The sequence below is a fragment of the Lysobacter sp. GCM10012299 genome (genome assembly GCF_042649405.1).
In the GTDB taxonomy this organism is placed as follows: Bacteria; Pseudomonadota; Gammaproteobacteria; order Xanthomonadales; family Xanthomonadaceae; genus Lysobacter_J.
In genome coordinates this window covers 112,304-168,062 of record NZ_JBHRZC010000002.1, presented here as the reverse complement: position 1 = coordinate 168,062, position 55,759 = coordinate 112,304, and the positions used below count along the sequence as shown (strand labels likewise).

General features: G+C 66.8%; 51 protein-coding genes and 2 pseudogenes (1 of these 53 only partly in view). 17 read left to right on the top strand and 36 right to left on the bottom strand.

The genetic code is table 11. The annotated features are described in order from the left end of the window. Nucleotides 1-1,505: the 5' portion of an arginine decarboxylase gene (speA, locus tag ACFOPO_RS05130; protein ID WP_386701594.1), read on the bottom strand. The gene continues 394 nt to the left of window position 1, outside the view; only the first 1,505 of its 1,899 coding nucleotides appear in the window; it begins with the start codon at nt 1,503-1,505; its stop codon lies beyond the left edge, outside the window. Nucleotides 1,506-1,765: 260 nt separating this feature from the next. Between speA and speE the strand changes: the two genes are divergently transcribed. Together speE and ACFOPO_RS05120 are read left to right on the top strand one after the other, a co-directional pair. Next, nucleotides 1,766-2,617: a polyamine aminopropyltransferase gene (gene speE, locus ACFOPO_RS05125; protein WP_386701592.1), complete on the top strand. Its 852-nt coding sequence runs from the start codon at nt 1,766-1,768 to the stop codon at nt 2,615-2,617. A gap of 216 nt (nt 2,618-2,833) precedes the next feature. Then, the gene (locus ACFOPO_RS05120) at nt 2,834-3,499 is read left to right on the top strand and encodes a kinase (protein WP_386701590.1); all 666 of its coding nucleotides are present in this window, start codon (nt 2,834-2,836) and stop codon (nt 3,497-3,499) included. Here ACFOPO_RS05120 and ACFOPO_RS05115 read toward each other — a convergent pair whose 3' ends face one another. The 3 genes from ACFOPO_RS05115 to ACFOPO_RS05105 form a co-directional block, all read right to left on the bottom strand. Next, nucleotides 3,500-4,621 (bottom strand): acyltransferase family protein, encoded by a 1,122-nt coding sequence (locus tag ACFOPO_RS05115; protein WP_386701588.1) that lies wholly within the window; start codon nt 4,619-4,621, stop codon nt 3,500-3,502. A gap of 71 nt (nt 4,622-4,692) precedes the next feature. Further along, nucleotides 4,693-5,031 carry a P-II family nitrogen regulator gene (locus tag ACFOPO_RS05110; protein WP_158732151.1) on the bottom strand — a complete coding sequence of 113 codons (339 nt, stop codon included), beginning with the start codon at nt 5,029-5,031 and terminating at the stop codon, nt 4,693-4,695. Between the two features lie 93 nt (nt 5,032-5,124). Further along, nucleotides 5,125-5,973 carry a class I SAM-dependent methyltransferase gene (locus ACFOPO_RS05105; RefSeq protein ID WP_386701586.1) on the bottom strand — a complete coding sequence of 283 codons (849 nt, stop codon included), beginning with the start codon at nt 5,971-5,973 and terminating at the stop codon, nt 5,125-5,127. Between the two features lie 237 nt (nt 5,974-6,210). On the opposite strand from ACFOPO_RS05105, the gene ACFOPO_RS05100 reads away from it, so the two are divergent. Both ACFOPO_RS05100 and ACFOPO_RS05095 read left to right on the top strand, forming a co-directional pair. Beyond that, nucleotides 6,211-6,477: an accessory factor UbiK family protein gene (locus ACFOPO_RS05100; RefSeq protein ID WP_386701583.1), complete on the top strand. Its 267-nt coding sequence runs from the start codon at nt 6,211-6,213 to the stop codon at nt 6,475-6,477. A 12-nt stretch (nt 6,478-6,489) separates the two neighbouring features. Further along, nucleotides 6,490-8,004 carry a YifB family Mg chelatase-like AAA ATPase gene (locus ACFOPO_RS05095; protein ID WP_386701581.1) on the top strand — a complete coding sequence of 505 codons (1,515 nt, stop codon included), beginning with the start codon at nt 6,490-6,492 and terminating at the stop codon, nt 8,002-8,004. Nucleotides 8,005-8,052: 48 nt separating this feature from the next. On the opposite strand, the gene ACFOPO_RS05090 is transcribed toward ACFOPO_RS05095, so the two are convergent. From ACFOPO_RS05090 to ACFOPO_RS05080, 3 genes are all read right to left on the bottom strand, one after another. After that, nucleotides 8,053-8,526, bottom strand: a complete 474-nt coding sequence (locus tag ACFOPO_RS05090; protein WP_386701578.1) for a hypothetical protein — start codon at nt 8,524-8,526, stop codon at nt 8,053-8,055. 107 nt (nt 8,527-8,633) lie between these two features. Further along, on the bottom strand, nt 8,634-9,107 hold the full coding sequence (locus tag ACFOPO_RS05085; protein WP_386701576.1) for a hypothetical protein: 474 nt from the start codon (nt 9,105-9,107) through the stop codon (nt 8,634-8,636). A gap of 79 nt (nt 9,108-9,186) precedes the next feature. Next, a complete protein-coding gene (locus ACFOPO_RS05080) occupies nt 9,187-10,368 on the bottom strand; it encodes a putative peptide maturation dehydrogenase (protein WP_386701573.1) in 1,182 nt (393 codons plus the stop codon). 118 nt (nt 10,369-10,486) lie between these two features. Here ACFOPO_RS05080 and ACFOPO_RS05075 point away from each other — a divergent pair, with 118 nt between their 5' ends. Further along, complete coding sequence (locus ACFOPO_RS05075; protein WP_386701571.1) at nt 10,487-10,837, top strand: NHLP-related RiPP peptide; 351 nt, start codon at nt 10,487-10,489, stop codon at nt 10,835-10,837. Nucleotides 10,838-10,955: 118 nt separating this feature from the next. Beyond that, a pseudogene (locus ACFOPO_RS05070) lies at nt 10,956-11,204 on the top strand (NHLP-related RiPP peptide); the annotation flags it as partial. On the opposite strand, the gene ACFOPO_RS05065 reads toward ACFOPO_RS05070, so the two are convergent. From ACFOPO_RS05065 to aceB, 4 genes are all read right to left on the bottom strand, one after another. Further along, nucleotides 11,138-13,867 (bottom strand): putative peptide modification system cyclase, encoded by a 2,730-nt coding sequence (locus ACFOPO_RS05065; protein WP_386701569.1) that lies wholly within the window; start codon nt 13,865-13,867, stop codon nt 11,138-11,140. The pseudogene ACFOPO_RS05070 and the gene ACFOPO_RS05065 overlap by 67 nt on opposite strands. A gap of 22 nt (nt 13,868-13,889) precedes the next feature. Next, nucleotides 13,890-14,948, bottom strand: coding sequence for a diguanylate cyclase domain-containing protein (locus ACFOPO_RS05060; RefSeq protein ID WP_386701567.1), 1,059 nt, complete (start codon nt 14,946-14,948; stop codon nt 13,890-13,892). A 321-nt stretch (nt 14,949-15,269) separates the two neighbouring features. Next, entirely contained in the window at nt 15,270-16,571 is a 1,302-nt protein-coding gene (aceA, locus tag ACFOPO_RS05055; RefSeq protein WP_241917676.1) for an isocitrate lyase, read from the bottom strand. A 74-nt stretch (nt 16,572-16,645) separates the two neighbouring features. Next, nucleotides 16,646-18,289 (bottom strand): malate synthase A, encoded by a 1,644-nt coding sequence (gene aceB / locus ACFOPO_RS05050; RefSeq protein WP_386701564.1) that lies wholly within the window; start codon nt 18,287-18,289, stop codon nt 16,646-16,648. A 110-nt stretch (nt 18,290-18,399) separates the two neighbouring features. Between aceB and ACFOPO_RS05045 the strand changes: the two genes are divergently transcribed. Further along, nucleotides 18,400-19,368, top strand: a complete 969-nt coding sequence (locus ACFOPO_RS05045) for a LysR family transcriptional regulator (protein WP_386701562.1) — start codon at nt 18,400-18,402, stop codon at nt 19,366-19,368. A 69-nt stretch (nt 19,369-19,437) separates the two neighbouring features. Here ACFOPO_RS05045 and ACFOPO_RS05040 read toward each other — a convergent pair whose 3' ends face one another. From ACFOPO_RS05040 to oleC, 8 genes are all read right to left on the bottom strand, one after another. After that, a complete protein-coding gene (locus tag ACFOPO_RS05040) occupies nt 19,438-20,046 on the bottom strand; it encodes a 1-acyl-sn-glycerol-3-phosphate acyltransferase (protein ID WP_386701560.1) in 609 nt (202 codons plus the stop codon). A 56-nt stretch (nt 20,047-20,102) separates the two neighbouring features. Then, nucleotides 20,103-20,522 (bottom strand): alternative ribosome rescue aminoacyl-tRNA hydrolase ArfB, encoded by a 420-nt coding sequence (gene arfB / locus ACFOPO_RS05035; protein ID WP_386701557.1) that lies wholly within the window; start codon nt 20,520-20,522, stop codon nt 20,103-20,105. Between the two features lie 16 nt (nt 20,523-20,538). Continuing rightward, nucleotides 20,539-21,294, bottom strand: coding sequence for a pseudouridine synthase (locus ACFOPO_RS05030; protein ID WP_386701555.1), 756 nt, complete (start codon nt 21,292-21,294; stop codon nt 20,539-20,541). A gap of 67 nt (nt 21,295-21,361) precedes the next feature. Beyond that, the gene (gene ubiB / locus ACFOPO_RS05025; RefSeq protein ID WP_386701553.1) at nt 21,362-23,038 is read right to left on the bottom strand and encodes a ubiquinone biosynthesis regulatory protein kinase UbiB; all 1,677 of its coding nucleotides are present in this window, start codon (nt 23,036-23,038) and stop codon (nt 21,362-21,364) included. Further along, nucleotides 23,035-23,697, bottom strand: coding sequence for an SCP2 domain-containing protein (locus ACFOPO_RS05020; RefSeq protein WP_386701551.1), 663 nt, complete (start codon nt 23,695-23,697; stop codon nt 23,035-23,037). The genes ubiB and ACFOPO_RS05020 overlap by 4 nt, the downstream gene beginning before the upstream one ends. A 98-nt stretch (nt 23,698-23,795) precedes the next feature. Next, complete coding sequence (locus ACFOPO_RS05015) at nt 23,796-23,954, bottom strand: DUF1328 domain-containing protein (RefSeq protein WP_200608293.1); 159 nt, start codon at nt 23,952-23,954, stop codon at nt 23,796-23,798. Nucleotides 23,955-24,015: 61 nt separating this feature from the next. After that, on the bottom strand, nt 24,016-25,026 hold the full coding sequence (oleD, locus tag ACFOPO_RS05010) for a 2-alkyl-3-oxoalkanoate reductase (RefSeq protein WP_386701549.1): 1,011 nt from the start codon (nt 25,024-25,026) through the stop codon (nt 24,016-24,018). An 82-nt stretch (nt 25,027-25,108) separates the two neighbouring features. Beyond that, entirely contained in the window at nt 25,109-26,764 is a 1,656-nt protein-coding gene (oleC, locus tag ACFOPO_RS05005; protein ID WP_386701546.1) for an olefin beta-lactone synthetase, read from the bottom strand. 107 nt (nt 26,765-26,871) lie between these two features. On the opposite strand from oleC, the gene ACFOPO_RS05000 reads away from it, so the two are divergent. Further along, entirely contained in the window at nt 26,872-27,255 is a 384-nt protein-coding gene (locus tag ACFOPO_RS05000) for a YkgJ family cysteine cluster protein (protein ID WP_386701544.1), read from the top strand. 1 nt (nt 27,256) lies between these two features. On the opposite strand, the gene ACFOPO_RS04995 is transcribed toward ACFOPO_RS05000, so the two are convergent. Then, nucleotides 27,257-28,171: an alpha/beta fold hydrolase gene (locus ACFOPO_RS04995; RefSeq protein WP_386701542.1), complete on the bottom strand. Its 915-nt coding sequence runs from the start codon at nt 28,169-28,171 to the stop codon at nt 27,257-27,259. A gap of 213 nt (nt 28,172-28,384) precedes the next feature. On the opposite strand from ACFOPO_RS04995, the gene ACFOPO_RS04990 reads away from it, so the two are divergent. The 4 genes from ACFOPO_RS04990 to ACFOPO_RS04975 all read left to right on the top strand — a co-directional run bounded on the left by ACFOPO_RS04990 (nt 28,385) and on the right by ACFOPO_RS04975 (nt 32,010). After that, on the top strand, nt 28,385-28,915 hold the full coding sequence (locus ACFOPO_RS04990; protein WP_386701540.1) for a hypothetical protein: 531 nt from the start codon (nt 28,385-28,387) through the stop codon (nt 28,913-28,915). A 187-nt stretch (nt 28,916-29,102) separates the two neighbouring features. Further along, entirely contained in the window at nt 29,103-30,392 is a 1,290-nt protein-coding gene (locus ACFOPO_RS04985) for a hypothetical protein (protein ID WP_386701538.1), read from the top strand. Between the two features lie 122 nt (nt 30,393-30,514). Continuing rightward, nucleotides 30,515-31,531 (top strand): NAD(P)-dependent alcohol dehydrogenase, encoded by a 1,017-nt coding sequence (locus tag ACFOPO_RS04980; RefSeq protein WP_386701535.1) that lies wholly within the window; start codon nt 30,515-30,517, stop codon nt 31,529-31,531. 116 nt (nt 31,532-31,647) lie between these two features. Then, nucleotides 31,648-32,010, top strand: a complete 363-nt coding sequence (locus tag ACFOPO_RS04975; RefSeq protein WP_386701533.1) for a hypothetical protein — start codon at nt 31,648-31,650, stop codon at nt 32,008-32,010. A gap of 110 nt (nt 32,011-32,120) precedes the next feature. On the opposite strand, the gene ACFOPO_RS04970 is transcribed toward ACFOPO_RS04975, so the two are convergent. The 3 genes and pseudogenes from ACFOPO_RS04970 to ACFOPO_RS04960 all read right to left on the bottom strand — a co-directional run bounded on the left by ACFOPO_RS04970 (nt 32,121) and on the right by ACFOPO_RS04960 (nt 36,631). Next, complete coding sequence (locus tag ACFOPO_RS04970) at nt 32,121-33,143, bottom strand: 3-oxoacyl-ACP synthase III (protein ID WP_386701531.1); 1,023 nt, start codon at nt 33,141-33,143, stop codon at nt 32,121-32,123. A 181-nt stretch (nt 33,144-33,324) separates the two neighbouring features. Further along, nucleotides 33,325-33,645 (bottom strand): annotated as a pseudogene (locus ACFOPO_RS04965) (DUF4156 domain-containing protein); the annotation flags it as partial. 133 nt (nt 33,646-33,778) lie between these two features. Next, a complete protein-coding gene (locus tag ACFOPO_RS04960; protein WP_386701529.1) occupies nt 33,779-36,631 on the bottom strand; it encodes a M16 family metallopeptidase in 2,853 nt (950 codons plus the stop codon). A gap of 201 nt (nt 36,632-36,832) precedes the next feature. On the opposite strand from ACFOPO_RS04960, the gene ACFOPO_RS04955 reads away from it, so the two are divergent. Together ACFOPO_RS04955 and ACFOPO_RS04950 are read left to right on the top strand one after the other, a co-directional pair. Beyond that, nucleotides 36,833-37,561, top strand: a complete 729-nt coding sequence (locus tag ACFOPO_RS04955) for an SDR family oxidoreductase (protein ID WP_386701527.1) — start codon at nt 36,833-36,835, stop codon at nt 37,559-37,561. Nucleotides 37,562-37,604: 43 nt separating this feature from the next. Then, nucleotides 37,605-38,084: a tRNA (cytidine(34)-2'-O)-methyltransferase gene (locus ACFOPO_RS04950; protein WP_386701525.1), complete on the top strand. Its 480-nt coding sequence runs from the start codon at nt 37,605-37,607 to the stop codon at nt 38,082-38,084. A gap of 24 nt (nt 38,085-38,108) precedes the next feature. On the opposite strand, the gene ACFOPO_RS04945 is transcribed toward ACFOPO_RS04950, so the two are convergent. From ACFOPO_RS04945 to ACFOPO_RS04910, 8 genes are all read right to left on the bottom strand, one after another. After that, nucleotides 38,109-39,191, bottom strand: a complete 1,083-nt coding sequence (locus tag ACFOPO_RS04945; protein WP_386701523.1) for a fimbrial protein — start codon at nt 39,189-39,191, stop codon at nt 38,109-38,111. A 115-nt stretch (nt 39,192-39,306) separates the two neighbouring features. Next, a complete protein-coding gene (locus tag ACFOPO_RS04940) occupies nt 39,307-39,528 on the bottom strand; it encodes a hypothetical protein (RefSeq protein ID WP_386701521.1) in 222 nt (73 codons plus the stop codon). 37 nt (nt 39,529-39,565) lie between these two features. Then, nucleotides 39,566-40,615: a fimbrial protein gene (locus tag ACFOPO_RS04935; protein WP_386701519.1), complete on the bottom strand. Its 1,050-nt coding sequence runs from the start codon at nt 40,613-40,615 to the stop codon at nt 39,566-39,568. Then, nucleotides 40,606-43,179 (bottom strand): fimbria/pilus outer membrane usher protein, encoded by a 2,574-nt coding sequence (locus tag ACFOPO_RS04930; RefSeq protein WP_386701517.1) that lies wholly within the window; start codon nt 43,177-43,179, stop codon nt 40,606-40,608. The genes ACFOPO_RS04935 and ACFOPO_RS04930 overlap by 10 nt, the downstream gene beginning before the upstream one ends. A gap of 101 nt (nt 43,180-43,280) precedes the next feature. After that, nucleotides 43,281-44,063, bottom strand: a complete 783-nt coding sequence (locus ACFOPO_RS04925) for a fimbrial chaperone (protein ID WP_386701515.1) — start codon at nt 44,061-44,063, stop codon at nt 43,281-43,283. 61 nt (nt 44,064-44,124) lie between these two features. Beyond that, nucleotides 44,125-44,676, bottom strand: a complete 552-nt coding sequence (locus ACFOPO_RS04920; RefSeq protein ID WP_386701514.1) for a fimbrial protein — start codon at nt 44,674-44,676, stop codon at nt 44,125-44,127. Nucleotides 44,677-44,705: 29 nt separating this feature from the next. Continuing rightward, on the bottom strand, nt 44,706-45,263 hold the full coding sequence (locus ACFOPO_RS04915; RefSeq protein ID WP_386701512.1) for a fimbrial protein: 558 nt from the start codon (nt 45,261-45,263) through the stop codon (nt 44,706-44,708). Nucleotides 45,264-45,567: 304 nt separating this feature from the next. Beyond that, on the bottom strand, nt 45,568-46,200 hold the full coding sequence (locus ACFOPO_RS04910) for a response regulator (RefSeq protein ID WP_386701510.1): 633 nt from the start codon (nt 46,198-46,200) through the stop codon (nt 45,568-45,570). 148 nt (nt 46,201-46,348) lie between these two features. Here ACFOPO_RS04910 and ACFOPO_RS04905 point away from each other — a divergent pair, with 148 nt between their 5' ends. The 3 genes from ACFOPO_RS04905 to ACFOPO_RS04895 all read left to right on the top strand — a co-directional run bounded on the left by ACFOPO_RS04905 (nt 46,349) and on the right by ACFOPO_RS04895 (nt 52,331). Then, nucleotides 46,349-50,701, top strand: coding sequence for a transporter substrate-binding domain-containing protein (locus ACFOPO_RS04905; protein ID WP_386701508.1), 4,353 nt, complete (start codon nt 46,349-46,351; stop codon nt 50,699-50,701). Between the two features lie 201 nt (nt 50,702-50,902). Next, nucleotides 50,903-51,517: a diffusible signal factor-reguated Ax21 faimly protein gene (locus tag ACFOPO_RS04900; protein WP_386701506.1), complete on the top strand. Its 615-nt coding sequence runs from the start codon at nt 50,903-50,905 to the stop codon at nt 51,515-51,517. Between the two features lie 178 nt (nt 51,518-51,695). Continuing rightward, complete coding sequence (locus ACFOPO_RS04895) at nt 51,696-52,331, top strand: outer membrane beta-barrel protein (RefSeq protein ID WP_386701504.1); 636 nt, start codon at nt 51,696-51,698, stop codon at nt 52,329-52,331. A gap of 85 nt (nt 52,332-52,416) precedes the next feature. On the opposite strand, the gene ACFOPO_RS04890 is transcribed toward ACFOPO_RS04895, so the two are convergent. From ACFOPO_RS04890 to ACFOPO_RS04870, 5 genes are all read right to left on the bottom strand, one after another. Then, a complete protein-coding gene (locus ACFOPO_RS04890) occupies nt 52,417-53,445 on the bottom strand; it encodes an NAD(P)H-dependent glycerol-3-phosphate dehydrogenase (protein WP_386701502.1) in 1,029 nt (342 codons plus the stop codon). A gap of 13 nt (nt 53,446-53,458) precedes the next feature. Continuing rightward, nucleotides 53,459-53,980, bottom strand: a complete 522-nt coding sequence (gene secB / locus ACFOPO_RS04885) for a protein-export chaperone SecB (RefSeq protein WP_386701500.1) — start codon at nt 53,978-53,980, stop codon at nt 53,459-53,461. 206 nt (nt 53,981-54,186) lie between these two features. Beyond that, on the bottom strand, nt 54,187-54,624 hold the full coding sequence (locus tag ACFOPO_RS04880) for a rhodanese-like domain-containing protein (RefSeq protein WP_386701498.1): 438 nt from the start codon (nt 54,622-54,624) through the stop codon (nt 54,187-54,189). A 100-nt stretch (nt 54,625-54,724) separates the two neighbouring features. Beyond that, on the bottom strand, nt 54,725-55,153 hold the full coding sequence (locus tag ACFOPO_RS04875; protein ID WP_386701496.1) for a hypothetical protein: 429 nt from the start codon (nt 55,151-55,153) through the stop codon (nt 54,725-54,727). A 67-nt stretch (nt 55,154-55,220) separates the two neighbouring features. Then, on the bottom strand, nt 55,221-55,739 hold the full coding sequence (locus tag ACFOPO_RS04870) for a YiiD C-terminal domain-containing protein (protein WP_386701494.1): 519 nt from the start codon (nt 55,737-55,739) through the stop codon (nt 55,221-55,223). Nucleotides 55,740-55,759: the final 20 nt, after the last annotated feature.

Below are 55,759 nucleotides of genomic sequence, written 5' to 3'. Positions count from 1 at the left end.
GTTCCGTCGGAGTCGCAGGTCATGTCGGCGAGGATGCCGCGGCGCGTCGGCACCTCGTCCAGGCGTTCGATCGGCACGATCGGGAACACCTGGTCGATCGCCCACACGTCCGGGATCGACTCGAACACGCTGAAGTTGACGAAGTACTTGTCGACCAGGCGATCGTTGAGTTCGTCGAGCAGCTCGCGGTGGCTCTTCTCGTCGAAGCTCAGGCGCTTTCGCACGGCGTGGGCGATCGCATAGAACAGGTCGTCGATGCGCGCGCGATGCACCAGGTCGATCTGGCCCAGTGCGTACAGCGACAGGCCTTCGCTGTGGTGGTGCTGGGCCTCGTGGAACAGCTCCACCGCCGGGCGCTGGTCGAGCTCGGCGTGGATCTCGCGCAGGTGGCGGATCACCGGCGGCTCATCGTCGTGCTCGTCGGGGATGCGGCCTTCCGGCGCTTCCTCGACCTCGGACACGTTGGCCACCAGCACGGCGTGGTGCGCGGTCATCGCGCGGCCGCACTCGGTGACGATGCGCGGCGGCACCAGGCCGTGCTCGGCGCAGGCTTCAGCCAGCGGCTGCACGATGTTGCTGGCGTACTGGTGCACGCCGTAGTTGATCGAGCAGTAGCCGCGCGAGCGCGTGCCTTCGTAGTCGATGCCCAGGCCGCCGCCGACGTCCATGTAGGCGATGCGCGCACCCAGGCGCGACAGCTCGACGAAATAGCGGGTGGCCTCGCGCATGCCGTTGGCGATGTCGCGGACGTTGGAGATCTGCGAACCCATGTGGAAATGCAGCAGCTGCAGGCAGTCGGTCATGCCCGAGTCGCGCAGGTTCTTCCACAGGTCCAGCACCTGGCGCGGGGACAGGCCGAACTTGGCCTTGTCGCCGCCGCTGTTCTGCCACTTGCCGGCGCCGAGGCTGGCCAGGCGCATGCGCACGCCCAGGCCGGGCTTCACGCCCAGCGCCGCGGCTTCTTCCATCACGATCGCCAGCTCGGACGGCTTCTCGATCACGATGAAGGTCTGCAGGCCGAGCTTGCGGCCGATCAGGGCCAGGCGGATGTACTCGCGGTCCTTGTAGCCGTTGCAGACGATCAGGCCGCCGGGGCGGCTCAGCGCCAGCACCGCCATCAGCTCGGGCTTGCTGCCGGCCTCCAGGCCGAAGCCGTCGCCGTGGTGCGAAGCCAGCGTACCGGCCACGCCCTGGTGCTGGTTGACCTTGATCGGGTAGACGGCGGTGTAGCCGCCGGCATAGTCCCAGTCGGCCTGGGCCTGGGCGAAGGCTGACTGCAGCTTGCCGAGGCGATCGCCGAGGATGTCGGGGAAACGCACCAGCAGCGGCAGCTTGGCGCCGTTGCCGCGGGCACGGTCGACCACTTCCGGCAGCGAAATGTCCGGACCGGCAGCACCGCGCGGACGGACCACGACCTGCCCGGCCGCATTCACGTCGAAGTAGCCCTCCGACCAATGCGGAATCGAGTAGGTCTTGCGGGCCTGATCGAGCGACCAGTGGGACATCGGCGTGGTACCGGCGGAGGCGGGGGGACGCGCATTCTACAGCCCCGTGCGCCGGCGTCTGTTGACAGCGTGGCGGCAAGGCTCGCAACCGCTTCCTGCGGCGCCCGCGGCCGCCTGCCCGGCTACGCGAGCCGCCCGCCGCCGGCCCTGTCACACCCGGTCCGCTACAATGCCGCCCCCTTTCCCCGCCTGCGCCGGTCCGTTCGCGCCATCGACGACGGACACCTTCGGCCGCGGCCACCTCCCCTGGGACGAACCGCATGAGCAACAACACCTCCTGGCACTACGAGAATTTCGAACCGACCGGCTCGGCCATCGGCTATCGCATCACCCGCAAGCTGGACGAGGTGCAGTCGCCGTTCCAGAAGATCGAGATCTTCGAGAGCACCGACTGGGGCAACCTGATGCTCATCGACGGCGCGATGATGCTGACGACGAAGGACAACTTCTTCTATCACGAGATGATGTCGCACCCGGCGCTGTTCACCCATGCCGCGCCGAAGAACGTCGTGATCATCGGCGGTGGCGACTGCGGCACCCTGCGCGAGGTGCTCAAGCACCCGGGCGTGGAGAGCGCGGTGCAGTGCGACATCGACGAGCAGGTCACGCGCATGGCCGAGAAGTGGTTCCCGGAGCTGTGCGATTCCAACAACGATCCGCGCGCCAAGCTGCTGTTCGATGACGGCATCGCCTTCATGAAGAACGCCGAGCCCAACAGCCTGGATATCGTCATCGTCGATTCGACCGACCCGGTCGGCCCGGCCGAAGGCCTGTTCAACAAGGCCTTCTTCGAGAGCTGCTTCCGCGCGCTCAAGGACGACGGCATCCTGGTGCAGCAGTCCGAATCGCCGCTGATGCTGCTGAAGCTGATCAAGGAAATGCGCGCGGAGATGGGCAAGGCCGGTTTCACGACCTTCCAGACGCTGCCGTTCCCGCAGCCGTGCTACCCGACCGGCTGGTGGAGCTGCACGCTCGCGCGCAAGGGCAAGGGTTTCGATTTCCGCGAAGCCGATGCGCGTGCGAAGGCATTCGACACCCTCTACTACACCGCCGACATCCACCAGGGCGCGGCCAAGCTGCCGCCGTTCGTGGCTGCCGAACTGGGCGAGTAAGCACCGCCCCGATCCGCGCAAAGAGCCTCGCAGACGCGGGGCTCTTTTGCGTTCTCGGTCCAGAAAAGGCTGTCTGCATGCGATGCATCGTTCCGCTCGCGGACCTGTCACGAATGCCTCTGCGGCCTAGAATTTGCGCCTGCCTCGCCCTCCCCCTGCGAGACCGGCCCGTTCCCTCCCCCAGGCGGTTCACGGTGCCGGCCTGGATGCCGCCCAATGAATCTGCTGAAACCCCCGGCCCCGCAGGTGCGGCCGGTGCCGCGACCGTCGCGGATGCTCAAGCATGGCGAACGACTGCTCGAGCCCAATGTCTACGTAGCCGAACTCGGCGGCCGCCCTGCCGTGATCAAGGACTACAGCCGCTATCGCTGGACGCCGCTGGCGCCGTTCGCGCGCATCCTGGTGCGGCGCGAGGCGCGCGTGTTGCGGCTGCTGCGCGGCTGGCGCCATGCGCCGGCGCTGCTTGGCACGATCGGCGGCCTCGCCTTGGGCATGGAACTGGTGCACGGCGAGCCGCTCGACAACGACACCCTGCAAGCGGCCGGAACGCAGTTGTTCCAGCAGTTGCGCGGCGCGGTGGTCAGCCTGCATGCCGCCGGCATCACCCACAACGACCTGCACGCGTCCAACATCCTTGTCTGCGGCACGACGCCTGTGCTGATCGATTACGCGTCGGCGCTGCGCACGCCGCGCTGGCTGCGCGCATTGCCCCTGGTGCGGCAACTGCGCCGCAGCGACCTGGCCAATGTGTTCAAGATGCAGCAGCGCCTGACCGGCGAAGGCCCGACGCCTCAGCAGGCCGCGGCACTGGCCGAACCGAGCTGGGTGCGCGCCATACGCGATGGCTGGCGGCGGTTGTACCGCGTGCTCAAACGGCAATGATCAGGCGGTAACGGGTTCGCCGCTTGCCGCGGCACTGCGGCGCGTGGATTCCCGCCGCGCGCGCAGTTGCAGGAACGGCCGCTCGACGGCGTAGTGCAGCAGTGCCCCGCCGGCGAGCGTCGCCAATGCGTAGACCGCGAACGCGATCAGGCCACGATCCTGCAGCCATTGGCCGAACTGCAGGTCGACGGCATGGAAGACCAGTTTGTGGCTCAGGTACAGGCTGTACGAGATTGCCGCGATCCATGCCGCGCCTGGCACGTGCCAACGCCCGATCCAGCTGCGCGTGCTGGCGCCCGCCACCACCAGGCAGGCGATGGCCGCCGACAAAACCGGCCAGCCGATCGAGTTGCCCAGCAGCCCCGTGCGCTCCCGGAACAGCCAGAACGCCAGCGCCATCATCAGCAGGCCGATCACCAGGAAGGCATTGGCGCGTTCGCCCATGCGTGCCCACAGCGCCGGGCGATAGACCGAAAGGGTCGCCAGCACCACGCCGGCCAACAGGCCATCGAGGCGGTTCCAGGTCGGGTAATAGATGTCCTCGACGAACCAGTTGCGCGGCGGATCGAGCGCGGCGTCGTGCAGCCACGTGCCGGTGCGCACCGCGATGCCGGCGAGCAGGACGAATACGCACAGGCCTGCGAACTTCGCCACCGAAGGCCGTCGCGTCAGCCACCACGCCAGTGCCGGGAACACCAGGTAGAAGTGCTCCTCCACGCACAGCGACCACGCATGCGAGAACGCCGCCTGCGTGTCGTAGTGGACCAGCAGGTTCATCGTGAAGGTGGCGAACTGCCACCACGGCGCCATGCCATCGGCCTCATGCAGGGCGGGGAACGCGACGTAGATCGCCAGCACCACCGCGAACGCCGGCACGATGCGCCAGGCGCGGCGTGAGTAGAACGCGGCGAACGACAGTCGCTCGCCGCGCGCCAGCGGTGCCAGCACCTGGCGGCCGATCAGGAAGCCGCTGAGGACGAAGAAGATGTCCACGCCCATCCAGCCGAAGCGCGAGAGCCAAGCGAAATCGGGGCCGAGGCCACCGACGAGGAAAGAGTGGAACAGCATCACCCAGATGACGGCGATGGCACGCAGCAGGTCCAGCCCGGGAAGTCGGCTCATTTACATGTCATTGGTCGTTACGACGCCGGTCCGTGGCGCGACGGGCCTGTTGGGCAGGGTGCTGCGGAATACTAGAGCGCGTCGCCGTCCATCTCGCCGGTGCGGATGCGCACCGCGCGTTCGAGGTCCCAGACGAAGATCTTGCCGTCACCGATCTTGCCGGTGCCGGCCGCCTTCATGATCGCTTCGACCACGGCCTCGACCTGGTCGTCGGTGATGGCGACTTCGAGCTTGATCTTGGGCAGGAAGTCGACGACGTATTCGGCGCCGCGGTAGAGCTCGGTATGGCCCTTCTGCCGACCGAACCCCTTGACCTCGGTGGCGGTGATCCCGGCCACGCCGGCCTCGGCCAGCGCCTCGCGGACGTCGTCGAGCTTGAACGGCTTGATCACCGCCATGACCATCTTCATCGCATCTCTCCCGGTCCGGACCGGACCCCTGCCATGCGGCAGGATAGCGAAGACCGCGCCCGCGCGAGCATCGGCGCCTACCTCGTGGGTCGGCTACGCCGCTTTCGCCGTGATCGGCAGGCCCAGTTTCGACTGATGGACGATGCCCCACTCCGGATGGTCCGCATCGTGCAGCCGGATGTCCTGGAACCCGGCCGCCTCCAGCAACCGCACCAGGTGCGGATAGGCGAACCTTCGCAGCTCCAGCGTGGAACCGTCGCCGCCGTGGAAACACAGGTCGGTGAAACGCTGCTCACTGCCATCGGCCGTGACATTGATCAGCACCCGCGTGTCGCCTTCGCCCTCGATCCTGTAGTCATGCAGCTCGGGGTAATGCTCGACCGTTTCCCCTTCCACGGCATAGGGGACGGTGAATGCAAGCGTGCCGCCGGGCCTCAGCAGCGCCCGCAGGTTGCTGAAGGCGCGCTGCGGTGGCCCATCCACGTGCTCCAGGACATCGCTGCTGACGACGAAGTCGAACTGGCCAATCTGGTGCGCGCCCGGTGCGCGGATGTCCAGCAACGGCTCGGTGTGGAAGAAGGTATTGGTGTAACCGAACTTGCTCTCCAGCGCGTTGGCGTACAGGCCTGCATCGCTCATGCCGATGCCCCGGAGGTACTTGCGCCTGGGCAGGCGCTCGAGCGCGCGGACCTGGCCATCGCCGTCCAGGCTCGACTGCAATGCGGCCATGATGGCGCGGAAGCGCAGCGTCGACCCGCAGGCGACGCAACTGCGCACCTCCCGTGCTGAGATCACATCGCGGGACGCCAACAGGCGGTAGCCGCAGATATTGCATGCGGGCGCATGCGCCGACGGCGAGCTTGACGGGAAGGCGCCATGGCGGGCGCCGGCAACCAGGTGGCGAAGACGGCGTGCGCAGGTGGTGCGGAGCAGTTTTTGCATGATGCAGTCGATGGGGGAGGGTCTGCGGACCAGGGCGGATGACGGTGCCTGGCCGGTGCGCGGGGCTCATGGTGACCGAGTCGCCTCCCCCACTCAAGGCGCCGACACCGGTGAGACGCCGTGCGCTACAGTGTCCCGCCCGCTCGGAATTTCCTTACAGCAGGTTGCAGCAGACGCCTACGGCGCCCTCACGGCCCCCACCGCAAGCTGCGATGACTGCTGGAGGACACATCACCCATGATCGACCTCAACCACATCGACGACCTCGCCCGCCGCCTGAGCACCCTGGTCCCGCCGGGCCTGCGGGAGAGCCGCGAGGAGCTCCAGCAGAACTTCAAGTCGGTGCTGCAGTCCGGCCTGGCCAAGCTCGACCTGGTCACGCGCGAGGAGTTCGAAGTTCAGCGCGCGGTCCTGCTGCGCACCCGCGAGAAGCTCGATGAGCTGCAGCGCACCGTCGCCGAGCTCGAAGCCCAGCTTGGCGGCGACGCGTCTCCGCGCCACTAAGCCTGTTCCCGCATGAACCTGGCACTCGTGCACAGCCGTGCACGAACGGGCGTCCGTGCGCCGCCGGTACGGGTGGAGGTCTACCTGGCCGGCGGACTGCCGTCGATGTCGATCGTCGGCTTGCCCGCAGCAGCCGTGCGCGAGGCCAAGGACCGGGTTCGTGCGGCGATCCAGTGTGCCCAGTTCGAGTTCCCGGCGCGGCGCATCACCATCAACCTCGCGCCGGCCGACCTCCCCAAGGAAGGCGGGCGCTTCGACCTGGCCATCGCGCTGGGGATCCTCGCCGCCAGCGGGCAGATCCCGCTCCAATCGCTCAACGACCATGAGTTCGTTGGCGAACTGGGCCTGACCGGCGAGCTGCGCGCGGTCGACGGCGTGTTGCCGGCGGCCCTTGCCACCGCCGAAGCCGGGCGACGGCTGATCGTTCCGGCCGGAAACGGCGCCGAAGCCGCGCTCGCCAGCCGCGTTGAAGCCCGCACCGCGCGCACATTGCTGGAAGTGTGCGCGCACCTCACCGGCCGCAAGTCGCTGCCATTCGCCGAAGTCGTTCCAGGCGTGCGCAGCGGCCAGCCCGACCTCGCCGACGTCCGCGGCCAGGCGCATGCGCGACGCGCACTGGAAATCGCCGCCGCTGGCGGCCACCACATGTTGCTGGTCGGGCCGCCCGGCTGCGGAAAAACCCTGCTCGCCTCACGACTCCCGGGTCTGCTGCCGGAGGCATCCGAAGCCGAAGCGCTGGAAGCCGCTGCGATCGCCTCGATCAGCGGTCGCGGGCTGGACCCGGCCCGCTGGCGCGAACGCCCGTTCCGCGCGCCGCACCACACATCAAGTGCGGTCGCGCTGATCGGCGGCGGTGCGCAGCCGCGCCCGGGTGAAGTCTCGCTGGCCCATCACGGCGTGCTGTTTCTCGACGAGCTGCCCGAATGGGAACGGCGCGCGCTGGAAGTACTGCGCGAACCGCTCGAATCGGGCGTGGTGACGGTGTCGCGCGCGGCACGCAGCGCCGAGTTCCCGGCGCGGTTCCAGCTGGTGGCGGCCATGAACCCCTGCCCCTGTGGCTGGGCCGGCGACGCCTGCGGCCGTTGCCGCTGCAGCAGCGAGTCGATCGCGCGCTATCGCGGTCGCATCTCCGGGCCATTGCTCGATCGCATCGACCTGCATGTGGAAGTGGCGCGACTGCCGCCGTCGGAACTGCGCCCGGATGCGCCGCAGGGCGAAGACACCGCGACGGTACGCACGCGCGTCCTGGCAGCCCGCGAGCGACAAGTTGCACGATGCGGCAAGCCCAACGCGCGACTCGGCCAGGCCGAGACAACCGCGACGTGCCTGCTGTCAGCGAGTGATCACGCGCTACTTGAGCGCGCCGTCGATTCGCTGCAACTGTCGGCGCGTTCGATGCACCGGATCATGCGGGTGGCCCGGACCATCGCCGATCTCGCCGGCGAGGTGTCGATAGGCACGCCGCACCTGACCGAAGCGATTGGCTTGCGGCGCGCGGCGCGCGGACTGGAAGTGCAGGGAACCTGATCGCACCCCGGGCGCATCACGCTACCCGGGGCTACGATCGCGAGCGCGTCAGTTGCTGGCGCAGCCCTGGCAGATGCGGCGGTTTTCCATCACGTTGCGCGCGGCTTCCCGCTCTGCGCGCCACTGCGACTGGGTCTTGCAGACGCGCTCCTTGCGGGTGCTGCCCAGGATCGGGCGGCGCTCGCAGACCATGCGCTCATCGTCGTCGCTCTTGTTGACGACCGCTTCGATCCACTCGAGCGTGTTGAAGACTTCGGTCTTCTGGTCTTCGTTGAGTTCGTCGGTGGACTTCTTGCCGTCGATCGTGCGCAGCATGCGGTCCTGCTTGGTCAGCAGTTCGCTGCGCTGGCTCGACGTCAGGTCCTTGTAGGGACCGGTGCCGGCTTCGACGCCTTCGCGGATCTCGCGTTGCTGGGTGCGGATGTCATCGACCATCAGCACGCGGCTGTCGACGGACGCGAATGCCGGCAACGTCAGGGCCAGGCCCAGCACGGCGGCAGAAAGGAGGCGGAAAAAACGCATCGGTGGAGGACCTGGCTCAGGGTCCTCCAAAATAACTTGCCAGATTTGGCAATGTCGACTGCCTTTTCGCGCAAATTTCGTTCAGCGTTGTGAAGCCGCGCCTGCGCTCAATGGCCGACACAGTCCGGGCAGACACGGCTGCGCATGATCAGGTCGCGCGCACTCTCGCGGTCCTGGTCCCATCGCGCCTGGGTCTTGCAGATGCGCTCCTTGCGGGTGCTTCCGAGGATCGGGCGGCGCTGGCACACCATGCGTTCGTCGGCGTCGTCGTGGTTCAACACCGCCGAGATCCATTCCAGCGTGTTGAAGACTTCGTTCTTCTGCAGATCGTTGAGGTCGTTGCTGGTCGTCTTGCCCTCGATCGTCTGCAGCAACCGGGCCTGCCTGACCAGCAGTTCGCTGCGATCGCCCTCGCTGAGGTTCTTGTAGCGGCCCGCGCCGGCCTCCACGCCCGCGCGGATCTCTGCCTGCTGTGCGCGGACGTCATCGAGCATCAGCACTTTGCTGTCGGTGGTCGCGAACGCCGGCATGGATATCGCCAGGCCCAGCACAACGGTGGAGAGAAGGCGGAGAAGGCGCATCGGGCGGACCTCGTTGGTGGACGCCAAAAGTAACTTGCCCGATTCAGCAATGTCGACTGCCTCCTCACGCCAAAATCGTTCAGGTTTGAGGCGCCGGCTCCTTGGTCCCCCAGATGCGCTCGTTCGGATCCAGTTCGGCGGTCTCCATGACCTCCCCGCGCCAGCCGAAGCCGCAGATGGCCAGGGCGCCCTGGTGGATCGGGTCCAGCCCGAAGGCCTGTTCAAGCTCGACTTCGTTGATCGCGCCGGTGATGAACGCGCCCAGCCCGGCCTCGGTCGCGGCCAGGTAGAGGGTCTGCGAGATATGCCCGCCTTCCAGTGCGACCACCCGGTAGCCCTTGGCGTGCTGGCGGTACTTCCAGAAGGTGCGGTCGAAGCGCGGCGACAGCATCACGACCACATGGGCGTCGGCGAACCAGTGCTGCTGGGCGACCATGTCCATGACGAATTCGCGCAGCGGCTTGTCCGGGCCGGCCAGCGGTTCCAGCGCGTGCTCCTGCGCCTGGTAGTGGTACAGCCCCGGCTCCACGCCCTCGACGTGCTGGACGATCAGGTAGCACTCCATCGGGTGCAGGCCGCCGCCGGAGGGGACGTTCTTCTTGAGGAACACGGTGTCGTCGCTGACCCGCACCTCGGCCTGGGCGGCGAACACGCGCTGCAGCAGCTGGGCGAATAGCTCGTACGGCACCTTGCGGGCCGGGTCGAAGTTGCGGCAGGTGGCGCGGCGGGCGAGGAGGTCGTCGAAGGCGGTGGGGGCGATGCGGGGTAGCGGCTTGAGGCTCTCGGCCTGGGTGCGGCGCACGGCCTCGACGGGCGGCACGCCCAACACCTGCCGCATCTCCACTGCCGTCTCGGTGCCGCTGTCTTTCATGTTCTTCACTGTGTCCACGCCACTCCATCGGGTGAACGCGTGCAGGGTGGCGGCGAGCGGATGCCAGTAGGTGCCACGCAGCGATTCGTCGCGCGCACGCATGGCGGCATGGGCAGGGTCGTCGCTGACCAGCAGACCCCCGGCGAGCAAGCGCTCCATCGCGGCACGCTGGTCGATACCGGCAGCGTCGACCCACTGACCGGGGCTCATCGCCCCCAGCAGTTCGCGCTCGCTGCCGTCTACCTCGACCTCTGTCCCCAGGTGCGGGGCCAGGGCGAGCCAGCGGCGTTCGCGGCGCAGGCCGTCACCACCGCCGAGAAGCACGGCCAGATCGAACTCTGTCTGCTCGCGAGGCTCGAGGAACAAGACTGCACAACGACGGATACGCATCCCTGGCCCCCACGGTCGAAGGCCCTACTTTGCTTGCAACGCGCGCATTGCGGAAGTAGCTTGCGTGCCCGGTACCCGCTACCGGGTGCCGTCCGCCACCATCTGACGAGGGATCGCCATGCAGCATGCCGACGATATGCGCAGTTTTGTCGCACCGGTTGTAGCAAAGTCCCGCACCGCTCCGTTTGATCCAGCCGTCGCCGATCGCCTGTTGGCGCTCTTGAGCACGGATGATGCTTTTCGCGAGTTGTTCCAACTCGCGCCCCACGAGGCGCTGAAGCAGGTTGGGTATCGGCCTGCAGAAGGGGAAGCGTGGCTTGGCTGCTTCTTTGGAATCGAGCTTGCCTCCAAGGCGCAGATTGCGGAGGCGAGAAGCGCGATCCGCAACATGCTCCTGTCCGGCCTGGCTCAGATCTCTCCGTTGCTGGATACGGGACTGAGCTCGCGACTGCAGCCGCCCGGGGACTGACGCGCCCCAACTGCGTAGCCACCGCGCCGCTGCAGCCGGCAGCCCAGTTGTGACGGCGGGCACAGGCGGTTAGATTGCGCCATCACGGCCTGCAACGGGCCTCCGAGGGGAGACGGGGATGGACAAGATGCTGACTGCGCCGCTGGATCCGGCTATCGCCGACCGGTTGTTGGACCTTCTTGGCACTGACGACAAGTTCCGCGCGCAGTTCCAACGCGACCACCTGTCTGCGCTGCGGAGCATTGGTTACGAAGCACCCACGCCCGCCAAGATGACGGCTTGCGGCTCCGTGCCGGCGGCTCAGTCGGAACCCTTCGCGGACTGCAAGGTGGAGGAGCTGGCGCCCAAGGAAGCGATCCTGGCGGCTCGCGAGAGCATCCGGGCCATGCTCCTCGCAGGGCTCTCCCAGACGGTCCCTAACCTGGATGCCGTCTTGATCCGGGAACGCCGCTCGCTCAAGTAAGCAGGGAGGACTTCGACCGGCCACAGCCGGTCGAAGTTTGCCAGCGCCTTTTCGGCTTCAGGCCCCAGACCCATGCGACTGAGCACCTCTGCTTCCTGAAGCAGGGCGAGATTGCTGTCGGCAACATTCAGTGCCTGCAGGCAATGACCGCAATTAAGCTCGATGTATGCCAGCCCGCGCCGGTTCTGCAGCTGGCGGGCAACCTCCAAGGCCGATTCCAAGTCACCCGCCGCTGCGTACGCTTCCTGTAAAGCCACCAGAGTCTGATAACGCTCATGCCCAGTAATGAGTGGCTTGAGCAGGGCAACAGCATCCTTCGGTTGCCCGGCCATCAGGAGGTCCTGCGCCCGGACCACGGCTGCCATTTCGCTGAGGCCAGGCATGGCCATCAGCGTTGGATGTGCCTTGAGCGAAGCCAAGACACCGGCGGCGACGTCCCGATTACCCAAGCGCTGCGAAAGCCGTGCTGAAGCGAGCGCGAGCTCGGCATCGTCCCTGGCGTCGGCATCGAAGTCTTTCATAAGGGAACCCAAGGCCTTCTGGGCTGCCTTGGCTGTGTTCGAACGTGCAGATGCCTGGTCACCAGACAACCACTGCGATACGGCCACGGGCAACAGGAAGTTTCGACTGTCCAAGCCGTCATCCTTCTGCACCAACGCGAGCCCATCGCGAGATAGCTTCCTGGCGGCGACCCAATCCGCCCGATCCACCGCAATGGTGGTCCGCTCGAGGTAAGCATGCTGATCTTTGGGACTGAGTCCCTGTTCCAGCTTCATGGCAGCGTCAAAGTTGCGCTGCGCCGCCTCGACAATCACCCGCCGGCGCAGGCTGCTTGCGGCGCCAAGACTGATTGCCTGGTCGAATGCCTGCGCGGAAAGCCGGTATTGCCCGATTCCGAGATAGGCACGCCCGGCCATGTCGTACCCGGTGGATGCCAGCTCGTACTGCTTGACCGCGGCGCTCTGTGCGTAGGGCAGAGCCTCCTGGAAGCGATTGTCTTCGTACAGCCAGATTGCCGTGTTCGATTGAGCAGGTTTGTAGTCTGGATACAGACGGGCGAGCTGCTGCCACTTGTCCAACGCCTTGCCCGGCGTGTCGAATCTCGCCACCCATGCGTCCAGGTACATTGCCTCGCGTGGTGCAAGATGATCACGCGCGGCCTGGGCCTTGCGTAGCATCTCGACGGCCTCCGGCGCCTTGACCTGCCCGTTCTTCACTCGCATCTGCCCGAGCCAGGCCAACGCAAATTTCGGATCCAGCTCGGTAGCCTTGCCGTACATCTCCAGGGCCTGCGGATAGTCCTGGCGTTGCATCGCCTTTTGGCCGAGGGCATATGCACGAAGGGCGTCAAGGTTCGAAGTAGTTACAGCGGGCAACGGCGCAGAATCCTGATCGATCGATGCGATCGCTTCACCCAGCTTTTCGCGAAGCGATGCGGTGACCTCGTCAATGGACGTGAGCGCCGACTGGACCCCCACGCCGTCGATGGACTCGGCGTACACAGTTGTCTGGGTATGCGGATCGATAACTTCGGCGCTTACCCGCACTCGGCCACCCACTTCGGCCACCGTCGGCAAGATCACCGCGCGGGCACCGTCACGCAACGCGACCTCCGATGCAATCGCGCGATCCATGACGGCGCCCGGCTTTAGCTGCATCCGGGCAAGCGCATCGCGGGCCTTCAGGTCGCTCAGCACATTGACGTAGCGCGACTGCTCCAGGCTGATCCGGAACGCCTGCTCGAGCGAGTCGTCCAGTACGGTCTGCCCGGTCAGGTTGCGCAGGTCCGCCACCACCACCCAGTCGCGCTGGTTGAAGGCGATCGCCGGCGCAGGACGGGTCATGAACCAGGTGCCGATGCCGAACAGCACCAGCACGGCCGCTTCGGCCACCAGCGATGCCGGTCGGCGCCACAGCGGGATGTCGCGCCACGCCTTGGGCGTGTTCGGCGGTGCGCGCAGCGGGGCGATGCCAGGTTCGCCGACTTCGTAGACCTGCTGGCTTTCGGGCATGCCCTTGAAGCGCCAGCGTCCGTGCGATTTCCACAGCAGCTGCTGGCCGCGTTCGCCCAGCTCGCGCGCGGCGCGGTGGGCCAGCGGCTCGGCCACGGCCGAGAGCAGGATCTGCCCGGGCCGCGCCATCGACATCAGGCGCGCGGCAGTTGGCTTCGCCAGTCCCTCCACTTCGAGCGGCTTGGCGCCGGCGAGGACAGCTTCGTCGGTGTTGCGCCAGGTCAGCACTTCGCCGACGTGCAGGCCGGCCCGAGCCTTGATCTCCTTGCCGAGCGAGGCGCTCATCACTTCCAGCGTGCGGACGTAGTCGAGGGCGAAGCCGAGGCCGTCGATGGGTCGCTCGAACATCAGCAACAAGCCGTCGGAGCGGTCGATCAATCGCCCGCGCCAGCGCTGCTGGAGGTCCAGCACGAGGCGGTCGTGGTCGCGGAACAGCGTGGCGGTGGCGACGTCACCGATGCTCTCGACCAGCGCGGTCGAGTCGCACAGGTCCGTCAGCAGCAACGTGCGCAGCTGCGGCGAATCGATCGACGGGCGATGGGTCATCTCATTCATCGATGGTGCTTCCCTCTTCGGCCTAGGCCGAGGTCAGTTCCGCATCGTGATCCTGCCATTGCACGCAATTGCCACCCATGCGCTTGGCCCGGTACAGGCCTTCGTCGGCACGGGCGTACCAGTCATTCCAGTCCTTCTCCGGGTCGACCAGGCAGGCGCCGACACTGAGCGGACACATCAACGGGGCGCCGTGCACCATCTGCATCAGGCCCTGGGCGGTGGAGACGACGAAGTCGGCGAAGCGCATCACTTCGTCGCGGCTGTCGGCCACCATCAACAGGCAGAACTCGTCGCCGCCGAGGCGGCAGGCGAGGTCGTCGGGGCCGGCCACCGAGCGCAGGATGTTGGCCACGCCCTGCAGCACGCGGTCGCCGATGAGGTGGCCGTGCTCGTCGTTGACCTGCTTGAAGCGGTCGCAGTCGATCAGCAGCAGGCCCATCGCGTGCGGCATGCCGAGCTTGCGGTACTCCTGCAGGTGCAGGGTCAAGCCGCGACGGTTGTAGAGGCTGGTCAGTTCGTCGGTGCGGATCAGCTCTTCGGTCTGGTTGAGCTGGTGCGTGGCGGCGTAGAGGCTGTCGAGTGCGGACTCGAGTTCCTCGTTGCGGCGGCGCAGGCGACGAATGAGGCTTTGTTCGTTGAGCACCACGCGCAGGATCGCGCGGCGCAGGAAGTACGACACCAGGCCCGGGTCGCGTTCGACCAGGCGCTGGAATTCCTCGTGGCGCAGTTCGATCAGCAGGCCGTCACTGGCGGCGACGGCATCGGCGCTGCGGACGTGGTCGCCGATCAGCAGTCCCAGCTCGCCGAAGAATTCGCACGGACCCAGGCGCTTGCCGACGAGGTCCTCGCCGAAGTCGAGGTCGATGATGCCGCGCGCGATCACGAACATGGTCGTGCCGAGTTCGCCGCGGCGGAACAACACCTGCCCTTCTTCGATCCGCCGCGAGCGGCCAATCTCGGCAAACAATTCGTATTCCGAATTGGTAAGCACCGCCGTCGCCACATCCGCCGACGCCGTGCTGGGTGTGCCTGCGATGAGGGTGTCGCGACTGTGTGCAACAGCCGCGTTTTCGCGAGTCATCCCACGACCCCGGTCCGTGGTGAGGCTGGAGAATAGCACCTGAACACGGTGGAATACGGTGAAAAGCGGGGGTTGAGGACGGGGTGGCTTAACGCTTTTGGGGCCGGGTGCCACGTCGTTTCTTACGTCATCCCGGCCCATGCCGGGATCCAGAAACGGCGCCGGTGAGGGACGTGGCCGCTGCGTTCAGGGAGCCAAATGCGGCAAAATCCGGGCTGCGAGGGGGCGGGCCTGGGTCCCGGCGTTCGCCGGGGTGACGAGGCTCCCCCTGCACTGCCCCGGCTTTTGGGCCAGGGCAGTGAAGCTAACCGAGAAATTTTCTCAGGCGGCCGCGGCGCGCTTTTCGTGGAACTGCTCTTCCTCGGTCGAGCCCTTCAGCGCCACCGTCGAGGACTTGCCGCCCTGGATGGTCTGGGTCACCGCGTCGAAGTAACCGGTGCCGACTTCGCGCTGGTGCTTGACCGCGGTGAAGCCCTTCTCGGCCGCGGCGAACTCGGCTTCCTGCAACTCGACGAACGCGCTCATCTGGCGGCGTGCGTAACCGTGGGCCAGGTTGAACATGCCGTAGTTGAGGCTGTGGAAACCGGCCAGCGTGATGAACTGGAACTTGTAACCGTAGCTGGCGATTTCCTTCTGAAACTTCGCGATGGTCGCGTCGTCGAGGTTCTTCTTCCAGTTGAAGCTCGGCGAGCAGTTGTAGGCCAGCAGCTTGCCGGGGAACTTGGCGTGGATCGCCTCGGCGAACTTGCGCGCGAACTCCAGGTCCGGCTTGCCGGTCTCGCACCACACCAGGTCGGCATACGGCGCGTAGGCGAGGCCGCGGCTGATCGCCTGGTCCAGGCCATTGCGGGTCTTGAAGAAGCCTTCGACGGTGCGCTCGCCAGTGATGAACGGTGCGTCGTTCGGGTCGATGTCGGAGGTGATGAGGTCGGCGGCCTCGGCGTCGGTGCGGGCGACGATCAGCGTCGGCACGCCCATGACGTCGGCGGCCAGGCGCGCGGCGACCAGCTTCTCGACCGCTTCGCGCGTCGGCACCAGCACTTTGCCACCCATGTGGCCGCACTTCTTGACGCTGGCCAGCTGGTCTTCGAAGTGCACGCCGGAGGCGCCGGCCTCGATCATGCCCTTCATCAGTTCGAAGGCGTTGAGCACGCCACCGAAGCCGGCCTCGGCATCGGCCACGATCGGCTGCAGGAAGTCGATGTCGCCGCTGCCTTCGGCGCACTGGATCTGGTCGGCGCGCAGCAGGGTGTTGTTGATGCGGCGCACGACCTGCGGCACCGAGTTGGCCGGATACAGCGACTGGTCGGGGTACATCTCGCCGGCGATGTTGGCGTCGGCGGCGACCTGCCAGCCCGACAGGTAGATCGCCTTGAGGCCGGCCTTGACCTGCTGCATCGCCTGGTTGCCGGTCAGCGCGCCGAGCGCGTTGACGAACGGTTCGCTGTGCAGCGAGGCCCACAGCTTGTTCGCGCCGAGCTTGGCGATGGTGTGCTCGACCGGCACGGTGCCGCGCAGGCGCACGACATCCTGGGCGCAGTACGGGCGGTCGATGCCGGCCCAGCGCGGGTTGGTGGCCCAGTCGTGGCGGAGTTGTTCGGCGGTGTGCAATGCGGTGGTCATGGCGGTGCCCTCTGCTCGTTTCTTTTTTTGAAGCCCTCCCCTTCAAGGGGAGGGTTGGGTGGGGATGGGTTGCGTCAGTCGAGTCGTGCGTAAGCCGGCAAGGTCAGGAAGTCCTCCAGCACGTCGGCATGGGTGAGTCGATCAAGCACGCCGATCGCTTCGTTGATGCGACTGGCACCCGGCATGCGCGCGCGGTCGCCGAGGCGGCCGGGCAGGTTGAGGAAGGCGCGTTCGAGCAATGCAAAGTCGACCGGCGTGCCGTCGTCCAGGTGCAGGCCATCGCTGTGCAGCCATTGCCACAGCTGTGTGCGGGCGATCTCGGCGGTCGCCGCGTCTTCCATCAGCCAGTGGATCGGCACGCAGCCATTGCCATCGAGCCAGGCGGCGAGATAGCGCACGCAGACCTCGACGTTGCCTTCGAAACCGGCGCGGCTGATGGTGCCCAGCGAGGGCTTGATGAGGTCATCGCGGGTGACCCAGACGTCTTCGCGCAACACATGACGCTGGTTGGGCGTGGGCATGCGCTCGTCGAAGATTTCGCGCGCCAGCGGGATCAGCGCCGGATGCGCGACCCAGGTGCCGTCGTGGCCGGCGGTCACTTCGCGCAGCTTGTCGGCGCGGACCTTGGCCATCGCGATTTCATTGGCGGCTTCGTCGCCGCTGATCGGGATCTGTGCGGCCATGCCGCCCATCGCGTGCGCGCCGCGCTTGTGGCAGGTCTGGATCAGCAGTTCCGAGTAGGCCTTGAGGAACGGCTGGGTCATCGTGACCTGGGCGCGCTCGGGCAGCACCTTGTCGCGATGGCGGCGGAAGGTCTTGATGTACGAAAACACGTAATCCCAGCGGCCGCAGTTGAGGCCGGCGATGCGCGTGCGCAGCGCGTGCAGGATCTCGTCCATCTCGAACACCGCCGGCAGCGTCTCGATCAGCACGGTGACCTTGATCTGGCCTGGCGCCAGGCGCAGTTCGCGCTCGACGTGGTCGATGACCTCGTTCCACAGCTGCGCCTCTTCCATCGACTGCAGCTTGGGCAGGTAGAAATAGGGTCCGCGATCCTTCGCGGCGAGCACGTCCGAATTGTGGAAAGCGAACAGGCCCAGGTCGAACAGGCTGGCCGACATCGGCGCGCCATCAATCAGGACGTGCTTCTCGTCGAGGTGCCAGCCACGCGGGCGCACCATCAGCACGGCCTGCTCCTCGAACGGGCGCAGGGTGTAGTGCTTGCCGGGGTTGCCATCGGCGCCCACGGCGGTGAACTCGAGCGTGCCTGCGACGGCGCCGATCAGCGCGCGCTGTCCGGCGATGAGGTTGTCCCAGGTCGGCGAGGTGCTGTCCTCGAAGTCGGCCATGTAGACCTTCGCGCCGGAGTTGAGCGCGTTGATGACCATCTTCGGGTCGACCGGGCCGGTGATCTCGACGCGGCGGTCGAGCAGGGCCTGCGGCAGCGACGCCACTTTCCAGTCGCCATTGCGGATGGCGGCGGTGTCGGCGCGGAAGTCGGGCAGGCCGCCGGCGTCGAAATGCGACTGGAGCGCCAGGCGGACGTCGAGGCGCGACTGGCGCGCCGCTTCGAAACGGCGGTGGAGTCCGGCCAGGAACCCGAGCGCGGCGGGGGTCAGAACCTGGTCCTGGCCCTCGGCCTGGGCCAGGACTTCGATATTGCCCTCGGCGATCTCATGGATCTCGCCGTCTTGCCGCTTGGCCATCACTGCCGACATGCCTGTAACTCCGTGGTCACCTTGTGGAGTCACCATGCGGCGGCGTGTGTTATTTGACAATCAAGATTTTTCAATGCTAATCATTACTTTCCTTAATAAGTATTGAAACCATGGCCAGCCAGCCGCCTGCCAGCCCGCGGTTCGCCTACAAGGGGGACCGCCTCAAGCCCCTTCGCGCGTTCTGCCAGACCGCGCGCCTGGGTTCGGTGTCGCGGGCGGCCGAGGCGCTTTACCTCAGCCAGCCGGCGGTAACCCTGCAATTGCAGGCGCTGGAGCGCGAACTGGGGGTGCGGCTGCTCGAGCGCAGCGGCCGCCGGATCACCCTCACCCGCGAGGGCCAGGAGCTCTACGAGCTGGCCCGACCGCTGGTGGAGGGCCTGGACGCGCTGGATTCGGTGTTCCTGGAGAAGATCCGCGGCCTTGATGCCGGCGAACTGAATGTCGCCGCGGGCAGCTCGACCATCCTCTATCTGCTGCCGCGGATCGTTGAAGCCTTCCGCGCCGCCCACCCGGAGGTGCGGCTGACCCTGCACAACGTCACCGGTGCCGGCGGGCTCGACCTGCTGCGGTCGGACGGGGTCGACCTGGCCGTGGGCTCGATGCTGGATGTGCCGGCCGATCTCAGCTACGAGCCCGTGTACCGCTTCGAGCCGATGCTGATCACGCCGCGCGACCACCCCCTGGCGCGCAAGGAGGACCTGCACCTGCAGGACCTGTCGCCGTATGGCCTGATCCTTCCGCCCCAGCGGTTGACCACCTACCGCCTGATCGACCTGGTGTTCCAGCAGAACCGGGTGCCGTACACGGTGGCGCTGGAGGTCGGCGGCTGGGAGGTCATCAAGCAGTACGTGGCGATGGGGCTGGGCATCAGCATCGTCACCGCGATCTGCCTGACCGAGGCCGACCGCGAGCGCCTCTCGGCGCGGTCGCTGGCGGAGTACTTCCCGTCGCGGACCTATGGGGTCGTGGTCCGGAAGGGGAAATATTTATCACCGCAGGCCAGGGCATTTACAGAATTAATAAAGCCGGCGCTGTTCGAGCGCGGGGACTATTACTCGACCGGGCAGTCGGAGCGCTGAGGGCTCCCTCGGCCTGCGGCCTCGACCCCCTCCCGGCCTCCCCCTGCGAGCAGGGGGAGGAGAAGATCGTCAGGCGTCGTGGTTCTTGCCCTTCGACACGCCGCGGTACCAGTTACGGATGCGGTTGAAGTCGCTGTCGAAGTCCTCGCCCAGGTCGAACGGCGGGCCGATGCCGATCACCTTGTGGCCGTAATGGAAGTACGCCGGCACCACCGGCACCGCTGCCGCCTTGGCGATCCGCCAGAAGCCGGGCTTCCAGCGTTCCACCGCGCGGCGCGTGCCTTCGGGCGCCAGCGCGTACCAGAGCTTGTCGGCCTCGCGGATCATCCGCGCCGCCTGCTCGACCACGCCATGGGCCGCCTTGCGATCGACCGGGATCACGCCGAGGTGGCGCATCAGCGCGCCCATCACCGGCAGCTTGAACAATGAATCCTTGCCCAGGACCTTGAGGTCCAGGCCCATCGCCATCTTCGCGGCGAAGCCCCAGATGCCATCCCAGTTGGACGAGTGCGGCGCACCGATCAACACCAGGCGCGGGATGTCGGGGAACGCACCGACCATGCGCCAGCCGCCGGCGCGGAGGATGGCGCGGCCGAGCCAACGCGTGAAGGCATTGGGTTTCACCCGCGGCGCGTTCGGCGGCAGGTTCAAAACCCGTTGGTCGTCAATCTCGGCCATTGGCCCCTCTTGGCTCGTGCTGCTTCTAAGTCAGCGTGGTTCTGTTGCCGCGGTCCTCAATCCCAATCGCGAACCGCGCGACCGCGTTTGATCGTACCGCGTTCGCGCTTCCCGCTGAGCCGCCGCTCCTTGGACGCACGGGTCGGTCGCGTCGCCACGCGCGGAGTCGGCGCGAACAGGCCGGTGGCGATGAAGGCCGCCAGGCGTTCGCGCGCGTCTTCGCGGTTGCGGTCCTGGGTGCGGAAGCGCTGGGCGCTGATCACCAGCACGCCCTCGTCGGTGATGCGACGGTCGCGCTTGGCCAGCAGGCGCGCCCGCACCGGCTCGGGCAGCGACGGCGAGCCGGCCAGGTCGAAGCGCAACTCGACCGCCGTGGCGACCTTGTTGACGTTCTGCCCGCCCGGGCCGGACGAGCGCACGAAACGCTCGACCAGCTCGTCGTCGGGAATGGCCAGGTTGTCGCTGATCTCGAGCATGGCGCAACTTTAGCAATCAGGCCGTGGGCGGCGGGGCGTCCGGATGGCCGAACAATGCCAGCGCCTTCGCGAACTCGGCATCCGGCGGCGCGATCACTTCGATGCGCCGGCCGTCGAGCGGGTGCACGAACGCCAGCCGGCGCGCGTGCAGCAGCATGCGATGGATGCCCAACATGCGGAACTGGCGGTTGTGGCGACCGTCGCCGTGGCTGGTGTCGCCGATCATGTGGTGCGACAGATGCTTGAGGTGGCGACGGATCTGGCGGAAGCGCCCGGTTTCCGGTTGCGCGCACAGCAATGCATAGCGTGAGGTCGGGAAGTTGGCCGACGGCAGTTCCAGCTCGGTCGTCGCCAAACGCTTGAAGCGGGTGATGGCCGGCTTCTTGAGCGGCTTGCCCGGGCCGCCATCGAGCGGGTAGTCGACGACGAAGTCTTCTTCCGGCCAACCGCGGCAGATCGCCCAGTAGTCCTTCTCGACTTCGCGCGACATCAGCACCTTGCCCAGCGCCGAAGCACTGTCGCGATCGAAGGCGAGCAGCAGGCAGCCGCTGGTGGCGCGGTCGAGGCGATGCACCAGGAAGATCGGCTTGCCGAACTGCTCGCGCAGCCGATCGGCAGCGAAGTCGGTTTCGCCGCGCGCCAGGGCGCTGTCGTGGACCATCAGGCCGGCAGGCTTGTTGACCACGGCGAGCTGCTCGTCGACGTAGAGCACGTCGAGGGCCTCTGGCTCTGGCTCCAACCGCAGAGGGTCGTCAGGGGTTGGGGTATTCATTGCTGTTGATTCGAGTGTGGCCGGCCTCCCCCTGCATTCGCAGGGGGAGGAGCGGAGCGGAGCAGAGCTACGAGCGGCGGGGCCAGGCGGCCAGCAATGCCCACACGCCGCCGAGGCCTGCGATCCACGCCGCGGCCGGGATCGACCACAGGGTCGGGCCGCCGGCTTCCAGGCCGTACAGCACCGTGGCGCAGATCAGCAGGCCGACGCCGAGCACGGCGGCGACGGTGCGGCGCTGGGCCGAGCGGATCGAACGGTTGAGCTCGGTGAGGTCGCGCGAATGCAGGTGCAGCTCGGACTTGCCCTCGACCTGCTGGGTCAGCCAGGCGTGCAGCAGGCGCGGCATCTCCGGCGCGTGCGTGACCAGCTCCGGCAGGCGCTTGCGGAACTCGCTGGCCAGGCGCTGCGGGCTGTAGCGCTCGACCAGGATCTTGGTCAGCACCGGTCGCGCCACCGCCCAGATATCGAGCTTGGGATCGAGCAGGCGGCCGACACCCTCGATGTTGAGCAGGGTCTTCTGCAGCAGGATCAGCTGCGGCTGCAGCGTCAGCTCGTAACGCTGCGCGGTGCGGAACAGCTTGAGCAGCACTTCGGCCAGCGAGATCTCGCTCAACGGACGGGTGAAATACGGCTCGCACACCGCGCGCGCAGCCGCCTCAAGCTCGTCGATGCGGATGTGCGACGGCATCCAGCCGGCGCGCACGTGCAGCTCGGCGATGCGGCGGTAGTCGCGGTTGAAGATCGCCATGAAGTTCTCGGCGAGGTAGTACTGATCCTCGTCCGAGAGCTGGCCCATGATGCCGAAGTCGAGCGCGATGAAACGCGGGTTGTTGCGTCGCGCCGGGTCGCTGTCGACCCAGATGTTGCCGGCGTGGGCATCGGCATGGAAGAAGTTGTCGCGGAAGACCTGCGTGTAGAACACGCGCACGCCCTTGGCGGCGAGCGCGTGGCGGTCGATGCCGGCCGCATCCAGCGCTTCGATGTCGTCGGACGGGATGCCGCGCACGCGTTCGAGCGTCAGCGCTCGCTCGGCGGTGTGCGACCAGATCACCTCGGGCACGTACAGGTCGTCGCTGTCGGCCCAGAACCGGCGGAGCACGCTGGCGTTGGCGCCTTCGCGCTGCAGGTCGAGTTCGGCGGCGAGCGTGTTCTCGATCTCTTCGACGATTGCGCGCGGGCGGATCTTGTCGGCGCTGGGGTGGGTGCGATCGACGATCCCGGCCACGGCCTTGAGCAGGGCGATGTCGCCGCTGATCTGCTTTTCGATGTTCGGCCGCAGCACCTTGACCACGACTTCGCGCGATACGCCATTGGCATCCGGCGGCAAGGTCGCCGCGTGCACCTGGGCGATCGAAGCGGAGGCCAGTGGCGTCGTGTCGAACTGGGCGAACGCTTCGCTGACCGGACGCTCCAGCGCGCGCTCGACGATCAGGCGCGCGGCCTCGCCATCAAACGGTGCGACGCGGTCCTGCAGCAGGGCCAGTTCCTGGGCGACATCCGGCGGCACGAGGTCGCGTCGCGTCGACAGGATCTGGCCGAACTTGACGAAGATCGGGCCCAGTTCCTGCAGCGCCAGGCGCAGGCGGGCGCCACGCGGTTGCGCCGCGATTTCGGCCGACGCGCGCGGCACGAACGGCCGCGCCAGCTTGAGCCACGGTTCGACCGGGGTGTCGTCGAGCAGATCGTCAAGGCGGTAGCGCAACAGCACGCGGCCGATGCGCCATGCACGGAACACAGGCTTCATGCACCGCCCCCGGTACGCAGGCGCAAGCGACCCACGCGCGCGGCCAGGCGTTCCACATCGTCACGCAGGGTGTCGACATCGTCATGGAAGGCGTTGAGTTCTTCGCGCGGGATCACGTCGCGCGATTCCTCGGTGACGTACTCGGCGGCGTTGCCGGCAAAGGCACCGGCGGCACCGCGGGCGTGGCGCAAGCCGGCCGCGAACGAGTTGGCGATCTGCACGCCGAGCACTTCGCCGAAGACGCTGACGAACGGTTGCTGCCAGTCCGGATCGAAGCGTTCGGCCAGGCGCTGCAGGCGGCGCGCCAGTTCGGCGTCGCCTTCGATGCGCAGTTTGCCCACCGGCGGGGCGTCGTCGTTGCGCAGGAACGGCAGCTGCGACAGCAATCCGCCCAAGGTGCTGCGGACCGACAGGTCAGGCTCGCCCTCGCCTTCGATGGGCCCTACCTCAAGCCGTTCGCCGGCCACGCGCACCTGCAGTGCCAACGGCGGCGCGGCCACGCGCAGGGCAACACGGCGCCCGTCGAGGGTGCGCAGTCCGTCGCGGGTGTCCGGGTCCAGTGCCAGCGCGCGATTGAGCGCGGCCTCCAGGGCACGGCCGGCAATGGGCTTGAGCGCGGCCAGCGCCGAGGGGGCCGGGTGTGCGGATGGGTCTGTCATCCGGTCATTGTAGCCCTGCCCCTGTGGTCCCCAATGCAGGACGGCCAGGGCCCATTGCGGGGGCCCTGGCCGTCCGGGTGGCAACGATCATGCGCTGGTCAGACGCGTCTGCCGCGCAGCATGGAAACGATGGCCAGGATCAGGAAGACGACAAAGAGGATCCACGCGATGTTGCTGGCCGTGCCGGCGATGCCGGTAAAGCCCAGCACAGCGGCAATGATCGCGATGACGAAGAACACCACTGCGTAGTGCAGCATCGAAAACCTCCGGCGCGTCGCGCCTGATGGGTGTACTCCGATCCTGCCCGGGTTTTCGTTTTCAGTGGGTGACGGCGGCGTGTTCCGTCCATGCGGCCTTCAGCCGGGTGAGGCCCTCGTGAATGCTCACGCGCGGCACGTAGCCGAAGTCGCGCTTGGCCGGCGCCATGTCGTACCAGTGCGTGGTGCTCAGCTGCTCGGCAAGGAAGCGCGTCATCGGCGGTTCGCCCTTGAGCGGCAGCGCATGCCACAGCCCTTCGCACAGCACGCCTGCGACATAGGCGGCGCGGAACGGGATGGTCTTGGTCACCGTCGGCGCACCCGCGGCCTGCAGCAGGCCGTTGATGATCTCGCGCACGGTCTTCGGTTCGCCGTTGCTGATGAAGTACGGCCGCCCGGCGCAGGCCGCGCCAGGGCTGAGATGGTCGAACGCATCAAGATGCGCCTGCGCGGCATTGTCGACGTACGTGGTGTCGATGCGGTTCTCGCCGTCGCCGACGAAGCGCAGGCGCCCGGCCTTGGCACGCTCGACCAGTCGCGGCAGCAGCTGGTTGTCGCCCACGCCCCAGATCAGCCTCGGGCGCAGCGCGATGGTGGCCAGCGAGGTGTCGTTGGCGGCGATCACGGCACGTTCGGCGATCTGTTTGGTGGCGGCGTAGGGCGCCTTGAGGTGCTCGCCGTAGGGCACGTTCTGCGCGGTGCCGCCTTCGACCGGATGGGTGGCGCGGTGGGTGACGCTCGGCGTGGAGGTGTAGACGAGACGACCGATGCCGTGCGCGCGGCAGGCGGCAAGGACGTTGTCGGTGCCCACGACATTCGCCAGGTGGTAGCTCTCGTAGCTGCCCCAGGCGCCGGCCTTGGCGGCGTTGTGGAACACCGCATCGCAGCCGCGCGCAGCGGAGACGATGGCATCGCGCTGGGCCAGGTCACCCTGCACCTGGGTCACCCCGATCCCATCGAGCGCGTCGTAGCGGCCGCGGTTGAAGCTCACCACCTCGTAGCCGCGTGCGCGCAAACCGCGGCACAACGCCTGCCCGAGGAAGCCACCGCCGCCGGTTACCAGGATCTTCATTGTTGTTGTGGCCTTTGCCGACGCCGGCGTTGTTGCTGGGTAGATGGTCTAACGCTATGGCACATCGGAGCGAAGCACCGCGTCACGATTTCAGTAACGCCGCGGCCCACGAGGCCAGCTTCTCGCGGCCGATCTTGGCGTTGTGGCGGATATCGACCGGGAACTTCGGATGCAGCGCGAACCGGTCGATGTCGGCCGTGTGCGGCTGCGTCTGCCCCAGCGCGCGCAGCTCGCGTTCGATCCGCGGCCACTGCCCGGCGTCGACGCCAGGCTGAAGCTCCACGCACAGTACGGGCTGTTGCGCTCCCGGCGTACCGATGCCGACCAGCGCCGTGCGCCGCACCTGGCCGTGGGTGTTGAACACCGGTTCGACCTGCTCGGTGTACAGCGGCCCCTGCCCGGTCTCGACCCGGTGCGACTTGCGACCGCAGAACCACAACCGGCCCTCCGCATCGAGGTACCCGACGTCGCCCATCCGGTGCACGATGCGTTCGCTGCCGTCGGCCAGGCGCTCACGGATCTTCGCCAAGCGGGTCTGCGCTTCGCGGTTGAAGTACTGGTCGGTCACGCTGGGACCGGCCACGGAGATTTCGCCGACCACGCCGGTCGCGACTTCCAGGTCGGGCGACCACTGCGCGATCGCGTCGTCGCCGATGGCGATGATGCGCACCTCGTTCGGGGCGACCGGGCGCCCGACGCAGGTGCCGGCACCGGCTTCGGTCGCTGCGCGGGTGGCCTGCAGCTCGCGGCCTTCGATGACGGCCACGGGCAGGCATTCGGTGGCGCCGTACGGCGTCCAGAACTGCGCGTCGTCGGGCAGCAGTTCGCGCATCTTCGCCACCACATCGGCCGGCACCGGCGCGCCAGCGGAGGTCACGCGCTTCACCGTCGGCAGCGGCATGCCGTGACCGGCGAGTACCGCCATCAGTGCCGGCGAACCGAACAGCTGGTCGACGCCGAAGCGGGCGATGGCGTCGTGCAGCTTGCGCGGATCGGCCAGCGCCGGCTTGGTCGGGTCCATGTCGGGGATGATCGAAGTCAGCCCCAGCGCCGGGTCGAACAGCGCGAACGGCGGGAAGGTCGGCAGGTCCACGCCACCGGCACCGATGCCGAAGGCGTCGCGCAGCATGGCGATCTGGGCGACGAAGTGGCGGTGGCGGTAGACCACGCCCTTGGGGATGCCGGTCGAGCCGCTGGTGAAGAGGATCGCGGCGACGTCGTCGGGTTCGGTCGCGGCGAGTTGCGATCCGGCGCCCGCACCCTCGGCTTCGACGCGCGCCAAGGTGGCATCGGCCAGCCAGGCGCGGCGGCCGGTGGTGATCCTGACCGTCGCCGACCGAGCCCAGCCCAGCACCACCCGCGCCACCTGCGCCAGCGGAATGCCGATGAACGCCTCGGGGCGGGCCTCGTCCAGGCACTGCCGCAGCGCGCGCCGGTCGATGCCCGGGTCGACCAGCACGGGCACCGCGCCGGCCTTGAAGAGAGCGAACATCAGCAGGAAGAACTCCGGCGACGGCCGCACCATCACCACCGTGCGGGTGCCGCGGACGATGCCGCGGCGGGCCAGGCCGGCGGCGATGGCGTCACTGCGGGCGTCCAGCTCCCGGTAGGTCAGGGCCAGGTCGAACCGGGCCAGGCCGTCGGGGCCGCGGCTGCCGGGGCAGCGCATGGCGACCCGGTCGGGGAACTGCGCGGCCAGACCGGGCAGCGAGGCGGCGATGTTGCAGGGGGTGCTCATCCGTTCATGCTATCCATTCATTTCCGCCTTTATGCACAACGCTTGCGTCGCGCTGGCAAAGCCTCAGAATCGCGCCCCCGACTGCTGTTTCCGCGCCCCGCCCGTCCATGCAACACCCCTGCCTGACCTGCGGCGCCTGCTGCGCCTTCTTCCGCGTGAGTTTCCACTGGTCCGAGGCCGACCCGGACCTGGGCGGACGCGTGCCCGTGGAACTGACCGAGTCGCTGCGTTCGCACGAGCGGGTCATGCGCGGTACCTCGCAGGCGAAGCCGAGCTGCGTGGCGCTGGACGCCGACATCGGCCGCTACAGCCGCTGCAGCATCCACGACCGGCGCCCGTCGGTCTGCGCGGCGGTGCCGGCGTCGTGGGAGTTCGGCGCCGCCAGCGCGCAGTGCGACAAGGCACGTGTGGCGCATGGGCTGGCGGTACTCACGCAGGACGACTGGACGGGCGTCGGCGAGGCAGACAAGAACCCGCTGCCTGTGTTGTGAGTCAAAGCGGGTGCGTGTCCAGGAACGTGCGGATCTCCGGCACCAGCACAGCGGCCTTGTCCTCCAGCACGTAGTGCCCGGCATCTTCGAACGCGTGCACCTGCGCCTGCGGCAGCGCGTCGGTGAAGCCCTCGAGGAAATGCTTGTCGAATACGAAGTCGCGCAGGCCCCAGCCGATGAACGTCGGGCGATCTGCGTATTTGGGCAGCTTGCGCCCCATCGCCTGCACCAGCGGCCAGGCGGCATCGCCCTCGCCCAGCGGGATGTCCTGGACGAAACGCGAGGTGGCGATGCGATTGGCCCAGCTGTCGTACGGCGCCAGGTAGGCGTGGCGGACCTCGGCCGGCATCGCGTTCTCGACGCCGACGCGCGCGGTAATCGCGGCAAAGGCGTTGAGCCCGCGGATCATGCCGGTGCCCAGCGACGAATCGCGGCCCAGGCGCAGGGATTTCGGTAGCGGCTTGGCCGCCGGCAACGGAAACGCGCCGGTGTTGAGGATCACCAGCCGGCGGATCTGCGCCGAATGCTTCAGGCCCCAGCCAAAACCGATGCCGCCACCCCAGTCGTGCACCGCCAGCGTCACCGGGCCGGTGACGCCCAGTGTCTGCAGCAGCGTCTCGACGTCGTCGATGCGCGATTGCAGGGTGTAGCGATAGCCCGGGCTGGCACCGGCGGAATCGTCGGGCTTGTCCGAAAGGCCCATGCCGACGTGGTCGGGCACGATGCAGCGGTAGCGGTCGCGCAGGCCCAGCACCAGTCGACGCCAGTAATAGCTCCACGACGGGTTGCCGTGCAGCATGACCACCACTTCGCCGTCGCGCGGACCTTCGTCCAGGTAGCTCATCCCGATGCCGGGGCGGACCTGCAGGCGCTGCGGGGTGAAGGGGTACTCGGGAAGGGGAAGATCGACGGTCATGGCGGCTCGGTGGCGCTCGCGGGAGGCCGCAAGCCGGAAACAAGCCGCCATTATCCCGTGCCGGAGCCGCTATGCACACGTTCCGCTGACGCCACCGTCACCTTGATGAGCCGCGCGCCCTGCGATCACCGCGAATTCACGGTTAGGCAACCGCCCGGGCCAGACGATGGTCGCGATGACAGCCTGGCTGATGACAGCCCACAGGAGCGTGTCATGACCGACCATGTGATCACCGGCGAAGTCTCCAACAGCAAGGTCGCCGCCGTCCTCGACAGCAAGGCGGCCGCATTGCAGGCGGCCGACACGATTCGCCGCACGTTGCACCTCAAGGACAGCCAGGTGCGCGTGGTCGCTCCTCACGATCCGCGTGCGGGCAAGAAGCTCGAGCCGGAGAGCCAGGGCATTTTCTCGACGATGCTGCGCGCGCATTTCTGGCTCGGCCTGCTGGGTGCGGCACTGGGCGCCGCGCTGTTCGGCGTGCTGTGGGCGCTGAAGATCCCCTTCATCGTCAACTCGGCCCCGTATGCCGCCGGCGCGATCATCTTCTTCGCCGCGGTCGCGGGACTGATGTTCGGCGGCCTGGTCACGCTGCGGCCCGATCACGACCTCTACATCCTCAAGGTGCAGGACGCACTCGGCGAAGGCCGCTATGCGGTGGTGGTGCATGCGCTATCGCATGCGCAGCGCACGCAGGTGGCCGAGCTGCTGCGCAGCGCGAGCGGCGAGGTCATCACCACGCTGTAAGCCCGGCTAACCTGCTTTTCCGCACCCGCCCGGCAGGATTCGTGCCGGGCCGCGAGGCCGCGTAGCGCGGGTGTTTGCGCGCCGTGGCCTGCGCGCAAGACGTTCTGCGTAACTCCCTGCGTCGATTCCAATGCCGCCCCCCGGCGGTCGCGTCCAATGGCGCGTCCTCTGATGCAAGGAGTCCACCATGAAGTCCCCCCGGATGCATTCGTCCCGCTGGTTGCTGGCGGGTGTCCTGCCGTTGGTTGTTCCGTGCCAGGCACTGGCCGACGCCGTGACTGACTGGAATGCCACCACCAACCAGCTCGTCGGCGCGGCAGGGGGCCCGCCTCAGCAGTTCCGCGTGTTCGCGATGGTGCACATCGCCATCCACGATGCGTTGAACTCGATAGATCCGCGCTACCGGACCTATACCGCCGTCGGCGCGGGCAATCCCAACGCGTCGCCCGATGCGGCCGTCGCGCGTGCAGCGCGCGATGTCCTGCTGGCGACGTTGCCGACCCAGGCCGGAGCCATCAACACCGCCTACAGCAACTACATCGGCGCCCTTCCCGCCTGTCCGCCGGCACAGGCGGCATGCATCAGCCAGGGCGAAACCGTCGGCGCCGCGGCGGCCGATGCGATCCTCGACATGCGCGTGCTCGATGGCTCGCAGACGCCGCATGTGCCGTACACGCTCGGGCCGGGCCCTGGCGTCTACCAGCCAACGCTGCCGACACCTCCTGCACCGGCGCCGTTCCCGCAGTTCGGTGGCTGGGGCAATGTCGAACCCTTCGCGTTGAACAATGCGTCGCAGTTCAACCCGGGCAAGGCCGCCATGCTCAACATCAAGACCACGGCCTATGCCAAGGACTACAACGAAGTCAAAGCGGTCGGCAGCGCGGTCGTCCGCAATGCCGCGCCCGATTCCGAGCAGAGCCGCATCGCGCGCTTCTGGCCCGGCGGCGGCGGCAACCTCAATGGCGTCGCCCGCGTCATCCTCGCCGACTACGACTTCGACGCGTGGGAGCACGCGCGTCTGTTCGCGCTGATGAACATGGCCATCAACGATGGCCTCGTCGCCACGTTCCGGGTCAAGTACACCTACAACTTCTGGCGCCCCTACACGGCCATCCACTGGGTCGACGACGGCAACAAGGCCACGCAACCCGACGCCAACTGGACGTCGTACATCGTCACGCCGCCGTATCCGGATTACACCTGCGGCCTGCCCAACACCGTGGGCTCCTTCGCCGGCGCGCTGCGCGAGTTCTTCGGCACGGACAAGGTGCCCTTCACCTTCACCGCCAGCGGGCTTCCGCCGTCAGTCACGCGCAGCTACACCAGCTTGACGCAAGCCGCCAATGAAGCCGCGGATGCGCGCGTGTATGGCGGCATCCACTTCCGCACCGGCTGCGAGGGCGGGGTGAAGCTGGGATTGAAGGTCGGCAAGTTCGTGGCCACCACGCAGTTGCGGCCGCAGCCCAATCCCAACTGAGCCGTCCGACGACGACGACCGGACCGGCTGCCAGCGCCGGTCCGGTCACTGCGATTTCATCCGTTCGATGCGGCGACCGGCGTAGCGTCGGCGTCCTTTCTGACGCGTGATGGAGAGCGGGAATGGCGACGATCAAGGCATGGGCCGCCCAAGGCCCCGGCAAGCCGCTGGCCGTGCAGGACCTGGACCTGGGACCGCTCGGCGCGGAAGAGGTCGAAGTGGATGTCGAGTACTGCGGCATCTGCCATTCCGACCTGTCGATGCTCGACAACGACTGGGGCATGACCCAGTACCCGCTCGTGCCCGGGCATGAGGCGATCGGTCGTGTTTCCGCGGTCGGCAGCCATGCAAAAGGCCTGAAGGTCGGCCAGCGCGTCGGCGTGGGCTGGACGGCGGAAACCTGCATGCACTGCCGCGAATGCCTGTCCGGCGCGCAGAACCTGTGCCCGCAGGGCACGGCGACCATCGGCGGACACCATGGTGCGTTTGCGCAGAAAGTGCGCGCGCACTGGGCCTGGGCCATCCCTGTCCCGGACGGCCTGGATGTCGCCAGCGCCGGGCCGCTGCTGTGCGGCGGCATCACCGTATTCAAACCCTTCCTGGCCTACGACATCAAGCCGACCATGCGCGTGGGCGTGGTCGGCATTGGCGGACTGGGCCACATGGCGATCAAGTTCGCCGCCGCGTGGGGCTGCGATGTCACGGCATTCACGTCCACCGCGGCGAAGGCCGACGAGGCGCGCGGGTTCGGCGCACACCATGTCGTTGCCAGTCGCGACTCGGCCGCCATCGCCGCCATCGCCGGCAGCCTCGACCTGCTGCTGGTGACGGTGAACGTGCCGATGGACTGGGACGCGATGATCGGCACGCTCGCGCCGAAGGGGCGCATGCATGTCGTCGGCGCGGTGCTCGAACCGATCCCGGTCGCGGCCTTCAGCCTGATCATGAAGCAGCGCGAGATCTCCGGATCGCCCACCGGTTCGCCGACCGACATCGCCACCCTGCTCGACTTCGCCGCGCGCCACGACATCCGGCCGCAGGTCGAGACGTTCCCGATGAACAAGGTCAACGAAGCACTCGATCACCTGCGCGCCGGCAAGGCGCGTTACCGCATCGTGCTGGACGCGTCGGCGATCTAGTTTGTGCGGATCCTTGGTTGTGCGGATCTGACCCTTTTACCGGCGAATCACCGGTCGCTAACGCGCGCGCCTGTCGAGCGTGGGACGATCGGTCATCCCCACATCCGGAGGTCTGCATGAAGAAGTTCATGGCCGTATTCACCGGCACCGCATCGGCGCGCGAGAAGGCCGAGCGAGAGCTGGCCGACGAGGCCGCGCGCAACGAACGCGACCGCAAGGGCATGGAAGCCTGGGGTCAGTGGGTCGAAGCCCATCGCGATGCCATCGTCGAGATGGGCGCGCCGCTGGGTCGCACCAAGCGCATCGGCCGCGACGGCATCAGCGACATCAGCAACAACCTGGCCGCTTACACGGTGGTGCAGGCGCCGTCGTACGACGCGGCGGCGAAGATGTTCGAGAACCATCCGCACTTCACGATCTTTCCGGGCGATGCGGTGGAAGTGATGGAGTGCCTGCCGATCCCGGGCAGCACGGGCTGATTGAGGGTCGAGTGCGACGTCCATGGATTCCCGCCTTCGCGGGAATGACGATGTTCAAAAGAAAACCCGGCGCATGGCCGGGTTTTCTGTTTCGCGAACTGCGGTGGCTGTTACCAGACCACTTCCGCCATCGAGCAGTTCAGGCCCGAGCCGATGCCGAGCAGCGCCACGCGCGTGCCCTTCTTCAGGCGGCCGCCCTCGCGCAGCTTGCTCAGCACGATCGGCACCGAGGCCGGACCGATGTTGCCGTGCTCGCCGAAGATGGTCATGACCTTCTTCGGATCGATGCCGAAGGCCTTGAGGAAAGCCTGGGTGTGCGCCTTGCTGACCTGGTGGATGACGAACTCGTCGAGCTCCTCGACCACCCAGCCCATCGCCGCGCGGGCGGCGACGAAGGTGGTCTTGGCGAGCTTGAGGCCTTCGATCATCAGCATGCGGCCGTCGGCCACCATGCGGTCGTGGTGCAGGTCGCCGCGGCACAGCTGGTTCCATTCGGTGGCCGAGCGGGTGACGCTGCCGCGGTAACGCGGTGCACCTGGAGCCAGTTCGGTACGTGCCAGCACCATCGCCGCGGCACCGCTGCCGAGCGTTAGCGTGGCCATCTCGTCGCGGAACTGCTCTTCGGTGACGTCGTCGCGGCTCAGGCGCTCGAGGGTCTTCTCGTAGGCCAGGTCTGCGGTTTCGCCGTTGACGACCAGGGCGTAGTCGATCTCGCCGCGCTCGATCATGCGGCTGGCGATGTCCATGCCGTTGAGGAACGCGAGGCAGGCGTTGGCCACGTCGAAGTTCTGGCAGGTGTTGGGCAGGCGCAGGTTGCCGGAGACGATGGAAGCCGTGGACGGCTCCAGGTAGTCGCGGCTGACCGAGGTGCTGACGAGCAGGCCGACGCGATCGGCGTCGATACCGGCATCGGCCAGCGCCTTCACGCCGGCGAGCGTTGCGGCGTCGGATGCGCGTACTTCGCCGTCCCACAGGCGACGCTCGCGTACACCGGCGACTTCCTCAAGCACGTTGTACTTGATGCCGAGACGATCGAGCGTGGGCTTGAGGCGCGCGTTGATCTCGTCCGAAGTCAGCCGGCGAGGAGCATCGATATGTGCGAGGCCGGCGATTGCGACGTGCTGGAACAACATGATGGTCTGACCGAGACGGATGAACACACCATCTTAACGCTTAATCGCCTGACCCACCATTCGGGGGCGTGTGGTTCAGGCCCCCGACGACGGACGGTCCGGCCCGGGCTCAGCGTCCGATCGGGTAGGTCTGGGCGCTGCCAGCGGCGGCGGGAGCCTTCGAGGCGGCGCCCCCGGCCCCGCAGCTCCATGCCGCATAGCGCTGCGAACCGTTCAGGGGCTCGCCCATTGGCTGAACGGTATCAGCCTGGAGCGACGGCGCCTCGTTGCGAGCGGAGGTTTCGAGCTCCTCGCGAACGCGCAGCGGATTGCGCTCGTAGAAGGCCACGCTCTTCTTGACCGTCACCTCGATCTCGCCTTTCTTGACGCAACCGGCCGGCGGACCGCTGCCGTCGATCACGCGAACCGAGGACGCGCCCGGCTGCATCGGCACCCAGGTGCAGGCGCCGACGGCGAGCGCCGTACCCGTTGCCAGGACCATTCCCCACATCGACTGACGCATTGCCTGCTCCGAAACGTAATTGATCGCGTGCTTGATCGCGTGCAGCACGGCGCACATCGCGGCCGGCCTCTCGAACCGGCGCGATTGTCGCCTTCTTGGCTGACGTTGTGAATGAGAAGAAGTGAACAGTGTCTTACTTCGTCTCCGTCGACGTCTTTCCGTCGGCATCGAGGACCTGCACGTCGCCGAGCTTGAGCGCACGCACCGGCTGTTCGATCTGCTTGAGATCGCCCACCACCACCCAGGTCAGCGCGTCCGGATCGATCGTGGCCGCGGCCGCCTTGACCTGTTCCGGCGTCAGCGCCTCGATCTCGGCCTTGCGCTTGAACACGTAGTCGTCCGGACGGTCATAGCGGACGATCGCGCTGATCGCGCCGAGCACGGCCGAAGCGGTCTCGAACGAACCGGGCAGGCCGCGGATCTCGGTGGCCTGGATCTTCGCCACTTCTTCCGCGGTCGGTGGCTTCTGGCCGCTCGAGTAGGCGCTGATCTCGCGCTGCAGTTCCTTCAGCGAGTCGGCGGTCTTGTCGATCTGCACCGGCGCAAATGCCATCCACGGGCGCTGGCCGAGCGAGTTGGCCGAGAAGCTGTAGGCGCCATAGGCCCAGTGCTTGTTCTCGCGCAGGTTCATGTTCAGGCGCGAGGAGAACTCACCGCCCAGCACCGAGTTTGCGATGTCGAAGCGGACCGAGCTGGGGTCCTTGGTCGAGGGCACGACTTCGCCGGCGAAGATATTCGCCTGCACCGCGCCCGGCTGGTCGATCAGGAACACGCGCGGCGCCTTCGGCCGGGCGACTTCGCCGATCACCGGCTTGGCCGGCGCTTCACCGGTGCCCTTCCAGTCGCCCAGGTGCTTGTCGAGCAGCGGCACGATCTCCTTGAGCGTGGTGTCGCCAACGACGATCAGCGTCGCATCCTGCGGGCGCACCCAGGCCTGGTGGAACGCGACCAGGTCGTTGCGGCTGAGCGAGCCGATCGACTCCTCGGTGCCGCTGCCGCTGAACGGCATCGCGTACGGGTGGCCCTCGCCGTACAGCAACGGCGGCAGCACGCGAAGCGCGGCGCCATTCGGACGCGCCTTCTCCTGCTTGATGCCGGCGATCCAGCTCGCCTTGACCCGGTCGATCTCCTTCTGGTCGAAGCGCGGCGCGCGCAGCATCTGCGAGAACAGGTCGATCGACGGCACCAGGTTCTCCTTCAGCGCCGACAGGTAGACCTTGCCGCCATCGAGCGAAGCGCCGGCGCCCATGCTGGCGCCGAGCGATTCGACGCGGTCGCCGAAGGCCAGCGAATCGAGCTTGCCCGCGCCCTCGTCGAGCATGCCCATGGTGAAGCTCGACGTGCCGAGCGTGCGCCCCTGGTCGGCGCTGAAACCGCCGAGGAACTCGTAGCTCATCTGCACGACCGGCACGTCATGGCGCTCGGCCAGGATCACGCGCGTGCCGTTCTTCAGCATCGCGCGCTGCAGCGAGGGGAACTTCAGGTCGGGGAACTGGCTGGTCACCGGCACGCCCTTGCTGCGGTCGACCGTGCTCGGCGTGGTGGTGAACTTCGGATCCACCGGCGGCAGCGTCAGCGGCGCCGGCGTCACCGACGGGTCTTCCGCGATCGCGGTGCGTTCGCCCGGCACCACCAGAAGGGTATGGCTGCCCTTGGTCAGCCACTTGTTGCCGATCGCCTTGAGGTCCTTGGGCGTGGCGGTCTCGATGACCTTGAGGCTGTCGCGGAAGCAGCCCGGGTTGCCGGTGTAGACGGTGCACTCGGCCAGTGCGTCGGCCTTGCCGCCGAAGCCGCCGATGCGCTCGATGCCGCGCACGAAGCCGGCCTTGAACACGGTGCGGGCCTGCTCGACCTCGACCTTGCTCGGGCCGTCCTTGAGCAGGCGCTTGATCTCCTCGTCGATGACGGCTTCGACCTTGGCCGGGTCGACGCCTTCCTTCACATCGGCCGAGACCAGGAAGCTCGAGCTCAGCTGCGAGCCGTAGGCCGAGGCGGACACGCTGTCGACGATCTTGTCCTGGTGCAGCAGGCGGCGGTCCAGTCGCGAGGACTTGCTGCCGCCGAGCACCTGCGCCAGCAGTTGCAGCTGGTCGATGTCGGTGGTGCCGGTCTCGGCGACGTTCCAGACGCGGTAGATGCGCGACTGCGGCACCTTGTCGGTCATGGTCGCGCGGGTCGACTTCTCCAGCGGCGCGACATCGACCTTCGGCTGGGCCATCGTCGGCGTGGCCGGGATGTTGCCGAAGTAATCGGTGACCTTCTGCTTCGCCGTGGCCAGGTCGATGTCGCCGGCGAGCACCAGCACGGCGTTGTTCGGACCGTACCAGGTGCGGAACCAGCCCTTCACGTCCTCGAGCGAGGCCGAGTTGAGGTCGGTCATCGAACCGATGGTGCTGTGGTGGTAGGGATGCGTCTTCGGATACATCGCCTTGCCCAGCTCGTCCCAGACCTGGCCATAGGGCTGGTTCTCGCCCTGGCGCTTTTCGTTCTGGACGACGCCGCGCTGTTCGTCGAGCGTGGCCTGGTCGATCGCGCCGAGCAGGTGGCCCATGCGGTCGGACTCCATCCACAGCGCCATGTCGAGCGCGGTGGTGGGCACGTTCTGGAAATAGTTGGTGCGGTCGGAGTTGGTGGTGCCGTTCTGGTCGGTGGTACCGACCAGCTCGAAGGGCTCGAAGAACTCGCCGCGATGGTTCTCCGAGCCGTTGAACATCAGGTGCTCGAACAGGTGGGCGAAGCCAGTGCGACCGGCCGGCTCATCCTTGCTGCCGACGTGGTACCAGATGTTGACCGCGACGATCGGCGCCTTGCGATCGGTGTGCACGACCACGCGCAGGCCGTTGGGCAGCGTGAACTCCTCGAACGGAATGTCCACGGTCGCCTTGGGCGCGGCCTGCACGGAGCTCGGTGCGAAGCCGGTGCCGGCGACGGCCGTGGCCAGGGCAACGGCGAGGACCGCGGCGCGCGGTCGAATTTTGGCGGTCATGGAATACTCCTGATTGGGTGACTGCCCGGACTCCCTTGTCCAGGTGGAAGCCTGCATCCTAGGCCACCGGCGGAGGCAGGCAACAGGCCAAAAGTCCCAGTGGCCCGGCATCGGACCGGCATCCGACCGTCATCGGACCAACGCGGCACACTTCCTGCCCGCGCCATACACTGGCGCCTTCGTCGACCAGGGAAGACCGCCATGAGTGGTTCCGCGCCAGATTCCGCGATTCCCCGCCGCTGCCTGGTCACCGGCGCCAACCGCGGCCTGGGCCTGGAGTTTGTCCGCCAGCTGCTCGCCCGCGGCGACCGCGTGATCGCCACCAGCCGCCACCCCGGCCGCGCCCATGCCCTCAACCAGCTCGCCGGGCAGAACCCCGGTCGACTGCACGTGTTGCCCTTGGACGTGGCCGAGCCGAAGACGCACGCCGAACTCGCCCGCGAACTGCCGCTGGTCACCGAAGGCGACGGCATCGACCTGCTGATCAACAACGCCGGCGTGCTGCATTCGGGCGAGCGCTTCGGCCACGTCGCCGCGGCGCAGCTCGACGACAGCCTGCGCACCAATGCCGCCGGCCCGTTCCTGATCACCCAGGCGCTGGCGCCGCACCTGGCCGAAGGCGCCAAGGTCGCCAACCTGTCGTCGATGCTGGGCTCGATCGCCTCGGTCGACGGTTTCCACACGCCGACCTATGCCATCTCCAAGGCGGCGCAGAACATGGCGACGGTGCTGCTGGCGCAGGCACTGCGCGAACGCGGCATCGCCGTCATCGCCCTGCATCCGGGCTGGGTGCAGACCGACATGGGCGGCAAGGGCGCGCAGGTGACGCCGGCCGATTCGGCGCGCGGGCTGCTGGGCGTGATCGACTCGGTGGGTATCGCCGACAGCGGCCGTTTCATCGACTGGCAGGGCAATGCCCTGCCCTGGTGAACGCGCCGGTTGACCGCACCGCAGGAATCCAGACACTGTCGCGATGTTCGACGTCATCCTCTACCAGCCCGAGATTCCTCCCAACACCGGCAACGTGATCCGCCTGTGCGCCAACACCGGCGCGCGGCTGCACCTGGTGCGGCCACTCGGATTCGACCTGGAGGATCGCCAGCTCAAGCGCGCCGGCCTCGACTACCACGAGTACGCCACGCTGCAGGTGCACGACGACCTCGATGCGGCATTGGCCGCGATTGCCCAGGCCAACGGCGTGCCGCCGCGACTGTTCGCACTGAGCACGCGCGGCACGACACGCTTCGATGGCCCGGCCTACGCCACGGGCGATGTGTTCCTGTTCGGCCCGGAAACACGCGGCCTGCCGGCCGACGTGCTCGAGCGGGTGCCGGAAGCGCAACGCCTGCGCCTGCCGATGCGACCAGACAACCGCAGCCTCAACCTGTCCAACGCGGTGGCGGTGGTGGTGTTCGAGGCGTGGCGGCAGCACGGGTTTGATGGCGGCCGTTAAGCAGGGCCAGCTCGCCGGTTCCCGCTAACGGTAGTCAAGCGTGTAGATCAGCACGGATTGGATCCTGCCCCCGGTCGGGATTGCTCCGGACCGGTAGTAGCGCGCGGTGAAATCCTGCCGGAACGTGCTGCTGTCGACCGTGGTCACGTACTGCTTGGTGGTGGCGTCGATCGCTGCGCCGGTCCCGCCCTCGACGATCTGGATGGCGTATCCCGCCGCCCCGGTCGCGCCAGTAACGGTGTTCCTGAGCAAGGATATCGATGCATTCTCGAAGCTCGTGGCTGTGTTGAATCGCAGCGAGAACACGAGCGGTCCCGAACAGTTGGCAGCGATCGTGAAGTTGCGCGGTGAAGTAGTGCTTCCCACGCTGGGCAGATCCCTGGCCGGCGCCTGCGGCAGCACGATATCCGGCACCGGCTGCAGCGTGCAGGTGCGTGCTGCGAGGGTGCCGCCCGTGACAGTGCCGTTGTACGCGCGGGTTTGACCGAAATTGGCGCCGGGCTGGGATGACGTTTGCGCGGCTGCATCGACGATGGGAACGGAAGTGATCGTGCCGGATTTCGCGCCCTGGGTGAGGTTGACGAACTGCACCGAGCGGCCGACGGTGACGCCCCAGGGGCCGCCATTGGCGGGGGGCGCGAACGTCCACCGGTACGTGCTGTCGACAAGGGTCTGGTCGCCGACGACCGCCGGATTGAGTGATGCGTGCGGCGGGAAGGTGAAGTAGTAGCGCACACCGATGCCCGGTACATTGGTGTTGTACACATCGTCGAATCCCGCTGACAGGTTGCCCGCCACCACATTGAAAGTGAAGGCGCCCGAGACATTGGGTGCCCCGGCCTGCTGAACCGCGATGGAGTAACCCGGGAGCTGGATCCGGTCGGAAATTGCCGCTCCTGGCGGCGTGTCGGGCGATACGTTGATTCTTCCGGTGACGGCCACCGGGACGCTTGGCCCGCTGCCGCTGACGCAGGTGTTGCCGCTCGCGCACTGGGCGGCGGCGTTGAACGACCCGGCCAGTGCAAGAAGCAGCAGCAGGATCTTCCAGGCTGGCGCGCCGGAACGTCGCGACGCAATCGGGTGGTCAGTCGTTGTAGTCAGTTGCATCACGCATCCTTGCGTCGTTTTACTTCACCTTGTTTTCGCTGCTGTCGGGCGGCCTGTTTCCGCAACCTCCATGGCAATCCTTGCCTTGGGAGATGGAGGTCGTCTCGCGGACTGGCTAGCGGTAATCGAGCGTGTAGATCAGGATGCTGCCGTAGCTGGTCCTGCTGCTGTGCGCGACCTTGTTCGGTTCGTTCAACGCAGCGGCGCAGTCCTGCGGCGCCGGAACTACGTGCATCAACGGTAGCGGTCCGGCAGCCTCGGTGGCCGTCACCGGCAGATTCAGCCGGTCGCTCCGCCGCCGCACGACCGCGACCTCGCAAGTTGCAGTCAGTTGCATTTCACATCCACCGTCGTGTTGATGTCGACACTCCGCATCAGTAGTAGTCGAGCGTGTAGATCAAAGCAGACTGGATGCGCCCACCCTTTGGCGTGGCTCCGAAGCGGTAGTACCGCGCAGTGAACATCTGCTGGAAACTGGTGCTGTCGACGGTGGTTTCGTAGCGCTTCGTCATCGCGTCGATCACCGCACCCGTACCACCTTCCACGACCTGGATTGCGTACCCGGATGCCGCTGTCGCATCTGCAAGCGTGTTCTTCAGGAGCGAGATGGATGCATTCTCGAAGTTGGTGTTGCTGTTGAAGCGCAATGAGAACAGGAGTCCGTCGCTGCAATTGGCGACAATGGAGAAATTGCGTGGGGCCGTTGTGCTCCCGACATTGGGAAGATCGCGAGCGGGCACGTCCGGAAAGGCGATGGTCGCAATCGGCTGGACCGTGCATGTGCGGGCACTGATCGTGCCGCCTGTCACCACGCCGTTGTAGGCACCTGTTGCCGGGAACGCACCACTACCCCCACTCGAGTTGCGCGCGTCCGTGGTTACGGCAGGCACTGTAGTGACGGTTCCACTCTTTGGACCGACCGTCAGATTGATGAACTGTACCGATCGCCCGATGTTGACCAGCCAGGGTCCGCCGTTGGCGGGAGGATGCGTCTCCCAGAAGACGTAACTGTTCTGGATCGTTCGCCGTCCGGCCGCCGTGGAAGCAAGGGACGGATCCGTCGGCGGGTAGTCGAGGAAGTAGCGAACGCCAATTCCCGCGACGTTCGTGAGGTAGACATCGTTGAAGCCGGGGGCAACATTCCCAGGCGCGACAAAGAAGTTGAACCAGCCGTATGAAGTTGGCGCACCGTTCTGTTCTACGCTGATCGCGTACGGCGCAAGTGGTATGACTCCGGAAATGGGGGCCCCGACGGGCGTGTCGGGCGCCACGTTCAACCGGCCGGACACGGCCACTGCGATCTCAGGCCCCGTGCCACTGATGCAGGTCCTGCCGCCGGCACACTGTGCCGCAGCATCGACGCTGGCCAACAGTGCCACGAACAGCAACAGCAGACGAACCGCGCGAGTCGGAGTCAGTTGCATTTTGCATCCACCGTCGTGTACCCCATCTTGATGTCGACACTCTTCGGCAGCGCATAACGAAGCTTGCAGGTCTCATCCGCCGCAGGACCCCACTGCACCGTCAGCTCGCCTTCGTCGGATCCCAGGTTGCGCGCGATGACCTTGCCGGCCTGCGCAACCGTACCGATGCTGATGCCATGGTTGTCGAGCACATCGGCGCCAAACGGCAACGGTTGGCCGTTCGGCCGGGTCGTGCGAAGGATCGCCGCGCGCCCTGCGCTGGAAGTGTCGAACTTGACCAGCGTGATCGCGCCCGAGGTGGGTACGGTCTGCTCCTGGGTCGAATCGAGCTGCACGTTCAACGGCAGGCCGGCAGGATCGATGTCGATCGCGCTGCGCGTGAACGGCGACAGGTTCGAAACGACGGCGTGGCCCCAGCGATCGACCCGCAGGCCACTGCCGTTCGAGACGATGGCACCCTTGGCGCCCTTGGCTTCGACAATGGCGATGGTGTCGCCAAGCGTCGGCGTGAAGGTGACGCCGTCGGCGTAGGCCACGATGCCGCCGGAAACGCCGGCGCTGACCTGGCTGTAGTTGTTGGACTTGCTGGCGCTGCCGGTGATCGTCGCGCTCGGCAGGGCGTAGGAAGCGTTCGCGCCAAAGGTGCTGGTGCTTTCCGCACCGCCGCCACGGCTGCGGTTGGCGTTGATGCCGTAGGTGAAGGCGTTGTCGCGACCGAGCGTGCCGGTCACCGACTCCTGGAACGTCGACGCGCCTGTTGAATCGCGCTGCAGACTGGTCTGCGAGTACGGCGCGCGCGGGGACGACCCAAGCGGGATGCCCACGGTGAACATCACCCGGTTGTCCCACTCGCCGCGGCTCAGGTCGAACTGGCGCGATGCGGAGAAACCGAAGTTGATGCGCTTGTAGGTGTTGTTGTAGCCGAGCTGGTACTGCGTGTCGGTTTCGCTGCGGTTCCAGTAGTCCTGGCGCGAACCGGTCAGGTAGAAGGTGCCCCAGCCCGCCGGCAATGCCTGGTTGACCGTCAGCTGCAGGCGGCCGCGCTCGCGGTCCGGCCTGGGCAGGAGATCGTCCGGGGCGCGGGCGTTGAGCGTTACCGCGTCTTCCAGGTCCAGGAAGCCTTCGCTGGAGTAACGGTAGGCCGCGAGCGTGAGGTTGGTGTTGGTGGGCGCGACCAGCTTGCTGTAGCTCAGCCGGACGCTCTGGCCCTTGCGGTCCGGCTCGTGGTCGAGCTTGGCGTTTGACTGGGTGATGTCGAAGCCGACTGCACCAAACTTCGTATTGAGCGCGGCACCGACCGCGACCGCCTGGTAGTCCTTGGTCAGCGTGGCGCCGCCATACGCGGTGACGAGATTGCTGAGGCCGCGCTGGTAGGTGCCCTGCAGCAGCTCCGGCTCGCTATCGACCGTGGGATGGCGATACAGGCCTGCCGTGAGGCTGTAGCGGCCAACGCCGGGCCGCAGCGCGTTCACGGCGGCGGAATACGGCACCTTGGAAACGTTGACGCTGCCGTCGGCTTCGGTGACCTCCACTTCGAGGTCGCCACCGTATCCGCTGGGATACAGGTCATCGATCTCGAAGGCGCCCGGAGCGACATTGGTTTCGTACAGGGTGCTGCCGCCCTGGCGCACCCGCACGCGCGCATTGCTGTTGGCGATGCCGTGGATGGTCGGCGCGTAGCCGCGCTGCGACTCCGGGTACATCCGGTCATCGCTGGCCAGCTGCACGCCGCGAAAGCCGAAACTGTCGAAGATGGTGCCATCGGTGTAGGCATCACCGAGTGTCAGCTGGCTCTTGATCGACACCAGCGAGCGTTGTGCATAGGTCTGCACACCGTCGTAATGGCCGCCGTTGTTGTCGTCGTAGCTGTAGTTGCCGATGTGGCGCAGGCGCCACGGACCGATGTTGGCGCCGGCATTGATGCCGACGTAGCCCTGCATGATCGCGTCGCCCTGCGATTCGGCGCGATAGGCGTTGGCGTTGTACTGGAGGCGAAAGGCGTTGATGCCTTCGTCCCAGAACCTTGGATCGACGTAGCCCCGCGCATGCCGGTCCAGCGCGGCCTGCGGAATGCTGACGTCCAGGCGCTGCTCGCCATTGTCGAACACGGCGGTGGCACCCTCGATCAGGCTCGGCAGGGTGACACACGCATCCTCGGAGTCGGCCTCCAGCCGCGCCAGGCTTTCCGGCGCAAGCTTGGCCATGTCGATGCCGAGGCGGCCGAGGAGGTCCATGTCGAAGCACGGCTGGACGTCCTCGCCGCCGGGGCCCAACGGGCGCATCGTGACATCGGCCTTGCCGAGGTATTGCTGGTTTACCTGCAGGTCCGCCAGGTACGTGCCCGGCAGCGTGGCATTGCCACGTGCGAAGCGACTCAGGTCGACGCCGCCGCCGCCCTCGAATGCGTGCAGGAAGGCTTCGTTGAACTCGACCAGACCACCGGACTCGTCTGCGTTCGGACCGCCCGTCCACGCGCCGGCACCGCCGCTCGTCAGCAGCGCGGCCACCGCCAGGCTGATCGGGCGAAGACGGGGAAGCGAGCGGTTTCGATGGTGCGTTCGCATGCTGCTGGTTCAACCGGGCAAGCCGCGTCCCTGCCGAGGAACACGGCATTGATGCGCAGTTCAATGGAGTGCGGGGCGCTATTCGGCACCGCTGCGGAGGTTTAGGGGGACTGGCTGTTCACACCCGCCTGGCTGTTCAGTCCGGCCTCGCCATCGGTTGGGCCACCGTAGTCATTGATGGCGTGATAAGTGACCTTGGCCGTGGAGGCCGTTGGCACCTCCCCCTGCAGGACGAATGCCTTCGTTTCGCCCGGCGCGACCATGCCTCCGTCAGAGAAGCGCGCCGTTCGACCACCTCCGCTCACGTCGACCGATGCGAAGGACACGAAGTACGGCGTAGGGTTGTGCGCCTGGATTGCATCGCCACCGGCGTCCTTGACCAGGCTCCAGCGAACCTGCGCCGGGGCAGCGGCTGCGTCGGCGGCCTTCAGTGATTCCGGCCGGAAGAACAGCTTGATGCGGGTTCGGAATGCCATCTGCAGGAGATTGGACTGCGTGGCATCCGCGCCGGGTTTGGGTGGCACTTCCAGCAGGTTGAACCAGAACACCGATTCCTTGTCCTGCGGCAGCGCTTCGCCCGTGTAGATGATCCGCACGGCCTGACCCTTGCCAGGATCGATTCGTGCGACCGGCGGCGTCACGGTGAAGGGAACATCGATGGTCGACGGCGCGGCATCGGGATCGCCGCGGTCGAGCCAGATTTGCGTCAGTGCCGGTGTGTGCCCGTCGTTGGTCAGCTTGACCGTCACCTCGCGTTGCTTCGCGGGATACACGACGCGAGTTCCGGCGATCACCACCGAAGCGTAAGCGTTCGACGAGCCCAGGCCAACGACTGCAATCAGGCCCGCTGCCGTGAGTGTCACCAGATGTTTCATCGCGTTCATCGTTGATCTGTATCCGCAAGTGGACGGAGGAGAACTCCCCTCCGCCAGCCCGAGCCACAACTCAGTTGTAGGCCATGGAGTAGGTGACGCTCGACGTCACGGCGCCCACTGCGAGCGGTGTCGCGGAGATGCGGTGATACCGGGCAATGTAGTTGAGCGTCGCAGCGCCGCTGGCGATGGTGCCCTGCGCGGAGTTCTGCGCCACGTCGGCAGCACCGACGACGATCACGGTGCGATCCTGGTTGAGCAGCTGGATACGCAGGCCGGCCGAGGAACCGGCGCCAGTGGTGAGCAGCTCACCGCTCGTCGAATCCACGTTGGCACCCGACTCGAAGCGCGTGCGGACGGTGCCGCTGGCCGGCGTGCACGACGTCAACGCAATCTGGAAGGCCGTCTCGGTGGAGGTCGCTCCCACGGTGGTCAGGTTCGACTGCGAAGCAGCCGGCAACGTGACGGTGAAGCTGCGGGCGCCGTCTGCCGCCGTGCCGTTGATCGAACAGGTCTGGGTGGTGAGCTCGCCGGAGAAGTTGATGGTGCCGTCGGAGGCAAACGCCGACTGCGATGCCAGCGCGATGGCGCTGATCGTCATTGCCTTGAGAAGATTGGTTTTCATGTTTCAGTGGTTCCGAAGAGGGTGTGCGGTCAGTTGTAGACGAGCGAGTAGGTAACGCTCGAAGCGATGGCGCCCGTCCCCAGGTCCGGGGTGGCGGCTGCGCGCTTGTATCGGGCGAAATAGTTCAGGGTGACCGCGCCACCTGCAGGAATGGTCTTGGCGGTCGAGTTCTGCGAGACATCCGGTGCACCGACGTTGATGACGCCGCGGGTCTCGTTGAGCAGCTGCACATGCAGGCTGGTCGTGCCGCCGACACCGCTGGTGAGCAGCTCGCCGGTGCTTGAGTCGACGGTGGCACCTGATTCGAAGCGCGTTGCCACCGTGCCCGATGCCGGCGTGCAGCCGGTCAGTGCGATGGAGAACGGGGTCTCGCCTGCAACGGAGTTGAGCACTGCCAGGCTCGACTGCGGGGTCTTGGGAAGGGTCACGGTGATGTCCACGGCACCGTTGGCGGCTACGCCGTTGATGGAGCAGGTCTGGCTGGTGATCGAACCGGAGAACGTGATGGTGCCGTCAGAGGCAAACGCCGACTGCGATGCCAACGCGATCGCGGAGAGCGCGAAGGTACTGAGAATCTTGTTTTTCATACGGGTCCAGATGGGAAAGGTCAGGTTGACGGGGCGTCTGCTCGAGGTCGCCGTTGACCGCAGGCCTGGGCATGTCAGTGACCCCCGCCTGTTGCAGAACGACGCAAGGTTAGGTAGCCACCTGGACGTGGGGTATGAGAATTGTCTTGTTCTCCCGGCGAGGCGCTGAAGGCTGCGGGAAAGGCTCGCGCTGACGGCATATATGCCGAAAGCGCATTTGCCATATCGGCAAATTGGCTCGGCTTGCGCGGATTTGCGGGGATTTGCGGGGTTGTGCCGGTGGCCGGGACGCCACGCAGGGCGATCAGGTCAGCAAGCCGTGCTCACGGGCGTAGGCATAGACTTCCAGATCGGTCTTCAGGCCGAGCTTGGACATGCCGTCCATTTTTTGCCGGCTTACGGTCTTGATGCTGCGATCGAGCTGCTCGGCGATCTGCGACACGGTCAATCCGGAAACGAACAGTCCAAGTACTTCGGCTTCGCGCGGGGACAAGGGCAACCTGGCGGAGTCGTGGCCTTCCATCTGCTCCAGCTGATGGCCACCGCTGGCGCTGACGTAGTCGCGGCCGTGGGAAACAGCCTGGATCGCCAGCGGCAACTCGGACAACGCGTCGGACTTGTTGAGCAGGCCGCGCACGCCGGTGGCGAGGATCGAACTGAGCACGCCGGGATTGTTCATCATGGTCAGGACGATGATCGGCAGCTTCGGCCAGCGGCCGCGAAGGTGCTCGAGCATCGCCAGGCCGTCGGCAAGCTGGCCGCCGGGCATGCTGAAGTCCGTTAGCAGGACATCGCATTCGTGCGTTTCCAATGCCGCGACGAGTTCATCGGTACTCCCGGCTTCGGCAACCACGTGCAGGTTGTTGCGTTCCAGCAGTGCACGAACGCCGCTGCGGACTATCGGGTGGTCGTCGGCCAGAATTATGCGTAGCGTCATGGCTTCGTCGCGGCCTGTTCAGGCTCGAATGATCGCTCGCACGTTGCACATCCGCAACTCGCATCGCGATTGAGAAGATTCTGATGGAGGCGCGGATACGCGCTCACTAGCGTGGTTCCTTCAGGGGCCCCATTCAGTGCGATCGGTCATGCCATCCCGACTTGGAACCCCGCGCGCGGTGGGCGCGACGCTGCTCACCGCGCTCATCGCACTGTTCGGCGTTGCGCTGGGTGTTGCCGCGCAGGAAGTTGGCGCGCAGGAGACTGGCGCGCAGGAGGGCGGCATTGCGAAGCTCGATGCAGAGGAAACGCAGTGGCGCAGGGACCACCCCGTCGTGCGGGTGGGCGTGTTTGCAGGTGACCACCTGCCGGCTGAAACCTGGGTCGCCGGCCACCCGGAAGGGTTGGGGCCTGATTACGCGCGTCTGCTCGCGGCAAAAGTCGGATTGCGTCTTTCGTTCGATCCGTTCACCGACTGGGAGACGATTTCCTGGCCGGCCGCTTCGCAGACGCCGCGCTACGACCTGCTGCTGGGCCAACCGGACACGCCCGCGCGGCGCGGTCACTTCGAGTTCCTTCGCCCGTACCTGAAGGGCTACACCATGCTGGTGGCGCGTCGCGGCGACACGCGCATCCGCGGCGAAGGCGACCTGGCGCGTGCGCGGATCGTGGTGGAGCGGCGCTACCTTGAGTCGGCCGGCCTGGTGGTGAAGCGTTTTCCGGAGGCGATCATCCTGTATGCGCAGGATGGCCGGGAGGCCTTGCGCATGGTCGCCGATGGCGAAGCCGATGCCTACATCGGCCATACCGAGTACCGCACCCGTACGCTGCTGCATCAGCGCACGGTCGATGACCTGGTGCTGCTCGGCGCCGTGGAGATGCCGCCGCTGCAGCTCAGCCTTGCGATGCCGAAACGCGAAACGATGCTGATCCGCCTGTTGCGCAAGGCCGAGGCCGCGGTCAAGCCGGAAGAACTGCGAAGCCTGCAGGAACGTTGGGGCGTGGACATGTTGCCATCCGCACCCGCGCCGGACGGCGTCCTGAGCCATCGCGAGCGTCGCGTTCTCGAAGGGCTGCCGGTGCTGCGACTGGGCTACGAAACCAATCGCCCACCGTACTCGTTCGTCAACGTCGATGGCGAGTTCGACGGAATGGCCGCCGACTACGTCAAGGTGTTGCGCAAGGCGCTTGGGTTGCGGCTCGATCTGGTGCCCGCCAAGGACTGGACCGACCTGCAGCGAATGGTCCATGCCGGCGAGATCGACATGGTCGCCGCCGCAATGGCCGACGACTTCCGTGGCGATGACCTGTTGTTCAGCAGGCCCTATGAGCGTTTCCCGGAAGTGATCGTCGCGCGTGTGCACGGCCCCACCGTGGCCGGCCCGGAAGACCTTCGCGGACGGCGCGTGGCCGCGCGTGGCGAAGCGGGACTGCTGGCGCGCCTGAAGATCGTCCTCGACCAGAGCAAGCTGGTGCCGGTAGGCAGCAACGAGGAAGGACTGGCCCTGGTCGCCGACGGCAAGGCCGACGCGTTCGTTGGCACGTTCCCGGCGATCGATGCATTGATTCGCGACCGCTATGCGGCGCGCCTGCAGATGGTCGGGCCGACCGGCCTCGACCACGAACTGGCATTTGGCGTGCGCCGTACGCATGCGGAACTGCTGCCGCTGGTCAACAACGCCTTGGCCGGAATCAACGAGCAGGAAAAGCAGGCGGTCCGCGCGCGCTGGCTGAGCAACGAGTACAGCGTCGGTGTGCCGTGGGGCTGGGTGCTCGGCATTGTCCTGGGCGGTTTCGTCATCTTCGGATTGATGACCATCGCCCAGTTGAGCATGCGCCGCCAGGTGCGCGCACGCACCGCTGCCGAACGCAAGCTGGCTGACCAGTTGCAGTTCCAGGAGCGATTGCTCAACAACATCCACTATCCGGTGTTCGTCAAGGACACACAGGGCCGTTACCTGGCGGTCAATCTCGCCTACACGCTGCGGTACGGCGTGGAGGAGAACGACCTGGTCGGGCGCACGCTGCTGGAAACACGGCACCTTCCGCAGATCGAGATCGAGGCCATCCACGATTTCGAGATGTCGGTGTTCACCACCGGCCAGCAGTTGAGCAAGGAGCTGCGCACCGAGGCGCCCGACGGCAGCGAGCGCCACGAGTTGCTGTTCATCCAGATGTTCGAACTGGGCAATGGCGAGCCTGCCGGGCTCCTGGGTACCGCGGTCGACATCACCGAGATCCGTGTCGCCGAGGCGCGGGCGCGCGCATCGGAACTGCGCCTGGCGCAGATCGCGCGCACCCTGCCCTCGGCGGTGTTCGAGCTGCGGGTGTGGCCCGATGGCCGGCGTGAGTTCACCTACGCCGACGGCGACACGCTGTCGACCATCGGCATCACGCCCGAGGAGATGATGGCCGACGAGTCGCTGGCGTTCTCGCACGTCTACGTGGACGACCGCCAGCTGGTCGCCGACAACGTCGCCGCCGCGGCCGCCGCGATGCAGCCGATGGCGCAGTTCGACGTGCGCCTGCATTCAGTGCAGGGTCTGCGCTGGGTGCGCACCGCGGGCGGTCCGCCGCGGCATGGCCCGGACGGATCGGTGGACTGGAGCGGCTACTGGATCGATGTCACCGACAGCCACGAGCAGGCGCAGGCGCTGGCCCGGGCCAATGCCGAGGCCAAGGCCGCGGTGGCGGCGAAGGCGGCGTTCCTGGCGATGATGAGCCACGAGATCCGCACGCCCATGGCGGGCGTGCTGGGGCTGGTGGAGCTGCTGGCGAAGACCGACACCGATCGGGAGCAGGCGCAGATGCTGGCGATGGCGCAGGACTCGGCGCGCACGCTGTTGCAGCTGCTGGATGACATCCTGGATTTCTCGCGCATCGACTCCGGCAGGCTTGAGCTGGAGAAGGCGCCTTTCGATCTGCGTTCGCTGGTCGATGGCGTGATTGGCCTGTTCTCCGCCAAGGCACACGAAAAGGGGTTGCGGCTTTACTGCGTGCTCGACTGGCGCCTCGCGGCCGAGTTTGCCGGCGACGCGGTGCGCGTGCGCCAGATCATCACCAACCTGCTCAGCAACGCGGTCAAGTTCACCGATCACGGGCAGGTCGAGCTGCGGATCGAGCTCATCGAGGAACAATCGGTGGACGGCGTGGACCTGCAGAAGCTCTCCATCACCGTGATCGATACCGGCATCGGTATTTCCGGCGAGCAGTTCCTGCGTTTGTTCAGGCCGTTCACCCAGGCCGAATCTTCGACGACCCGTCGCTTTGGTGGCTCCGGCCTGGGCCTGATCATCTGCCAGCGCCTGGCTGGCCTGATGGGCGGGGCCGTGCAACTGGAAAGCACTCCGGGCGTGGGAACTCGCGCCACGTTCGACCTGGGCCTGCCGGTGGTGGCAAAACTGCAGCCCGTGCCTGAGTTCGCTGGGAAGCCGGCCGTGTTGTGCACGCAGGATGCGATGTTCGCCCTGGAGTTGGCCAATGCACTGTCGTCGATGGGCTTCAGCGTCATCGAGATCGAGCCTGCCGACCTGCCGACGCTGGACCGCGATCATGCCGAGCTGTTGCTCGTCGACCGCCAGCTGATGGAAGCGGGACAGCGTCCGCCGCGCGGACGCTGCCTGTTGCTGGACAACGACGCCCATCATCGGCACCCGTCAGGGCGTGACCCCGCGGCAGACCCGGTCGTGCACGGCAACCCGTTGCTCTGGCGATCGCTGCGCGATGCCTGCCGCACGATGTTCGAGCAGGAGGCTGAAGCCGAACCCGAGCGCTGTGCGCAAGCTCATGTGCCGCAGGCCGCGCGGATCCTCGTGGCCGAGGACCATCCGGTCAACCGGGCCGTGATCTCCCGGCAGTTGAACCACCTGGGCTTCGAGTGCGTATTGACCGGCGACGGCGAGCAGGCGCTGGCGGCGCTCGCGGGCGGCGGCTTCGATCTGCTGATTACCGATTGCGACATGCCAAGGATGGACGGCTACACGCTGGTCCGGCGAATCCGCGCCGACGAAGCCGGCAAGGCGCAACGGCTGCCGGTCATTGCGCTGTCAGCCAGCGCGCTGCCCGCGGACGTGCAACGGTGCACCGACGCCGGCATGGACGGCTTCCTGGCCAAGCCGATGACGCTGCAGGAGCTCGATACGATGCTGACCCGTCATCTGCTCGACGGGTCGGATCCGGCGCCAGCCGCTGCACCGACGCTGGCCGATCCGATGACGTTCCTGACTGAATCGCTCGGTAGCGCCGTCGATGCACGGCGCCTGCTGCACGAACTTCTCACGACCTGTCGTGACGACATGCGCGCGTTCGATGTCGCACTGGCATCCGGGGATATCACGATGCAGCACAAGTTGCTGCACAGGATGAGGGGCGCACTGGCGTTGCTGCGCGACATTCCTCCTGCAAACAGTGATGAGCACATGGCCATGGCGCCGGCACGCCAGCGCGATGAATTGCTGTCCCGACTCGACAGGCTCGACAGCCTGCTGCGCGTTTCGAGCTGAAGCTCCACCGGCGGTGCGCGGTGCGCGAGACCCGACAACCCCGCTGCGCAGTTAGTTCCTGCACGGTCAAGTTTAGTATTCAGGTTAAATTTCGGTTACGTCAGGATACTGTCGCCACCGGTTCCGAAATCGTTTCCCCCGAATGACTCTGCTGTTTTGAGTGCGGTGCCGGACCCAAAACCATAACGAGGCTGAGACCTTATGAAGCGTTCCCTGCTTGCCGCCCTGACCCTGCTCGCCGCCGCTCCGCTCGCCGCTTCGGCTGCCGAAGGCGTGTCGTACAACTACGTCGAGGCCGGCTACGCCGCCACGTCGGCTGACAACAACGGCCTGGATGCCGATGGCTGGGCCATCAACGGTTCCGCCGCCATCGCGCCGAACTTCCACATCTATGGCGGCTACAGCGGCCAGAAGACCGACGACTTCAACACCGCGCTCGGCCGCGTCGATGGCATCGACGTCGACCAGTGGAATGTCGGCGTCGGCTACAACCACGAACTCAACTCGCAGGTCGACCTGCTGACCCGCGTCGGCTACCAGAAGGCTGAAACCGATGGTTACTCGGTCGGTGGCCTGAACTTCGGCGCAAACGATGCCGACGGCTGGAACGTCGAAGCCGGCGTGCGCGCCGCGCTGACGCCGAACATCGAAGGCTACGCACTGGCCGGTTACGAAGACTACGAACGCGTCGATGGCGAGTTCTACGGCCGTGTCGGCGCGCAGGTGAAGTTCAACCAGACCTGGGGCGTCAACGGTGAAGTGAAGTTCGTCGACGGCTACACCTCGTACTTCGTCGGTCCGCGCATGAGCTTCTAAGCGTCACCGAGCAAGTTTCGTCGCGATAGCTCTCTCTCCCCCACATCGCGATCTGGAAGCCCGGCCGTCACAGCCGGGCTTCTTTTTTGTGCGCTGCGACTTGTTACGAATTCGTGAAGATTGGCCATAATGCGGCAACCCCGCATGCAGCGGGCCAGCTTTCAAAAAAGGGAACACCATGAAGAAGCAACTCATCCTGGCGCTCGCGCTCGCCGCGGCTCCGTTCGCCGCCAGCGCCGACGGCCACAGCTACACCTATGTCGAAGGCGGCTATGCCCAGCTCAACCAGGAGCTGCCGCAGGTCGAGGGTTTCCACATCGACGACGTCGGTGCCGGTGGTTTCTTCGTCGGTGGCTCGGCCGAACTGGGCGACACGTTCCATCTGTTCGGCAGCTACCGCAAGGGCGACGACGATGTCGGCGTGTCGGCACCGCTGGTCGGCCACCTCGGCGACGCCGGCATCGACATGAGCCAGGGCATCGTCGGCCTGGGTTACCACCACGGCCTGTCGCAGCGCACCGACCTGCTCGCCGAAGTGAGCTACCTCAGCACCGAGATCGACGTCGAGGACGACGGCGAAGGCAGCATGGACGGCGACGACTTCCGCGTTGCGGTCGGCGTGCGTCATCTCATCGCCGACAACGTCGACATCTGGGCCAAGGGCAACTTCACCAACGGCGACGTCTACGACAGCGCCTTCAGCGCCACGCTGGGCCTGCAGTACCACCTGACGCCGATGTGGGGCATCGTCGGCGAAGCCGAGCTGGGCTCGGAGTTCTCGCAGGTCACCGTGGGCATGCGCGCGAGCTTCTGAGCCCGTCGCGACAATCGCACAAACAAGAAACCCGGCTCAGGCCGGGTTTTTTTGTTTCATGCTTGTTTAGTGCAATCGCGTGCGATCAGCCGAACAGGTCGCGCGGGTACTCGGGCTTCTGTTCGCGCGAGAGCAGCAGGCGCAGGCCTTCGGCGGGCGTGATCTCGCCGTGCAACACCGCCTGCACGGCGCTGGAGATCGGCAGTTCCACGCCATGGCGCTCGGCCTGGCGCATGACTTCGTCGGCGGTCTGCACCGACTCGACCACCTGGCCGATTTCGCGCACGGCATCGGCGATCGACTGGCCACGACCGAGAGCAAGACCCAGACGGCGGTTGCGCGACAGGTCGCCGGTGCAGGTGAGCACCAGGTCGCCCAGGCCCGCCAGGCCCATCAGGGTTTCGGCCTTGCCGCCGATGGCGTGGTTCAGGCGCAGCATTTCGTTGAGGCCGCGCGTGATCAGTCCGGCACGTGCGTTGAGGCCGAGCTGCATGCCGTCGGCGACACCGGTCGCCACGGCGAGCACGTTCTTCATTGCGCCGCCGAGCTCGGCACCGAGCATGTCGTTGCCGGTGTAGGCGCGGAAGGCCGGGCCATGCAGCGCGTCGGCGACTTCCTGCGAGAAGGCAGGATGGCTGCCGTGCACGGTCAGTGCGGTCGGCAAGCCCTGTGCGACTTCCTTGGCGAACGACGGGCCGGTCACCACCGCCAGCGGCACGTCGGCGCCGAGCACTTCCTCGGCGACTTCGTGCAGGAAGCGGCCGCTGCCGGGTTCGAAGCCCTTGGTCGCCCAGGCCACGCCGGCGTGCGCCGGGCGGTGCGGTGCGAGCTTGCGCAGCGTTTCGGCGAAGGCGTGCGACGGCACCACCACCAGCACCAGGTCGGCACCCTTCAGGGACTCGGCGAGGTCGGTGGTCGCGCGCAGCGATTCGGGCAGGGTGATGCCCGGCAGGTAGCGCGGGTTCTCGTGGGCGCCATCGATGGCCGCGACGCCGTCGGCGTCACGACCCCACAGCACGGTCGGATGACCGTGCCGTGCGATCAGGGCCGCAAGGGCGGTGCCCCAGGAGCCCGCTCCCAGAACCGCGACGGTGGGCAGTGCGTTCGCCTCCATGCCGCGGTCGCGATCAGGCGTTGCCGGCGGTCTCGGCGTCGGCCAGGCCGGCCTCGCCACCCTGCTGGGCGGCGCGCTGGCGCAGGCCTTCGGCGTACAGCGCTTCGAAGTTGATCGGCTGCAGGTAGAACGGCGGGAAACCACCGGTCTGGATGAGCTCGCTGATCAGCTGGCGCGCGTACGGGTACAGCACGTTCGGGCAATGGGTGCCGAGCATGCCGTCGAGGGTCTGGGCGTCGAAACCGGCCAGGCCGAACACGCCGGCCTGCTTCACTTCGGCCACGTACATGGTCTTGTCGCCGGCGTTGCAGGTCAGGGTGATGCCGAGGACGACTTCAAACGCGTTCTCGTTGAGGCGCTGCACGCTCTGGTTGAGGTTCATCTGCAGCTGCGGCTGGGCCTGCTCGTTGAACACGGCCGGTGCACCGGGGACCTCGAAGGAGACGTCCTTGGCGTAGATCTTCTCGACGGTGAATGCCGGGCCGGTGTTGGCTTCGGCAGTCGCTGCGCCGCCGTTGACGTTTTCTTCGGACATCTCGTAACTCCAAGCAATTGATGCGGAAAGTGGTCGATTATGGCACGCACCCTCGGTGCGGCCGGCTGTTCAGATTGCGCGAGGTGAAGTGTCTGCGGCAAGCCGACATCGCCTTCCCCATTCAATCCCCAAGAGGTGTGTTTGGGGCGCCGGGACGGCTATCAAGCCCGCCCCGTGAAACTTGTTTCACAGCGCCCGAAAGTGGCTCAGGCGCGGCCCTTCACCAGCGGCAGGTCGGCCTGCTGCCACGCGGCGATGCCACCGTCGAGCCAGAAAACCTGGGTGAAACCGGCCTTTTTCAGGCGCTTGGCGGCATCGGCCGAGCCCTGTCCGGTGCGGCACACCACCACGACCGGAAGGTCCTTGGCGTTGGCCAGCAGCTTGTTTTCCGGATCGAACTGGCTGGGCTGCACCGACTTGCTGCCGGCGATGTGGCCCTTCTCGAAGTCGTTGCTTGCCGACAGGTCGATGACCAGCGCGTTCTCGCGGTTGATCAGGCCGGTCAGCTCGGCCGGGCGCAGGGCCTTGTAGCCGCGGAACAGGCGGGCGATCTCGGTGTAGATGATCGCGATCGTCAGGCCGACCAGCGCCAGCGACAGATAGGGGTGGCGCTCGGCGAAGGCCAGCAGTTCTTGGAAGGTCACGGCATCACGGCAGCTGAAACGGGGGCGGGATTGTCTCCCAGTGCCGGCGGCGGCGCAAAATTCGCCGCCCGGGCGGTGCTGCGTGGCGCTGCGCTCGCGCCTACTGGCCTTCCCAGAGGTCCGGCAGGCCGCCGGTGGTCCACCAGGTCTTGGCTTCTTCGTCCCAGCGCCATTGTTCGCGGAAGCGGACGGTGCGCTCGGCCTGGGTGTGGCGGTTGACTACCCCTATCTCGATCTCGCGGATGGCCACGCCCGCCTTCCAGTCGACGCTGCTGCCCTTGTCGCGGTAGGCGGTGATCTGGACCTGCTCGTAGCGGGCCAGTTCGAGGTCGCTGACCGGGTGCTCGGCCAGGTAGGCCGGGTCGACCAGGGTCAGTGCGGCGTCGAAATCGCCCCAGCGGATCGCACCGGCCCAGGCGTACTGGTTGCGGTCGAGCGTGTCGGTCTTGCGGCTGGCCGCGGCGCTGCCAGCGACCGCCAGCAGGCCCAACAGCAAGGCCAGGCTCATCAGTTGGGTCAGACGACGCATTGAGACGGTTCCCCCGGTATCCGACGCCATCCTAAGGGCAAACCGTGGCGATCGGCCGCGGTTGCCGTCACGCCCGCGGGGGTTGCTTCAGGATCGCGACATAGCGGGCGGTGAACTCGGTGGCGACGCCGCCGTCGGGCAACATCGCCCGCGCCACCAGGCTGGTGCGGGCGCGGCCGCGCTCGCGCAGGGTGGCGATGAAGCTGGGCCAGTTCGAATCGGCGGCCAGTTCGGCCTGCACATCCAGGTCGGCAAACAGCGGGGCCAGGTAGCGGATCTGGCTGTCGGCGACGAACACCTCGGCCTCCAGGCCGGCGGCCTCGACGTGCAGCGACACCACGCCCCAGGACGCGAGCGTCATCATCGAGGCCAGGCTGCCACCGAAGGCGCAGCCCTTGTCGTTGACGTGGCGCGACAGCGGGGCGTGCAGGCACAGGCGCTGGCCGTCGTAGGACGCAACGCTCACGTCCATCGCCGCCACCGGCGGCATCGACTGGTAGTGGTGCAGCAGGCGCTCCAGGGCGGCGGCGTGTTCGTAGTCCTGTTCTGGAGCGACGTGGTTGGGGGCGAGCGTGTTCGGGTTCATCCGGCGTGCGTGGGAGCGGT

Coding starts and splice junctions, on each gene's coding strand:
- aceA (WP_241917676.1), bottom strand. CDS start 16,571: ATGACCACCGCATTGCACACCGCCGAACAACTCCGCCACGACTGGGCC.
- ACFOPO_RS04905 (WP_386701508.1), top strand. CDS start 46,349: ATGCCATCCCGACTTGGAACCCCGCGCGCGGTGGGCGCGACGCTGCTC.
- ACFOPO_RS05075 (WP_386701571.1), top strand. CDS start 10,487: ATGCAGCATGCCGACGATATGCGCAGTTTTGTCGCACCGGTTGTAGCA.
- ACFOPO_RS04875 (WP_386701496.1), bottom strand. CDS start 55,153: ATGCGTCGTCTGACCCAACTGATGAGCCTGGCCTTGCTGTTGGGCCTG.
- ACFOPO_RS05080 (WP_386701573.1), bottom strand. CDS start 10,368: ATGCGTATCCGTCGTTGTGCAGTCTTGTTCCTCGAGCCTCGCGAGCAG.
- ACFOPO_RS05085 (WP_386701576.1), bottom strand. CDS start 9,107: ATGCGCCTTCTCCGCCTTCTCTCCACCGTTGTGCTGGGCCTGGCGATA.
- speE (WP_386701592.1), top strand. CDS start 1,766: ATGAGCAACAACACCTCCTGGCACTACGAGAATTTCGAACCGACCGGC.
- ACFOPO_RS05030 (WP_386701555.1), bottom strand. CDS start 21,294: ATGAATACCCCAACCCCTGACGACCCTCTGCGGTTGGAGCCAGAGCCA.
- ACFOPO_RS04935 (WP_386701519.1), bottom strand. CDS start 40,615: ATGCAACTGACTCCGACTCGCGCGGTTCGTCTGCTGTTGCTGTTCGTG.
- ACFOPO_RS04925 (WP_386701515.1), bottom strand. CDS start 44,063: ATGAACGCGATGAAACATCTGGTGACACTCACGGCAGCGGGCCTGATT.
- ACFOPO_RS05100 (WP_386701583.1), top strand. CDS start 6,211: ATGATCGACCTCAACCACATCGACGACCTCGCCCGCCGCCTGAGCACC.
- ACFOPO_RS05020 (WP_386701551.1), bottom strand. CDS start 23,697: ATGACAGACCCATCCGCACACCCGGCCCCCTCGGCGCTGGCCGCGCTC.
- ACFOPO_RS05000 (WP_386701544.1), top strand. CDS start 26,872: ATGCAACACCCCTGCCTGACCTGCGGCGCCTGCTGCGCCTTCTTCCGC.
- ACFOPO_RS04960 (WP_386701529.1), bottom strand. CDS start 36,631: ATGACCGCCAAAATTCGACCGCGCGCCGCGGTCCTCGCCGTTGCCCTG.
- ACFOPO_RS04900 (WP_386701506.1), top strand. CDS start 50,903: ATGAAGCGTTCCCTGCTTGCCGCCCTGACCCTGCTCGCCGCCGCTCCG.
- oleC (WP_386701546.1), bottom strand. CDS start 26,764: ATGAGCACCCCCTGCAACATCGCCGCCTCGCTGCCCGGTCTGGCCGCG.
- ACFOPO_RS04990 (WP_386701540.1), top strand. CDS start 28,385: ATGACCGACCATGTGATCACCGGCGAAGTCTCCAACAGCAAGGTCGCC.
- ACFOPO_RS05015 (WP_200608293.1), bottom strand. CDS start 23,954: ATGCTGCACTACGCAGTGGTGTTCTTCGTCATCGCGATCATTGCCGCT.
- ACFOPO_RS04975 (WP_386701533.1), top strand. CDS start 31,648: ATGAAGAAGTTCATGGCCGTATTCACCGGCACCGCATCGGCGCGCGAG.
- ACFOPO_RS04970 (WP_386701531.1), bottom strand. CDS start 33,143: ATGTTGTTCCAGCACGTCGCAATCGCCGGCCTCGCACATATCGATGCT.
- ACFOPO_RS05105 (WP_386701586.1), bottom strand. CDS start 5,973: ATGCAAAAACTGCTCCGCACCACCTGCGCACGCCGTCTTCGCCACCTG.
- ACFOPO_RS04940 (WP_386701521.1), bottom strand. CDS start 39,528: ATGCAACTGACTGCAACTTGCGAGGTCGCGGTCGTGCGGCGGCGGAGC.
- ACFOPO_RS05045 (WP_386701562.1), top strand. CDS start 18,400: ATGGCCAGCCAGCCGCCTGCCAGCCCGCGGTTCGCCTACAAGGGGGAC.
- ACFOPO_RS04870 (WP_386701494.1), bottom strand. CDS start 55,739: ATGAACCCGAACACGCTCGCCCCCAACCACGTCGCTCCAGAACAGGAC.
- ACFOPO_RS04980 (WP_386701535.1), top strand. CDS start 30,515: ATGGCGACGATCAAGGCATGGGCCGCCCAAGGCCCCGGCAAGCCGCTG.
- aceB (WP_386701564.1), bottom strand. CDS start 18,289: ATGTCGGCAGTGATGGCCAAGCGGCAAGACGGCGAGATCCATGAGATC.
- ACFOPO_RS04890 (WP_386701502.1), bottom strand. CDS start 53,445: ATGGAGGCGAACGCACTGCCCACCGTCGCGGTTCTGGGAGCGGGCTCC.
- ACFOPO_RS04995 (WP_386701542.1), bottom strand. CDS start 28,171: ATGACCGTCGATCTTCCCCTTCCCGAGTACCCCTTCACCCCGCAGCGC.
- ACFOPO_RS04930 (WP_386701517.1), bottom strand. CDS start 43,179: ATGCGAACGCACCATCGAAACCGCTCGCTTCCCCGTCTTCGCCCGATC.
- ACFOPO_RS05060 (WP_386701567.1), bottom strand. CDS start 14,948: ATGACTCGCGAAAACGCGGCTGTTGCACACAGTCGCGACACCCTCATC.
- ACFOPO_RS04945 (WP_386701523.1), bottom strand. CDS start 39,191: ATGCAACTGACTACAACGACTGACCACCCGATTGCGTCGCGACGTTCC.
- ACFOPO_RS05095 (WP_386701581.1), top strand. CDS start 6,490: ATGAACCTGGCACTCGTGCACAGCCGTGCACGAACGGGCGTCCGTGCG.
- ACFOPO_RS05115 (WP_386701588.1), bottom strand. CDS start 4,621: ATGAGCCGACTTCCCGGGCTGGACCTGCTGCGTGCCATCGCCGTCATC.
- ACFOPO_RS05090 (WP_386701578.1), bottom strand. CDS start 8,526: ATGCGTTTTTTCCGCCTCCTTTCTGCCGCCGTGCTGGGCCTGGCCCTG.
- oleD (WP_386701549.1), bottom strand. CDS start 25,026: ATGAAGATCCTGGTAACCGGCGGCGGTGGCTTCCTCGGGCAGGCGTTG.
- ACFOPO_RS05065 (WP_386701569.1), bottom strand. CDS start 13,867: ATGAATGAGATGACCCATCGCCCGTCGATCGATTCGCCGCAGCTGCGC.
- ubiB (WP_386701553.1), bottom strand. CDS start 23,038: ATGAAGCCTGTGTTCCGTGCATGGCGCATCGGCCGCGTGCTGTTGCGC.
- ACFOPO_RS04955 (WP_386701527.1), top strand. CDS start 36,833: ATGAGTGGTTCCGCGCCAGATTCCGCGATTCCCCGCCGCTGCCTGGTC.
- secB (WP_386701500.1), bottom strand. CDS start 53,980: ATGTCCGAAGAAAACGTCAACGGCGGCGCAGCGACTGCCGAAGCCAAC.
- ACFOPO_RS05120 (WP_386701590.1), top strand. CDS start 2,834: ATGAATCTGCTGAAACCCCCGGCCCCGCAGGTGCGGCCGGTGCCGCGA.
- ACFOPO_RS05040 (WP_386701560.1), bottom strand. CDS start 20,046: ATGGCCGAGATTGACGACCAACGGGTTTTGAACCTGCCGCCGAACGCG.
- ACFOPO_RS04985 (WP_386701538.1), top strand. CDS start 29,103: ATGAAGTCCCCCCGGATGCATTCGTCCCGCTGGTTGCTGGCGGGTGTC.
- ACFOPO_RS04910 (WP_386701510.1), bottom strand. CDS start 46,200: ATGACGCTACGCATAATTCTGGCCGACGACCACCCGATAGTCCGCAGC.
- ACFOPO_RS05110 (WP_158732151.1), bottom strand. CDS start 5,031: ATGAAGATGGTCATGGCGGTGATCAAGCCGTTCAAGCTCGACGACGTC.
- ACFOPO_RS04915 (WP_386701512.1), bottom strand. CDS start 45,263: ATGAAAAACAAGATTCTCAGTACCTTCGCGCTCTCCGCGATCGCGTTG.
- ACFOPO_RS04895 (WP_386701504.1), top strand. CDS start 51,696: ATGAAGAAGCAACTCATCCTGGCGCTCGCGCTCGCCGCGGCTCCGTTC.
- arfB (WP_386701557.1), bottom strand. CDS start 20,522: ATGCTCGAGATCAGCGACAACCTGGCCATTCCCGACGACGAGCTGGTC.
- ACFOPO_RS04920 (WP_386701514.1), bottom strand. CDS start 44,676: ATGAAAACCAATCTTCTCAAGGCAATGACGATCAGCGCCATCGCGCTG.
- ACFOPO_RS04950 (WP_386701525.1), top strand. CDS start 37,605: ATGTTCGACGTCATCCTCTACCAGCCCGAGATTCCTCCCAACACCGGC.